Source organism: Flavobacterium sp. T12S277 (assembly GCF_048514875.1).
In the GTDB taxonomy this organism is placed as follows: Bacteria; Bacteroidota; Bacteroidia; order Flavobacteriales; family Flavobacteriaceae; genus Flavobacterium.
This window is the reverse complement of the sequence record NZ_JBLYEG010000001.1, coordinates 1-57671: the sequence shown is the minus strand read 5'-3', so window position 1 is coordinate 57671 and position 57671 is coordinate 1. Positions and strand designations below refer to the sequence as shown.

Sequence of the window (57671 nt, the reverse complement as noted above, 5' to 3'; positions counted from 1 at the left end):
CGAATTCACAAAATAACAAACGCTCAGTTTAGAAGGCAATGTTGCTGTCAATTTCTCAGCATAAGCTGTTATAGCGTCATTTAAGTATCGGGTATTGGTATTTAAAGTAGCGATTTGTTTTTGCATTTTTCGAACGACTACCGGATGACAATGCCCTACATGCGAAGGATTATTAACACAATCTACAAAGGTTCTCCCTTTATCATCGTATAGATATTGCAAAGCTCCTTTTACTATTTTTAATTTATCCTGATACCCAATGCTTAGATTACGTCCAATTCTTTTTTTACGAACCTCCAATAAATCGCTATAATCATCGGCAGTAATCAATCCCTCAAAACCACAGGCTTTTCTAAAAGCATCCTGAGCCTTAATAGGGTTAATCTGAATGAGTTTGAACAACAAATCCCAGGCTGGTTTTTCGGTAATAAAATGGTGCTCGTTGTTGCTGTCTAATGAGGCATTGTACGCCGATTGTGTTACACTGATGCAAAGTCTTCCGGCAATCAGATAATACAACAAATCAACTTCCTGCTCAGTTAAGGCATACGATTTATGATATCCCGCTACTAACAATGCCGCAACTGCCAAAGGATCTTCCTCGTCCAGCATGGCATAAGTACAGGCGATAGCCAGGTTGTTGATTAAAGCGGTATAGACCATATCGCCAAAATCGATTAACCCACTCACGCGATTGCCCTGTACCAATACATTGTAATCGTTGGCATCGTTATGAATGTAGGCATGACGCAGGCGATGCAGCTGTGGTACAACTTCGGTATCAAATTGCAGCAGAAAATAGCCTGCTATACGTCTTTTCTCGTGATTTAATATGTGTTTCAAATTATCCCCTGCTTCACTTGCGTGGCTGATGTCCCAGGTATAATTGCGGTGCATGGCAGGATGTGAGAAGTCCTGTAACGCATGATCCATCTTACCTAAAAAGCTTCCCAAATCATACTGCAATTCACTTGTTTTGGCTTTCTCATCAACCCAAAAAACACCCTCTAAAAAATTTAAAATTCTGATATAATAGGTTTGGGAACCGCTAACAATTTTGGTTAGCTCTTCCCCGTGTTTGTTGATGCTGAAATGCTGAAAACAACTTGAAATACTGCTCTTTTTAAGATGCTGAATAATGTTAATCTGCGCTTCTAAAAAAGGAAACGGATGACTTTCGTTTGATACTTTTAGAATGTACTTTTCATTCTTCTCATTCGATAAAAGAAAGTTCAGTTCGTCATATCCATTTAATGCTTTTACGGTAACGATTAATCCGTAATGTTCTTTTACTAAATCCTGAATAGCTGCTTCTGAAAAAATCATTGGTACTATATTAAATTGTTTTTGTTTATTTTTTTTTCGCCACGAATTCCACGAACGAGCACGAATTTTTTTAAATAGCATGCGCATAAAAATTCGTGAATTCGTGGCGAACTTTTTATTTCCAAATAATGGCCTGAGCCGGTTGCAATGGGTTTTGCCCCACTAGTACTTTGCTTCCCTGAGGAATAGGCATTTGGATTGGCTCATTGGTATAATTTACGCCTACATAAAAACCATCTCTCCATTCTACAAATACACCTTTTGGCAAATCATCAATCGCTACTTTGGCACGTTCGTAAACCGATCTTACCACTTGTCTTTCCAAATCTCCGTCTTTACTTTCCGCCCCAATATAAGTTACGGTTCCTTTTCCTAATTTTCTGGTAATTGCTGCGGCTTTTCCTTTGTAAAACTGATCCGCATAAGTGGCCAGAACTTCTGTTCCCGGTTTCGGTTCTAATACATCAGCCCAGGTATTCCACTTATAGGTATTGTTTCCGGCATTTATCGTTCCGTTTACATCCGCAACAAGCATGTCAAAGAAATCTACATCAGCACCTATTAATGGCACAATCGGTGCACTCCATTTGGCTTCAAAGAAATGTCCGTTTTTATCTTTCTGACCAGTTCGGCAAGACAAGATCAAATTACCACCATTTTCTACATACTTAGTCCATTTATCTACCAGTTTCTGATCGATAAGCTGGTAAGCCGGGGCCACAATAAAAGGATAAGCAGAAAAATCGTCTTCTTCGGTGATAAAATCCATTGGCGCAGCAGTCGATTTTACGGCAGATGTATAAGTATTTCTGTGTCTCCACGTGCTCCAGAATTCCGTTTGTTTTTGGTTTTCCAAATCCCAAAGATTTTCATGACTCCATAAAAAACCTGTTTTTCTTTTGGCAAGATCCGCCGGAAGTACTGCTTTTGGATTGTATTCTTTTCGAAGCAGTTTCATGTCTTCGATGGATTGTACAAATTCTTTTCCACCTGTTGTCAGGGTTACACCATCCGTACCTACAATTCCGTCGTGGTACATTTCGCTGCTTCCTAACGGATGTCTGTATCGGTACGTACAAGTAAACGAACAGCCACCACCGAAAGCCTGCGAGATCCACATATGAACCGTTCCCGGAAGTAATTGCGGATTTATACTTGCCCAGTTTACTTGTCCCGGCTGCATTTCCATAACACCGGTAACCCCGTTTATGGATCTGTAATAATCATTGGCTTCTGATATTTTGTTTGGATGTCCCATTCTAAAATTCTGACCACCCAATTGGTTTCTTCCGCTTACCGGATACATGGTATAGGTAGCAAAATCCATTTTATCAGTTCTTCTCGGATCAGCACCATACACTACATTGGTGTAATTGGTCGTAATCCATTGTTTCGGATCAACGTATTTTCGAAGTGTTTCGGCCTGTAAATTCAAATATTCCGCCTGAGAATCTGCTGTAAATCTTTTGAAATCTAATATAGCATGCGGACTTAGTTTGTCTTCAAAATAGATTTCTGCATTTGGAATCGCAATTTGCTCGAAGTTGTTGTAGCGAATGCTCCAAAAACTTCCAAGCCACTCGGCATTTAATTTCTCGATCGTACCGTACTTCGCTTTTAGCCATCTCTGAAATCCTTTTTGTGCAGAGGGACTAAAGTCATCCGGAGCTCCCGGCTCGTTATCTACTTGCCAGCCCATAATGTTTTTATTCTTCCCGTATCTTTTTCCTAGTTCAGTAACTATTTTCTCTACAAATGCTCTGTACTTTTCATTCGATACCGATTGATTGGCTCTGTTGCCATGTTCCCTGCGGCGTCCGCTTGCATCAACCAGATAGATTTCAGGATATTTTTCACCCATCCATGCCGGTGGTGTTGGTGTTGGCGTACAAAGAATAACTTTTAAACCTTCTTTCTCTGCGATCGCAAGAGCATCGTCGAGCCATTTGAAATCGTACTTTCCTTCTTCAGGTTCCATGTACGTCCAGGCAAATTCGGCAAAATGAGTAAACTCGAATCCCAGTTTTTTAATGTTCTTTAAATCACGCTCCCATTGTTCTCTTGGCCATTGTTCCGGATAATAATAAACCCCAATCTGCATTAAATCGGGCTTCGAGAAAAAACGCTGCGGATCTTTTTTTTCTGTCGTCGTAGTTTTTTTCGTTTGAGCAAAAACAGGCGTCGAATTGCAATTCGCAATAAGCAAGCCTGTTGCTACTATTTTTGTGAATGATATTTTGTGGTTGAACATACTTTGTACTATTGTTGTGTTAATCAAATTTAGATAGTTATTCTTAACTCGCTGTCGGTAATTTATAAAAGTTTAATTAACATAGATTTTATTCTTAAAAAAGAGAATACGATAAGAAACACGTTTCTTCACACATAGTCCCGATGCATCGGGATGCATTAATGCGAAGTGAAACGTCTTTTTTGAGCGTACATAATCTATGTCTCTATGTGTTAAAATTTTATAAACAACAGCTTGTTTCACTATTTATCTTCTAAAAGCAGCATTAAATAATGAGAAGCCGACCAGCTAAAGTTGTAGGCTTCCAATCCTTTTCCTGTAACTGGCTGATAATTTTCTCTGATAGAAGTTCCTTTGTCCAAAACTCCTTCTGCATTATAAATCAGTTTGTGGGCCAGTTCATTGGCTTCCTTCGTGTATCCGTATTTTTCCAGTCCGTTTATACCGAAATAACTTTGATCGAGCCAAACCGGTCCTCTCCAGTACCCATTATTCGGTTTAAACTTTGGATGATTAGCAGCTAGCGTTGGTAACGGAACAAAAGTGTTGAAGCTGGCGGTATCCATCATGTTCTTTTTTGCCAATTGAACCTGATCTACAGTCGCTACTTCTGCCCAAATAGGCAAATATCCTTCACAACCCATTGCTTTTATTAATGTTTTACCATCAATTGTGGTGTCGTAAAACCAACCTGTAGCAGCATCCCAAAACTGATTTTGAATTCTAACTTTCAAAGAAGTGCTTTCTTCCTTCCATTTCTTTGCTTCTTCTGTTAGTTTTAAAACCTCTGCCATCTTTTGCAAATAGTTTTTTTCAGCATACAAAAAGGAATTTAAATCAACACTTTCCTGATCTAAGGAATAGGCTTTCTCTCCATTTTTAAGTATTTTACTATCATCAAAACGAACGGCATTGTCCATTCCGCTTTCCCATTTTGCGGCAATCACAGTTCCATCAGTCGAACCAAATTCACATAAACCATCCTGATCATGGTCGCGTTCTTTGTACCACCAGTTGTGATATGATTTTAACTTCGGATAGAATTCTTTTATAAAATTGGCATCTTTTGTTTTTTCATAAATTTTCCAGATTGCCCAGGCCGCAAGCGGTGCTTTGGTGTTTCGGTAGTTGTTTTCTTCAAGAAGATTGTTTCTGTAAATACAATCCGGAATAAAACCGTTTGGCTCCTGATAATCAAACAAAGCACGCATTTGATCTTTTGCTAGTTCCGAATTGTAATTGGCTACTGCAACGGCATGTTTCCAGCTGTCCCATGCCCAGAAACCATGGAACCACTCGTAGTTGTAACTCGGAAAAAGACCTCCGTGTTTTAAACCTTCTGCTGCAATTCGGGTATTGTTTTGTAAAGTCAATGCCAGTTTGGCTATCAAATCAGAGTAAACGACGTCTTTGTAAATGTTTTTCTTTCTGGCAATTAATTGCGCCAGTTGATTTTCTTTTTCTTTTTGTGTGTTGTTCAACAGTGTAGTAAATACTGTTTTGGCAATGTTTTCGTTCTCACTTTTCCAGGAGTACTGCGGAAAAATAAAGGTTTGTGAAACGACTATTTCTTTAGTTTCATTTGGTTTTAAAACCAATTTCTCTATTTGGGCGTTGTATCCCTGCTTGGTAATTTCAATTTGGGGAGTACTGTTCAAAAACTGAATATACCCTGTTGCTGTACTTTTGGTCGAAACAATTTTTAACATCTTACCTTCTTTTGACAATTGCAAATCAGTTAAAAAAAGTGTGGAGCTGTACGAAGGATAAAGTGTTATCGCTTTTCCTGATGTATTGGTAATACTTGTTTTTTGTAAAGCCGAATGTCCCGATAAATACACCAACTGCTGTTTTACCGTTAGTTTATCATTTTTAAACTCTTGTTCTAGATGGCTGTTGTAGCTGTTTTGACTCACCAGAGTGTTTTTCCATTGGATTGCTTCTTTTTTGTTTTCATCCAGAAGCTGCAACGAAACAAACGAAGGACTTAACCAAACGCCATTTTGCTCCGTCATTAAAAATGGTCCCGAGAATCCCGCCTGAACTGCTGAGGGCTCTAAAAAGCCAAATGCAAACCACGCTCCTTTGTCGGAAAAGGCCAATGATTTTCGGTCCGTGGCATTGGTTGGATTTCCTTTATAGTTCAGACTGTTTTTACCCGATTCTAAGTTTGGATAGCTCTTTTGTGTCCAACCGGATTGTACTATAAAAAGGGAGGCAAGAATAAAAAGTATTTCCTTTTTGCTCATGTTGTTTTGTTTTTATGGTGTGTTTTTTAGTTAGATAATGTAGTAAATCTTTCTTTAACTTAAGGGTTTTGCCTTGGATTTAGGGGATTTTTTTTAATCTTTTAATCTGTGGCTTTATTACAGTACCTATTTAATCTTTGTGTTGAATATACTCTCGCAGATTGGGCAGCTTTTTTCTAATCATTCTGATCCTTTAATCTGTGGCTGTATTTCAGTAACTACTTAAGCTTTGTGTTCAATATACTCTCGCAGATTGGGCAGATTGGGCAGATTTTTTTTAATCTTTCTAATCCTAATAATCTGTGGCTTTATTACGCCCTGTAGTTAATTTCTTCTAAATATGTGAGGCTTCTGGATATAAAAATTAAACCTACAAGGTCCGAAAAAGACCTCGTAGGATTAAAATCTCTATTGAAAATCAATTTTTAAGGAATTGACTTTTTTCCTTTAAAGGATTAATTCGCTTGTAATTCCGTTAAAGGAATTGGGTAAAAGCTGTTTTTTGCTGTATCAAAACCGGTACGCCCCACTGCATCAAGTGCTGTCTTAGTTTTTTCCCAACGACGTAAATCATAAAAACGATAGTTTTCTAATGGGAATTCTATAATTCTTTCGTGTTCAATCTGCGCTTTAACTGCTACTGCGGTTGTTCCGGTCATGGCTGGCATATCGGCTCTTTCACGAACTTTGTTGATGTACGGAATAGCTTCTCCTGTGCGTCCCAACTCATTCAATGCCTCGGCTTGCATCAACAATACGTTTGCGTATCTCATCAAAGGAATGTTGATAGCTGTAAATTCCTGATTCATCTTTTCCTGAGTATTTGGAATATATCTGCGATACACCGGCTTGTCAGTGCCTTCAAATTTTTCATCATAAGTAGCGCCTAATACCATTGGATTATTCGCATCATTAAAATAAGGATCTTTAAAGAAAATTGTGCTGTACAAACGGGTATCATAATTTCCGGTAGTCGCAATTTTTCCTTCTTTTTTGAATTCGTTTATCAGCATTGCGCTCGGAAGAATCTCATCCCATCCACCCAATTCTGCAGCCGCCATCCAATAGTGAAGGGCATTACGATAGAAGGCTCCATTGGCAGAGGTCTCTGAAGTTTGTAATTCAAAAATAGACTCCTTGCTATTTTTTGTTGTTCCGTCAAACATAGAAACATAATCTTTAACCAACTCATACCCCTGTACTTTGTTCAATGCAGTAAGTGCTTCGGTTAAGAAGCTTTGTTTTTGAGCTGTTTCTTCGTACGCTCTGGTTAAATAAGCAAAACCAAGGTAACTATTTGCTGCACCACTTGTTGCACGGCCTGTTTTATCAGTAGATTGTTTTGCAGGCAATACATCTGCAACCGCTTTAAATTCTTTTGTGATAAAATCCCACGCTTCAGCACGTGTAGAAAGCGGAATGTTCAAATCACTTTCTTTGGTTACATATTTATCTCTAACATAAATTTTTTCCCAGTTCAAAAGCAATTTCATATGATAATAAGCGCGCAAAAAACGAGCCTCAGCTTCAATTTGTTTGCGATCCCCATCTGTTAATTTAGAACCCGGAACCTGTGGCAATTTATCAATAACCTGATTGGCATTACTGATTCCTCTGTAATTAATTTCCCAATAACTGGTAAACTGACTGTTTCCGTTAGTATAAGTAAAAGTCGAAAGTTCTACCCAGTTTTGGTAATTCAAAGCATCGCTTCCCAATTCGTTTATATCTTCACGGTACGCTTCCACCGGCCATTTTATCTCGGCGAAAGACCATCGGTTAGTGGCGCATTCAAGCTGTCCATAAGTTGCCGCCAAAGCAGATTCGGCATCAGCCTTATTTCTCCAGAAATTCTCTGAGGTAAGTTCGTCCGGAGATTGTTGCTCCAGATAATCACTACAACTTGTAATGGTCATCAGACCTATAGTGGATAATAATAAAAATATCTTTTTCATGATGGTGTCTTTTATAAAATAGAATTAAAATATATACTGAATACCCGATACAAACGATCTTGTAAATGGATACACAAAACGGTCAATACCCGTATTAAGCACAGAAGAACGTGAAAACTCAGGATCAATACCAGAATAATCGGTGATCGTAAATAAATTCTCTACACTCACATAAAATCTAAGTTTGTCCATTTTTGCTTTGCCTAACATGCTGCTTGGGATAGTATATCCTAATTGCAATTGACGCATTCTTATAAAATTTCCACTTTCCAGAAAACGATCTGACTCACGGCTGTTTCCGTTAGGATCCTGCAATACGGCTCTTGGAATATCACTGCGGTTATCCGGTGTCCATGAATTTAAAGTTGAAGCCAGCATATTGGTTCCTGAATTCATAGACTCATAAAAATAACGGTTTCCGTTGTACAATTTATTCCCCCAACCGCTTCCAATTAAAGCAGAGAAATCAAAGCCTTTATAGCTTGCTCCTAAAGTAAGGTTCACTTCTACTTTTGGCAATCCGGTTCCGGAGTACGCCTTATCTTTATCATCAATAACACCATCATCGTTTAAATCTTTAAAACGAATATCTCCCGGCTGAGCATTTGGCTGTAATAAAACACCATTTTTATTATGAGCCGCTACCTCTTGAGTAGTTTGGAAAATACCATCGGTTTTGTAAAGATAGAATCCACTAATAGGACTTCCTACGCGTGCCTGAGTTGGAAAATGCTCGTCTCCGAATTTTAATCCTTCTCCATAAATAGTCTGTCCTTCATTAGCTAGTGCTATTACTTTGTTTTTAAGTGTCGTAAAGTTTAAACCTGCATTGTATTTGAATTCATTAACCTGATCGCGGTAATTTACTTCAAACTCAAATCCGCTGTTACTAATCTTACCTACGTTCAAAATCGGGTCATCAACTCCCGCAGATGGAGCCAGTCTTTTTGTAATTAATAATTTGTCAGTCACATTATGGTAGTAGTTCATCGAACCGCTAATTTTTCCTTTTAAAAGGGTATAATCGATACCAATATTTTTAGAATCTGTAGTTTCCCATTGCAGGTTTCTGTTTTCTAACGCTTTTCCAATACTTCCAGGCCAAGGGTTGCTTCCAATTCCTTGTACATAACCTGAACCTAAGCTATTACCGGTATTAATTAGTGTATTAGCAGAGTAATATCCTAAAGCTGCCTCATTACCCAATTGTCCCCAGCTGGCACGTAGTTTTAATGTAGAGATAAAAATATCTTTCGGGAAAAAATCTTCCTGCTCTATTTTCCAACCTAATGCAATAGACGGGAAAGTTCCCCAACGGCTATCAGCTCCAAACTTAGAAGAACCGTCTCTTCTAACCGTCATTTGCAACAAATAACGATCATTGTAAGAATAATTTAACCTGCTAAAGAAAGAAACACGATTGTACTGAAATTTTGATCCGTCAGCAGTGTATGTTCCACCTCTTCCGGCACCAATAGTTTCAAATCCCGGATCAAGAAATCCTGATGGACGGTCTATGGAAACCAATTGTCCATTCTCTACTGTATAATCGGTTGTTTTTCCTTCTACAATTACCTCGTTCCAGTTAGAGGCCTGACTGTTAAAAGTGTTACCAATCATTAAACCAAAAACATGTTTCCCAAAAGTTTTATCAATTGTAATAATGTTGTCTAAGATTTGCTCGTTCCAGGTTGTTCTCAACTCCCTTTGCAACGGATATAAATGTACCTCTTTTGGATTAGCAATGTATGGAGGAAAATGCTCCATTTGCTGATTGTTCTTCACACGGTAAGAATACGCTAATTTATATTTTAACCAAGGCGCAAGATTCGCTGTTGCCGCAATATTGGCTGTAATATCCTGTCCTACATCATTGCTTTTCTTAAAATGTTCTTCAGCAACCGGATTTGTTCCGGCTGGCAGACCATTTTTGCTGGTTAATCCATAACCGTATTCTTCATTATCGTCATAAACCGGAACTAAAGGCGACATGGTGTATACCTCTCTCAATTGAAAGTTAGGCAATGCATTTTGTGTTCCTATATAAGCCATTTTTCCGTCTATATCAAAAATAGATTTTTTAAAACTTACTCTTGCACTGGCCGTTTGCGAACCAAATTGATTGTCAATTACAATTCCTTTTTGTTTTACGAAGTTACCATACAAAGCAAATTTAAAATCACCTTGTCTTCCCTGAATTCCCAAACCGTAGTTTTGTGTAAATCCGGAACGGAAAACCTCATCCTGCCAATCTGTGTTGATATCAGACGGAGCATTTATATATGCCGGAAGTGCCTTTGGCGAAGTCGCATATTTATTGTACTCATCGTACATTCTTTTGTGAACGGTACGGTATCCGTCAGCATCTAATAAATCTAATGTTTTAGATGGATTTGTGATACTTAAAAAAGAGCTAAAATCTACTTTTACACCTTCTTTTTGTCCGTTTTTAGTCGTTACGATAATTACACCATTCGCAGCAACAGATCCGTAAATTGCAGCTGCAGCACCATCTTTCAACACCTCCATTGATTCAATATTGGTTGGATTTATCGTATTAATAGATCCTTGAAAACCGTCAATAATATACAGTGGTTCTGTAGCTCCAAAGGTATTTACCCCACGGATTTTTACGCTTACAGCAGCTCCTGCCACACCACCGCTTTTTTGTACGTTTACCCCTGCAACTAAGCCCTGAAGTGCTTCGGCCGGGCTCGTGGTAGCTCTGGTTTCGAGGCTCTCTTTTTTAACCGTAGAAATAGCTCCTGTTACGTTACTTTTTTTCTGAGAACCATAACCAATGACCACTACTTCATTCAGTTTATTGGTTTCTTCCTGCATGCTAACTGAAAGTTCAGCGCGGTTGTTTACCGGTTCACTTTTCTCAATAAATCCCATGTATGAAAAGACAATTACCGGATTAGCAAGACTTGATGAATATACTAAAGTATAATTTCCGTCAATATCAGTTGCTGCATTGTATTTAGAGTCTTTAATAGAAATACTCACACCCGGCAATGTATTGTTTTTGTCATCAGTGACTTTTCCAGAAATGGTCTTTTGTGCCTGATTTGCTTGCGCAAAGTTGATGTTTGGCAACCACAAGCATAACAGTAAAGGAATAAAATTTAATTTCCTAATGAGTAGTTTTTTCATTTTGGTAATGGTTTTGGTTAATTAAAATTTCGTTTTTTGTTTTTTTTTATTTGTAAGCGGGCACCTTATAAGACAGCTTTTTGCAAAACTGTCTTATTCAATGCAGTATTCTCTTGATTGTGATTTTTGTATAAGCTTTAGTTCTAACTCGGCTTATAAATCAAATTTAATTCCTTGTGCCAATGGCAGACTAGTCGTGTAATTAATGGTATTAGTTTGTCTGCGCATGTACACTTTCCAGGCATCGGAGCCGGATTCTCTCCCTCCGCCTGTTTCTTTTTCTCCGCCAAATGCACCGCCAATTTCGGCACCGGATGTACCAATATTGACATTTGCAATACCACAATCAGATCCCGTAACAGATAAGAACAATTCGGCCTCTCTTAAATTATTAGTCATGATTGCAGAAGATAAACCTTGTCCGACACCGTTTTGAATTGCAATTGCGTTTTCGACAGTTCCAGAGTATTTTAGTAAGTACAAGACTGGGGCAAAAGTTTCGTGCTGTACAATTTCAAATGAGTTCTCGGCCTCAGCAATAGCAGGTTTTACATAACATCCGCTTTCGTATCCGGAGCCTGAAAGTACGCCTCCTTCTACCAGAATTTTTCCACCTTCAGCTACTACTTTATCTAAAGCCTGTTGGTACATTTCAACCGCCTGAGTATCGATTAAAGGACCAACATGGTTATTCTCATCCAACGGATTTCCGATGCGCAATTGCTTGTAGGCAGCCACTATCGCATCTTTTACTTTATCGTAAATACTTTCGTGAATGATTAAACGACGCGTAGATGTGCATCTTTGTCCCGCTGTTCCAACGGCACCAAAAACGGCACCAATCACAGTCATTTTAATATCGGCATCAGGTGTTACAATGATCGCATTGTTTCCGCCTAATTCCAGTAATGATCTTCCCAAACGTCCTGCAACTACCTGCGCTACAATTTTCCCCATACGGGTAGAACCGGTAGCCGAAATTAAAGGAATACGGTTATCATTGGTCAGCAACTCTCCTATCTTATAATCACCATTAATTAAACCTGAAATACCTTCCGGCAAATTATTCTCTTTGATGACTTCACTTATAATATTCTGGCAGGCAATCGCACAGATTGGTGTTTTTTCTGAAGGTTTCCAAACGCAAACATCTCCACAAATCCAAGCCAGTGCAGTATTCCATGCCCAGACAGCCACAGGAAAATTGAAAGCTGAAATAATTCCTACCACTCCCAAAGAATGATATTGCTCGTACATACGATGGCCCGGACGTTCTGAATGCATTGTTAATCCGTGCAACTGACGTGAAAGACCTACTGCAAAATCGCAGATATCAATCATTTCCTGCACTTCGCCATAACCTTCCTGCAACGATTTCCCCATTTCGTAAGAAACCAGTTTTCCTAATGCCTCTTTATGCTCGCGTAACTTTTCACCAAACTGACGAACGATTTCTCCACGTTGCGGTGCCGGCATTAGCCTGAACTGTTTAAAAGCAGTTGTTGCTGCCTCCATAACCTTCTCATAATCTGCAGCGGTTGATGTTTTAACTTTTGCGATCAATTGTCCATCTACAGGAGAATAGCTCTCTAGAATTTCTCCGCCTGAAAAATGATTCAATCCGGTTGAAGTTCCCTCATTTATATCTTTTATGCCCAGTTGGCTTAAAGCTTCTTTTATTCCGAATTGTAATTCTGTTACTGCCATTACGACTTTTTTAATATTGATTATTCAACTTTTTAGTACTAAAAACATAGAAGAGCAATAAGTTCGAGAACTCTCCTCTTTTACACTATTAATACATCATTAAAAAGTTGATTGTAATAAAGATGATTGTGCTTACTTCAGGTAATTATTTAGCTTCCTGCAATTTTACATCTGTGCTTTCAAATATCTTATCGGCAGATGATGCTACAAACCCCTGGTACAATTCTCCGTTGGCCATTGGGTAACGAAGCGCAAACTCGTAATAACAAGAAGGAATTTCTACAGCACCTTCTTCAAAATCGACTACATACAAATCAGCCAGTGTACTGGATTGTTCCAATAATTGCTCAGGAGTACCTTTGATTTTTCCACCTGATGCATTCAGTTTCCATCCGCTCTCTTCCAGAAAAGTATTAAGTTCTTCTAAGGTTGTAAATCCTTTTAATGCATTGGTACTGATGGTAAAGTGATTGGCTCTGAATCCGTATACATACATCCAAGCAGCATACTCTGATTCCTCCAATAACGATTTGTACACGGCCTGCGAATTTCCTTTCCACACAGAACCACTTAAAACCAACTCAGGATTATTAAATAAATTCGAATCACAGCTGTTCAGAATATCCTGTACAGTTGCCTGCAATTCAGGAGAGCATTTTTCTAATTCTAACTCCGAAATAAAAATTCGCGGAGCATCTTTATCTGTAGTATGTTCGTAATGCTTAGCAAACAATTTTTTACTTTCAAAATTATACTCTCCTCTTGCTTCATATCCAACATTCAAAAAAGGCTTTTCCAAAACCTCAATATTTACACGTTTATCATTGAAGGTACGTATAGCAATATGATCATTTTTTATCTCTTCTCCTCTTTCTTCGAGTAATTCATGTATTTTTTTTGCAGATGGGGTAATATTAGCATATTGCTCCCACAATTTCATAAGTAATTGATTTTTATCCATTTCAGTTTTGTTAAAATAGTGTGATTATGACACAAATTTATATATAATAGTGTTATTATAACACCATAGACTTACGTTTATTTAAAATTCGACACTTCGTGCGGTTTTTTTTGTAATTTTGACATTTATAAAACCTGTTTTAACTAAAGAATTGTCAAAATAATAGAAATCACTAAACTTCCCCCTGCCATGCCAAGTATCAAGAAGAATGAAAATACTGACTATTTAGATCGTGAAATCATACAAATGTTAAGCAAAAATGGAAGAATCTCTTTTTCAGATTTGGCCAAAGAATTAAACATATCCAATTCATTGGTTCATTTAAGAGTCAGAAAGTTACAGGAATCGGGAGTGATTACTGGTTTTTCGGTAAAGCTAAACCCGAAAGAAATTGGTTTTGAGACGACTACGTATACCGGAATTGTGACTAAAGAAGCACGTTTTTCCTATTCAATTGCCGAAAAATTAAAAGAAATTCCGGAGGTTGTAGAGTGCCATTGGGTTTCCGGAAAGTATGCTTTATTCATAAAGATTGTTGCCATCAATAACGAAGAGCTTCGTAAAATTTTATACGAACAAATTCATCAAATTGAAGGTGTTGGAAGTACAGATTCGTTTTTCTCTTTTGGCTCGGCATTTGAGAAGAATCTTCCGGTTTAATTCGATTTTGGTTCAATCGGAAGGTGTAATAATTTCCTCTTTTTTTATTTGCAAAGAGGGATAATGCGGTTTTTCTTGATATTCTAAATTGATATGTGCCGTTCCTATGGAACTTCTTTGGCATGTTATGTTAATCTATCACCAACGGATTAAAATCCGTTGCTACAGAATGGATCGTTTCTACGAAACTTAATATCATATACTAAATTTATACGGGACGTTCCTATGGAACTTCTTTGGCATGTTGCTCTATTACCAACGGATTAAAATCCGTCGCTACGGAATTGGTCGTTTCTATGAAACTATAGTAACTTACTTATGCAATTAGATATACTACTATATGAACAACTGCTTAGAATCCAGTGTTACGAGATTTATTATTTCTCAGAAATTATTCTGGCTTGTTTTTTACAACCAGATCCTCAGCAGGGCTTCTTCCTAAAAATTTAAAATACTCTTTCGAGAAATGATCTATTCTGGTAAAATTCAGGTCGTAGCCTAACTGAACAACTGAATTGTAAGATCCGCTGCAAAGTAATTTATGCGCAAGTACTATTTTTTCTCTTTTAAAAAAATCATTTGGCGTAACTCCTTCTATCTCTTTAAAAAGTCTTTTATATTTACTTGCCGACATACTGGCGATTTCCGACAGCTTCAAAATTCCCGGAAACTTGTTTTTTAGATTTTTGACCAGGAATTTTTTAGAAATATCTAACGCTTCCAGATCAATCTTTTTGATTCCCTGAGACAGAGGGACAACATCCGAATAGCGATGAATAAAGTTTCCTAATAATTTTAAAGCGAGCCCTTTTAAATAAAAATTAAAATGCTCGTCTAAAACTGTTTTACGCATTACCGAATCAATCAGTATTCTGCTGTTACTATCTATTAGGTCTTGAAAATACAGATCTTTTCTATCGAATCTGTCGTTGTTTTTTGAGGACGGATTCTGGTCTGTTGTTTTTATGAATAAAGGATGTAGTAGTTTTTGATCTACTATCAAACGTATCGTAAATATTCTTTTTCCGGCTGGATGTTCGCATGTATTTCCGATCGTATTTTTCCAGACAAAGAGCCCCAGATTAACCTTAGACCCTACCTGATAACTAATATCACGAATCTGGATCATATTGACTTCTTCACTAAGATCAAAGTTTATAATGTATAAATCGTCCTTATTCGCCAAATGCTGTACTCGTACAGGCGCTGATAATACAAAATCCAGTAATAAAGCTGACATACCCGGAATGACCTCAACAAAAAAGGAGTATCCTTTTCCGATAGTATCCGGTAAAACCAAAATTTTATCGTTTTCTAAAGTTACTTCTAATTTTGCCGCCAGCTCTTTATACCATAAGGATGATAATCCGTTACAATATTTAAGTTCTTTCATGATAATTGTTGTGTAAATACCCTCGGTGACATATTATACCTTTTTTTAAAAGCTGATCCAAAATACGCAGCATTGCAAAAACCAAACTTCTCTGAAATTTCAGTTACTGTTAACTGCTGTTCTTCCAGAAGTTCTTTTGCTCTGTAAAGCTTAGTATTCATATAATAAGATTGCGGACTTGTTTTTAGTACTTTTTTAAAAACATACTTAAATTTAGAAGGAGACATATTCACCTGATCACAAAGTACATCAATTCCCGGAAAAGCTCCTTTTAAATTTTGACTCAGCATTTTTTCGGTGTCTTTTATTTTCATTAAATCATATTCACTAATTTCCGAATTAGTAGTTTTAGTTGTGGGCATAGGATCCAAAAGTTCTGAGATAAGCAAATAAGCTGTAGCGATCAAATCCAGATCAAAACAACTGCTTCCAACTTCTTTGCGTCGTAAATCTGTAAGATAGGTAAGGCTTTCAGAACTCATTCTGCCAAATTTTGCCAAAACAGTATGGTCAGATTGAAAAAGATTGTGCAGTATTTTATCTTTTTTATTAAAGGAGTAAAACAAATCTTTTCTAACAAACAGGTACAAAGCAAATCTTCGGCTTCCACTTTTACTAATACGTTCTATTTCTAATGTACCATCGATAACGGCAAGATTATATCCGCCTTTTTTAAGAACTTTAGAATTATTCTCAGAAGAGAACTTAATTTCACCCTCCTCTGTCAAATCATAATAAATGCCTACAAAGTCCTTCTTTTTACTTTTCTGAACCATCAGCAGGTCGGTTTTGTATTCAATATCAAGATATAGTGCCGATATTCCTTCTCCACAATCTAAAAAATAGCGGCTGCCTGTATGTACTTCTGGCGAAGCTGCAATAAAATTGCCTTCTACTTTTCCTCCGAGTTCTTTGGCCACAGGCTCAGCCCAATCCAAACCAGATTCATAATGACAGATAATTTTTTCCATAAAAGAATAAATATTATAGATAGCTACGTATTCAAATCTAAATTGTTAAGACATTCCGTAAAGCTTTACGGATCGCAAACGTCAACTTACAGCGCCAAATCGATACAAAGTCCTAACTCTAATCTCATTTCTGCTTTGACTTTGGTACAATCAAAAAGATAAATACCTTTCATCCTCTTCAGCTTTGATTTCATTGTCTGGTCTAAATAAGATGCTATAATCGGTACACCTCTTTTATGTAACCGCATTAGATCGGTTATCTCATTATCACTATACAACATGAAAATAACTACATCATATCCTTCTAACGAGTTGTCGAAATGAGTAATATCTTTATAAGAGTCAAATACAAAATCATCTCTGAATTCATATTTTAAAAACCTGGCAAAATACCTTTGACTGTCAAACACCAAACCTTTTTTCTTTTCCATAATCAATAACTTTACATTTCTAATCCTTCTGATAATGCGCCTTTTTCTACTTATCTTATGCTACAATTTCAAGATTTGAACTTTCCGAATAAAACAATAATTCTCACTATCGACTTATAAAACTAACCTTCAACACCTTAGCTTTAAACACAAATTTAATAACAAGTTAAACCACCCACTTTCCATTTGTAATAACGAGTAGTAATGAAGAAATAACTGGTAAATTGAATGTAAAAACCGAATTGTTTTGAAGGAAAAAACACCAGTATTGTTCTTAAAAAACAACTTAGAAAGCTGGCAAATACTTTACTTTTTATCTGTTTTTCAGTATACTCTATCTCTTAGTAAGGTTATAGAAACAGGGTTCGTTCTATAACTATATACTACTGCTCTTGCAACAGACTATGCTCCAGGACTGCTCATTTGTCTGCGAAACGGACGGGTAAAGAAGTTTACTGTTTTTGTAAACAGACATGATCATGAGAACAATGACCAGGAAGAAAAAAACTTAACAATGGCCACACATAAAAACAGCACTTTTTGAGCTGAAAAACAGCTGCAGTATGCTACCTCTGCCCCACAGATGCTATAAACCCTATGTGTTAACTAAATATACTTTTAAACTACTCCTAAACAGAGTTTACAGTAATTTACGCAACAAAATTTTATTGATTTTTAAGTTTCTTAATAATAGAATCAATTAGTGCGATATTTTCTTTATAAACAGTATCGCATTGGAGTCCTGCTTGTCTTGCTAAATCAAACATCACTTTTGACCGGCGGGTTAAAAACATTTCTTTTTTATCCCGCGCAGTTGTTGCATAATCATTTAGTATTCTGATTTGATTATTGTACCTGTTTTCAACTTCAATAGTCAACGGTACTCTTTGTTCATAAAATCGAAGGATTAACTTTTTTATCTCTCTGTTTTTTATAAAACCAATTTTGCCACTCGATTTAAATCCTTCATAGTTCCCACTATCAAACTGATGTGTTAAAAAATTAAGTACAAAAACAACATCATCTCCACTTTTATCTATGCCGTCAATGAATTTTTTATCAATTTTTAGTAATTCAACGAACATTTCTGTTGCTGTACTTACATTATCAATATGTTTTACCTGACTGTTTCTTTCTTCCTTTAAATCTTCTTTAAGATCCGTTAAAAACTCCTCTACTTCATTTTGATGGTGTCTATTTTCACTCCAGCTATGCAAAGAAATTGAGAGCATTACCGCAAAAACAATTATGATAACTTCCGAAACAAAGTGTTTTATTTTCTCTACAAAGTTCTTTCCCTGATACATTTCGGTGGCTGCCACTTTATTCAAATGTTTTCTTAATTCCTCTTCCATGCTTATTACTATTAATTATTGCAAAAAATAAAAAATCTCCTTTGGTGAAATAATCAAAACGATTGTAAATTTTATTCAGTAGTGCTCACAATTAAAAATTCGCTTCTTCGATTAATAGCATGTTCTTGTTCGGTGCAAGGAACCCCGTCTACACATTTATTTAAAATCATCATTTCTCCGTAGCCCTTTCCTGTTAATCTTGCAACATCAACTCCTCCTGTCTTTACCAACCAGTCAATTGTTGCTTTGGCTCTCAAATTTGAAAGCTTCAAATTATAAGCATTACTATTACGGCTGTCGGTATGTGCCCTGACATCTATTTTAAGATTAGGTCTTAATTTCATTAGCTCCGCTATTTTGGCAAGCTCTACCAACGCATCTTCCCTAATTACCGATTTGTCCAGATCAAAATAAATATCACGAAAATTAAACAGTTTAGCCAAATCAACACCTACTTCTAATTTTCGCACTTTCTCCTGCATCGAAAATTCCTGTGGTTTCTTGTCACTATCAAAATTGGTAAAAAAGCTTTTCTCAATTGTCTCATAATTTTCTCTTTCTGCTTTGATGTAATATTTTTTCCCTGCAGCAAGGTTTTCAAATTTGTATGCCCCTAGAGAACTGGAAGGGACCTTAACCAAAAGGTTCATTTTTTCATCATACAATGAAACCTCGGCATCTGAAATAGGAAGATTGGTTTCTGTATCAATCAGATTTACAAGAATTTCTTTACTATAATCGGTATCTAAAGGCCGATCTTCAGTGAATTTATAAATATCATCAAAACCCAGTCCCATGTTCCGGTTAGAAGAGAAAAATCCGGTTTTGGTTTTAGAATTGATATAGTAACAAAAATCATCAAAAGGGCTGTTTATGGGTTCTCCGAGGTTGGTTACTTTGGATATGGAGCCGTCCGGATTAATTTTGGCAACAAAAACATCCAAACCTCCCAACCCTAATTGCCCGCTTGAAGCAAAATACAGTTCATTGTTTTCTGATACAAACGGAAAAGTCTCACGACCTTCTGTATTCACATTTACTCCTAAATTTTCTGGTTTCCCATAGTTCCCATCATCGAAAATTTTTACTTTAAACAAGTCAGACTGGCCAACGGTACCCGGCATATTTGAAACAAAATATAAAGTTTTTTCATCAGGGCTTAAGGCGGGATGTGCAACACTATATTCATTACTATTAAAAGGAAGTTCTGTAATATTATACCAGTCTCCATTTTTATAGGTTGCCTTATAAATTTTAAGCAACGCTACACCTTCGCTATTTGTACTTAATTTTCCGTTTAAATAATTATTACGGGTAAAATAAACCGTTTTACCATCCTTCGTAAATACTGGAGTTGATTCACTGAATTTAGAATTTAATTTTTCAGAGAATAAATGCGGTTCCCCCAGAGTGCCGTTTTTGTCCATTTTACTAATCAATAAACTACTATAAGGCTGATTGTCCCACTTATTTACTTTATTAGCTCCTTTAAAATTAAGTCTCGACGACGCAAAAACTAAGTTCGTTTTATAAATAGCAGCTCCATATTCTGAATAAGAAGTATTAATTCCGGTATGCTGTAAAGTACATCTGCCGGAATTCATCTTTATTTCTTCCAAATAGTCTTTATTACTAACATATAATTTTGCTCTAATCTCATTTTCTGAATGCTGAGCAAAAAAGTTAAGATATTCTTTTGCTTTCTCATAATTTTCTTCAGACTTTAAAGTTTGAGAATAACGATAATAATATTCCGGATTAACGAAGTTATCGTCATTTTCTTTCTTCATTTTAAACAATTCGGCATACCATTTATTTGCCTCCAATAATTGTCCATTGAAATAGTAAGAGTTTCCTAATTTTTGAAACAATTCTTTTGATTTATATCCTTTTTCTGCAACTCTTTTATAAATCTCTATTGCATCAATATAGGCCAGGTCATCGTATTTTTTATTTCCCTTTTTTATCTTGTTTTCCTGAGAAAAAGCAAAGAATGTAGTTACTAAAAATAGCACTACCAGAGCGTATATTTTTCTTTTCATAAATTATTTTTTTAAGTGTAAAAACTATATTGACTTTTTTAGACAGAGCAAATGGAAGAAAAATTTGATGTGATAAACAAATTTGAAAATCTTAGAGTCGGCTATGATAAAACCAATTAGGTTCCTGCCTGAAACCTGTCGGCTTTGTAAATTGAATTAACAACTTAAAAAAAACGCGCCGATGAACAAGAGCACTCTCTCATAATTCTTATAGGTAAATCAAATCGAAAAAAAAGTTCATGGGATCCCGAGTTGTACTTTCCTAACTTCGTTGTGTCGGCATCATAGGTATATCCAACAAACAATCCCTTTGTTAGCTGAACTCCAATCAAAGCACTAACAGCAGCATTCCACCTGTATGCTGTTCCAAGTGTAAGCTTATTGTAAACTAAAAAATTAGCCGAGAGATTAATTTGCAACGCATTTCCATTGACATAGTCTAACAGAACAGTCGGTTTGAATTTTACATTATCTGACATATCAAAAACATGTCCGGCCATTCCGTAATAATGAATTTTTCTACGGGCTACTATATCTTTTCTCTCGTCAAAATCACTCGTATCGATTAATATAGGAGTCGAAATTCCCACATAGGTATTCTCAGACATTAAAAAAATCCCTGCACCGATATTGGGCGAAAAATCATGTACGTTATTTTGAAAAACTAAATCATTTGTATTGTAGGGATTTAGTTTCGTATAATCAATATTCAATAGCGCAGCAGATGCTTTAAGACCAAAGAACAGCCAGTAATCATAATTCAATCTTGCATTATAAGATATATCGGCAGCAATTAAAGTTTCATTTGAAGGACCAATTTGATCATAAACAACAGATGCACCTAAACCTATTTTTTCTGAAATGGGGCCACTTACTGATAAATTCATTGTTCTTGGAGCTCCGTCAATTCCTGACCACTGCGTTCGGTTTAATCCAGTAATACTAATCGCTTCACGAGTTCCCACATAGGCAGGGTTTATTGCTAAAGTATTATACATATACTGCGTATACTGGGCACCCTGCTGTGCATTTGCACTGAATTTGCTCAACAGTAACCCTAATATTAAAACATGTAGTTTTCTCTCCATTTCTGTAAAATAATTATGATTTTATTAAATATCCTGCGAACGTAAATACGTCATTTGCTTGTTCTGTTTTTCTTTTTTTTGAGAGCTAAACGATCACCCCTACACTTTTAAGTTGCATTCTTAATCTCCAGTTTTACCGAATCAGAATAACTGTGTATTCTAATTTTGCACTTCTATTGATAATGATTCGTACTCCAAACAAAAGAGCTTATTTTTTCTAAAAAAAACATTTTATAAGACATCCTGTAATTTTATGTAAAGACAGTATGTATCGCGCTTTTCCCATAGACTTATGACAAAAATAACTGCGTTCCCAATATCAATATAGCCACTTGTAACAAACGGTTTAAACCAAGAAATAACTGGCAAATTAAAGTCTATAACTGCTTTTATTAGTGGAGTTTGGAGTTTGGAGTTTGGTAAACCCGACAGGTTTTTGAAACCTGTCGGGTTTAGAACCTGTACGTTTATCCTTTTAAAACAAAATTTGAAAGGTGTAAAAAACAACAAACCCGGCAAGTTTAAAAAACTGCCGGGTTCAAGTTATCTGATTAAAACATTATTCAGAGGAGCCGTCAAATTCGAAATAATAAAGTGGTACTGTTATAATAACTCTTGTGCCACAAGGTACGCCCTCTTTCTCTAAGTCTTTAATTTCTAAAGTGTGACTTCTTTTTCTGAGTTTGGTTAAAATCCGGAATCGCTCCTGTATAATTAAAGATGCCAATGGCTTATGATCAAGGCTCTGAATGCTGCTGGACTTTCTCCTTCCAACTCCATTGTCTTCAATGATGATTTTTAAACTGTTATTCAATGAATAAATTTCGATCAGCAGCTCTTTCCTGTTTTTGCTGGCATTTAATCCGTGCATGATCGCATTTTCAACAATGGTCTGTACTACCATCACTGGAATTTCAATGCTTTTTAGATCTAATGTTTCCTCTATCTTATAAGTAACAAACAATTCGTTATTGCTTCTAAGCTGTTCAAAGTCCAAATAGGTTTTGATGTATGCCATTTCTTCCTCTAAAGAAGTGATTTTGTCTCGTGTTACTTCTAAAGTAGACCGCAACAATTGAGCAAATTTGTTTAAAAATAAATTGGCCTCCTCTATTCCTTTTGTAAATAATATCCCTTGCAAATTGTTTAGGGCATTAAACAAAAAGTGCGGCTTCATTTGATTTTTTAACGATTTAAGCTCAAGGGTAATCAATTCTAGTTTTAACTTGTTTCTTTGATTTATTTTTTTTCTAAAATAGCGCAAAAAGTAAAAAACCATGGTAAGGTACATCGCCATGACCGCAATAAAAAAGGAATTGGTTTCCCAAAAATAAGGTTCGACTTTAAAACTGACTTCTTTAAAAGATTTCTGACTGGTGTCTCTTAAATTACGCGCACAAACTTCAAAAATATAATTTCCGTGAGGCAAATCATTAAAAAGCACATTACGGTTCTGTAGCCGGCTCCAGGAAGTATCATCATAATTTCCATTTTTAACCAATCGATAGAAAATTTCGAAGCAGTCTTTATTATCAAATGTACGAAGCGAAGTCCTGATCATAATATTGCCATACTTACCTTGCTTTATACTTCTGTCTTTTGCATTTAAAATTGATTTTTCGCCCACAAGAAAATCAAGGATCTGAACTTCTGCTGAAGCTGTTTTTTCTAAATAGCTGTTTTTAATCACCGAAATACCATTGTCGGTAATGACGATAAACTTATCTTTTTGAAAGGCCATATCTAAAATACGCCCACGCAGTATGCCTTCGTCAAAATTTATTCTATTAAAAAAATGCCATTTTCCATTCGTTCTATTATAGACTGTAATATCGTTATAGGTAGCCAAGTATACTTTATCGTCATAGTATTTTATAAAATAACAATTGTCTTTAAGTCTTATTTTCTGCTGTATTTTTAAATTATTATCTAAAAAGAACACCATTCTGCTACCGGTTCCCACTATAACACCATCTTTCATTTTTCGGATAAAGCTGGTTTGTTTAATGGCTGTATTCTTGTTCTTTTCTTTGGTGGCAAAATTATAAGAAGCCACCATCTCTTCGTTGCCAACCACTCCTAAGTTGTTATTCAGGCAGAAATATTTAAAACGTATATCCGTAAAATCAAATGTGATTCTTTCGTTGTGTTCATTTTCAATAAAGTTTTTTTCAATGGCATATAGATTGTTGTCATTGTCTATGAAACTTTTTTCCAGATTAAGCTTGGCGTTAATCTCCTTAAAACTAAAATCGTTTGTTTTTTTATTATAGAAGTACTTTCCTTTGTTACTAATAAGACATATATCATCTCCTGAGAAAAATAAATTAAAAAGTTTTCCTTCAAACTTTCTAATGATTTTTACTTCGAAATTTGTGACATCCACCACTCCAAATAAATTGGTACTGGCAATAAAATAAAGTTTGTCACCCTCTAAACGACTCTTTTCGATAAAAATATCGTTGGAACCAAACAGCTTATAATTGACATTGTTTTGAATTTCCAGACCGCTGTATTTCACAAAATACAATCGATTCTTTTCATCAATAAGCCAGAAGTTTTTACCCGAATCCACAAAAACCGATTTGAACTCCTTACCGTTAAGCCTGATCAAATCACCAATGTTTTTAAACTCCGTACCCTTAGTTTTCTGGCCAGCAGCTGTAAGAGAATGTAGTTTTAGCGTATCTTTTGCGGTATATAAAGGAGTAATTTGCTTTAAATCATCAATAAGATGGTCTACTTTATTGTAATAAAAATTGTAAAGCAATTTTTGATTACTGGAGTCTATTTTTGCAGATTGGGTGTACAAACCAAAACGATGCAAATCAATATTACTCTGCCGGGCTTTGTAAAAAGGTTTTAGGCTGAACTTATTACCGGGTTCTATAACAAAATGTCTTTTAAAAAAGCGATCGTAACCGTAATAGGTCTTTGTCTTTTGATCGTATCTATGGATTTCAGTATCTTTCTTTTTAGGTTTGTAGGGAATAAAAGAATTCCCGGGAGTTAATAAATAACATTCACCATTAGTTACCGAACTGAAATAAATACTTCCTTTATTCTCAAAACAAAAAAAAAGCCCTGGAATTTTTCTGGCTGCTTTTATGTAAAAAACCTGATGTTCTTTTATGTATTTAAGCCCATAGTAGTAATCGCACACCCAGATTCTGTTTTTAGAATCAATTTGAGAATATACAATATCATTGGAATCTAAACCATTTTCGATCGAGAAATTTTTAAAAGTACTTCCATTAAAGCGCGTCATACCATTGTTTGTCGCAATCCAGATGTTGTGCTGCAAACCTTCGCTTACACTATATACGAAATCTGACTTCAATCCGTTTCGCGAATCCACAATCACAAACTGATTGCGAAATTGCGACTGAACACTTTGAAAAACTAATAAAATTAAAACGATCAAAAATTGTTTCATGTTATTATTTTTTTTGTAATATTATATGATCAAAAAAAACTTACCAAAAATAATTTATTATAAAGATATGATATCTAAAATCAATGCCATACTAGTTGACGATGATTTTCAAAATCTGGAATTATTAAAATATTTCCTGACGAAATTCTGTCCTTTAATTAATATTATTGGAGAAGCAAGTAATGTTGAAGATTCTATTGAACTAATTAACAAACTATCACCTCAGGTGGTATATCTGGATATACAGCTTCATGAAAAAAATGCTTTTGAAATTTTAGACTGTATTGATTTTTCAGAAATTGAAATCATTTTTGTAACCGCCTATAATGATTATGCCCTAAAAGCATTTAAATACAATGCGATTGATTACATCGTAAAACCAATCATTATTGATGACATTGTAGTGGCTACCAATAAGGTGATTATGAAATTGAATGAAAAAGAACAATTTAATCATTTTTTAAAACAGGAAACCGAACCTGTTCGTAAAGTAGTAACGTTGCCATCACAATCTAAATCTATAGCAGATCCACCATCAGCTGCGGTCAACACTGATCATATTACGATCAATTCGTTAGACAAAATAGTCATCATGAAAAAAGAGGATATTCTATTTTGTAAGTCTGATGGAAGGTACACCACTTTCTTTCTGGAAAATAATATGGAACATGTCTCAAGCAAAAATTTAGGGGAATACAGTTCACTACTTGATCCGGTCATTTTTTTTAGAGTCCATCATTCCTATATTGTCAACATAAATCATATCACAAAAATTAATAAAAAACAGGGCTATTATTGTGAAATGTCTAATGGAGCTAAACTTCCTATTGCCAGAAGAAGAATTGATAGCTTAAAAAAAGTGCTGCAGATATAAATTTAATTTCACTCTTCTGTTCCAACTAAAAATTAGAAGTTCAAGAAGCTCTGATAATCTTACTGTTAAAAAAAATTGTACAGGCTGAGATAATGCAAGGTAGCTATTGCTAACTACTATTGCATTACCTCACTTATGTCCCGCACATTTTTTATCTTTTTGATGTGTACAAAAGGAATATCAAACAGGCTAAAGGAACAACACAAAAAAATCTTCCAAAAACACTTCTACAATTCAAAATTTAACAAAAAAAAAGCAACTAACTTAGAGCCTCAAAAAAACTACTTTCCATTTTAGATTGTTTATCCACTTACTTAAATAAACAGCTTTTTCATCATTTCCTTTATAACCTGTTTAATAAAACCTTTCGTTTTCTGATTACAAATTTAAGATCAAGTTATGAGATGTGAAGGCCGTTTTCAATAACTGCGTCGTTTATGAAATAAACGGTTACTATTCTTTAAAATTCGCATTAAAAACAAAAAAAAGAGGAGATTTACCCCCCTCTCAAAAATGGTTAAAATATTAAAAAATGGTTGGTCTGCTAATTCTTATTCTACTTATTTAAATCTATAATTAAATCCTCCTGTCGCAATTCCTTTATATCCATAGCCTACTTCTATAAAGACACCAAATGCTTTTCCTACTCTTAAACCCACCGGATTAATCTGAAAAGCAAATCCAAGTGCATTATCTTTATAAGAACCTCCTACCTGATCCTTTGTAGATAAGCCAATAAACCCCACGCCGCCAGAACCGTAAAAATCTAATCGGGAGGTTTTAATATAACTGTACTGCCCCATTACCATTCCCATAAAATAATTGCTTCTTCTTTTTACTGTTTTAGGATTTGTGCTGCTCTTTTCAAATTTATCCTCCGTTCTCATGAAGCTTATATCTCCACCAATCTTAAGTCTCTCCCCTATGTTGTAACGATAACCCATTTCGTACATTCCGAACACGGTAGACTTGGCATCCTTGTATTTGACTCCAGTTATACCCGAAACAATGGTATTACTCAAAGAGTTAGCAAACGACTCACTAAGAAGAATATACGATGCATCACTATATGCCAATCTTACTTCGCTTTTACCTTTTTCTTGTGCAGTTACCACAATCGCGCACAATAACAGCGCTGTAATCATTACTTTTTTCATTCACTTTTCGTTTTAAAATTTAAATTAGACTATTCCTCTTATTTCTTAAAGCGGAATTATGTATAAAAATTACATATTTATCTTACAAATATAAAACAAGTACTATACGAAGCTTATGCTTTTAAATAACTTAACTATTCCTGCAATAAGTGGATATATTAAGGTTATATATGGCAGAATATGAAGTCCAAAAACAAAAAAACACATTATACGCTTACTGTATAATGTGTTTTTGTAGTGTTAAAGAGGTAAATCTGCTTAGAAGGCTTCTTATATTTTAACCGAACAAAGCCATTCCATCCCGCATTCGCTCCACCAGACCTATGCAAAGTATTACTGAAAATAGTGTTGTTAACCACGCAATAAAACCAAAGACCAATAACAGCTTTTGAACAGAAGTCCGGGCAAAATGCTGCTGCTCTTCTTTTGCAACATGCTGCCAAATATTTTTAAAGTTTTTATAGATCATGATTCCCACAAGTCCCATAGCTGCAAAAATAAAAGCCGTTATCAGAGTCAGCATGTAGAAAAAGGGCTGATTGTCATGAAGAAAAACATCACTTCCTACAACTAAGCTAAGTGCAAATAACGCTGCTATGGCAATACTGACGGAGAACCTGAAAAATTTGAACATTTTATTTTTTGAATTAAATTTAATAGAATTCTTTTAATGCTTAAAACGATAAATATAATAAGGCGGTTTTCCCTGATCATCGGCGCCGGTAAAAGCGGGAGTACTATTAAGCTGATTTACCGAAATATACATCCAACCATCCGGACCTTTATAAACATTATCCGGCCACTGCAATTTTTGAGCATCTTGTACAATAGTAGTCAATTTACCCGAAGCATCCAATTTTGTTATGGCATGTTCCTGGAGATTGGTAAAGTAATGATTTCCTGCTTCGTCTGTCAAAGCACCGTCACTAAAAGGTTTGTTGCCTATTTTTTTGATGACATTGCTAATTTCGGCATCACTTTTTCCTTCTCTGAACAATCGGGCTGGTACACTATACCATGAAGTGCCATTCATTGCACCAAAAAATATGGTTTCTCTGTCATTCGAAAGTGTAATGGGATCAATAGCAACACGAGCCGGTTTCCCTCCAAAATAGGTCACTTTTCCATCAATAATCATGTCTTTATCTTCTGCTTGTAAAGAAAGGTGCCCGCTAAAGCGACGTACTTTTTTTGTTTTCAAATTCAATACAATGATTCCCGGATTGGCAATATCCGCCAGATAAGCAAAACCATTCTTCTCGTCAATGGCAACGTCTTGTGTAAAAGTGCCTTTTGGAGCCACTGTTTCAGGCAGTTCAATTTTTTCTACTACCTTATTTTTACTGATGTCAAACGCCCAAAGTCTGGATTTTCCAAGTTCAAGTCCCATATCAGTTACCCAAAGCCGATTGTTTTTATCAAAGATTAATCCCAGCATTGCATCAAATTTAGCATCGCTTGGTTTTGCACCATTCTTCTGATAAGCGGCAGAGGGATACGGAATGGCCTTTCCGTTGACTATCTCAACCAATTGCATTTTTTGACTTCCCAGTGGATGTATGGTAGCAAAAACCCGACCCTCAGCCGATACGGCCACATCACCCGGGCGTATGTCCATGGCTGCAACCACTTCAAGCGCAGTTGTCGTCTTTTCAGTATTTCCAAAATAACTGGCTGTACCTTCAATCCAGTCTTTGCGTGGCGGTGCAAAAAAATCAATATCTAATGTTCCGTCTTCCAAACATTCAAACTGATGCGGTATATTTCCTGGAATAATCAAAACCTCACCGGCACTCACAATATAATCTTTGCCTTGCATGCTTACTTTCACACTTCCTTTTGTAATGTAAGTGGTTTGTTCATTTGGATGCTGATGCAGCGGTACTTTGGCGCCCTTGTCCATCTTAAACAGCGCGAGCATGCCCTGTTCTCCATATACATACTTGCGTTGTAATTTATCCCCCAGTTGTTCCCATCCCAGGTTATCAAATTTTAGATGTTGGATTTCTTTTGTCTGCTGTGCTGTCATAGCAGTAGCGAGCAAAATCATTGTAGAGATTGCCAATTTTAATTTTGTCATGTTTTGTAGAATTTTAAATGATAAAAGCGGTTTATACCGGCACTCTTTTAATAAGAGCTTTTAACGCCGTCTTGCTTTGTCCAGGGTTTGTTAAAGACTTTGCTCTGCTGCGGCAAAATAATCTCACAACCCGGTTTTTCGTCTATGCTGACTTTTATTGTTGCTGTAGTTAATTTTCCAGACATTAGATGTCCGCCATACTTCCGGTCTCTGGAGATAAAATGAAAATGAAACGGAGATAAATCGATAGCGGAGAAATAAGGCGGATTGTAAAAACCAACCATAGTGCCCGAAATATGTTCTTTTGGGTACAAAGGCCTTGTCTTCATGAGTTCGGCCAACCCGGTAGTCTCATTTTCATCGAGACGCCTGGCGCCACCCACTGTAATGTTTTCAAATTCACATTCGATACGAACGGCATAAGGTTTGTTGACAGAAGGAAGTCTTTTTATCACTTCATTCTGGAGTTCTTCGATGTCTTTTATGTTGGCGAGTTCAAATGTTGTATCGGCTTTAAAGAAAGCGACAGAGCCAAATGGTATTTCACGGCTGTTTGCTGCAACCCCGATCAGTCCGGAAGCATCTACCCGATAAAAAATACCATCGAGTACGATCATTTCACCGTCTAAATAATTGTAAGTGCCAAGTCCGAAATTTCCTTTTTTGGCGAGCTCTCCAATCGTAAGTTCACCTGTATAAACACCATTGCGCAGCGCATCCATTACCGAATAATGAAAAAGCGGTTTTTCTTGATGAACCTGTGCTTTTACAGATAACAAACCTAATGTAGCAATAAAAAAAGCGGTCAATCCGGTGGTATTATTTCTCATGGTTTTACGTATTAGAGGACTGTGTTCCATTCTTATACCAGCAAAGATATCCCTAAAGAAAGTAAGACAAATTGTACATGTAAACAATTTTCCTGTACAAATTTATCAAGAGCTTAAAAAATAATTCTTGATCAGCAGCAAGTTGTAGTAAACTCCATGTTGTACCCCTGTCTTGAAACCAAACATCATTAAGAGCAAAAGACATGTTAGAATTAGTTGTCTCAACGGGTTAACATAGTACCGATTTACGATAATAAACCGGCATGTAAACTTTTGGAAAGCAATGATATTTGTTGTACTTTACTTCTAAAAATATGATCAAATTAATTCCTTTCAGATTTCAAAAATATTACTGTTCAGCAAGTTGTTTTTTAGTATTCGCCGCATGCAAAACCACTAATCAGGATGTTATCCGGCACAATTATATCGCCGGAGAAAAAAACAAAGGCGATTTGTATTACAACAATTTACTGGATGTTTCTATTGACATTCCTCAAAATGCAACCTATGAAGATATTTCCAAGGTTAGTAAAAATGAACTAAGAAAACGAATTGGGAAATATAAAGATCTTTCTTCTGCTCAGGCAATACTTAGCTATAAAACAGACCAAAATTTAGAAAGTTTCTATTTCTTTGAAAAGATTGAAAAGCCAATTGACACTCTTACTCGTGAAAAACTGCTGCAAAATGACAGTACAAATGGGATTGTAATTTTTGAAAAACAAAAGGGGGCAAAAAAAATCATTTCACTTACACGAATGTCAGGAAATAGGAATGATTTAGAAAAAGCCAAAGAAAATATTCGAAGAGTTCATTTAGACAGTACCTCTTTGAATAAACTGTCTTATATGCATCTCTTTAATTATTATACCGCCGAACCTCATAAAAATTACCTGCAGGGAAGGGAAAAAATAAAGCTGGCTCCTATAAAAGATCCAAAAAAAATAATGTTCAAAGATCCTTTGTATTTAACCATCAATTCTTTTATTGGTACTAATAAAGAGTACAATTTACTGATCAAACATTACGAAAGTGATAAACGTGATTTTAATCGTACTGTTCTCAATTCACTATCCAATAATGAAGTCAAAAAAGAGGAAGCTGTACTTGCAGCAATTGCAGATCTGGCAGAGAACAATCAGATTATTATGCTCAACGAGGATCATTTTTACCCCAAACATCGTTTGTTTGCTCTGAATCTTCTTGACGTTTTGAAACAAAAAGGATTCACTGTGATTTCCATGGAAACCTTTATGCCAAATCTAAGTACTACTACTGCACCCGTTCCAAATGCCAAAAATGGTTTTTATATCAAAGACCCTTATTTTGGTCACTTTGTAAGAAAAGCAAATGCTATGGGATTTACGTTGGTAGGACATGAGAATTCTGATCAGAAAACAAACCGGGAAATAGGTCAGGCAAAGAATATTATGAAAATATTAGAGAAAGATCCAAAGGCTAAAATTTTTGTTTATGTGGGACATGGTCATCTGGAAGAAGATGGAAAACAACGTTTTATGGGCAGTTATTTAAAAGAGTACTCCAACATAAATCCTATTACGATCAATCAGGAGACTGTTATGATGAAGACTAAAGAAAAATTGATTTTGCTTCCTAAATCGGCATTTGCAAAAGATACTTTAATGAAATCAAGTGCCGACTATTTTTTAATCAATAACCTCGAAGCCAATCTACAATCTGTTTATCCGAATCAGGTATTTAAAAAGGTTAGTCTTAAAGATCAAAAATTCACGCAATTTAAAAACCAAGAACTTTTGGTTGACGTTTTCTTGTCAGAGGAGTACAATGCCACTAAAAATGCAGATGTATTAATTCCGATTCAATCTACCCTAATTACTCCAAAGAATGGCACAATTGAAACGGATTTGCCGGTTGGCAGCTATTATATTACGGTAAAATCGTCCGATAATGATCTGTTTCAATTTAACCGTATCGAAGTCAATTAATGATATAACTTATGCCAAAAAAAATCCCGTTTTCTTAAATTGAAAACGGGATTCCAGACGGTGTCTTATGTTTTTAATGACTCAAATTTTCTATTTCTTTTGGGTCATGTTTGTGTTTGAATAAAATAGCAAAAGCAATCGCAATTACTAAGGCATATGCTGCAAATGACAGCCATATATTATGCCAGTCTTTCATTAAAATTGGATTTGTAAAAATTCCTTCAGTCGAAATCGAATTGCCTTGTCCTTTCACAAATTCCAGCATTCTTGAATTTGTGCTTTCGGTTTGTAAAAATCCGGCTAACTCAGTAGTATTTGTGAATGATTTGGTAAAGAAACGATCAATAGCCCAACCGGAAGTCAAACTTCCCAGAACGGCTCCTACACCGTTGGTCATCATCATGAATAATCCCTGCGCAGATGAACGTATTTTTGAATCGGTATTACTTTCAACGAATAAGGAACCTGAGATGTTAAAGAAATCAAATGCCATTCCGTAAACGATACACGATAAAATAATCATCCATAAACCGCCTACAGGATCTCCAAATCCAAACAATCCAAAACGCAGTACCCAAGCCAGCATACTGATCAACATTACTTGTTTGATTCCGAAACGTCTCAAGAAAAACGGTATTGCCAAAATAAATAAGGTTTCAGAAACCTGAGAGATCGACATGATGATCGTCGAATATTGGATTACAAAAGAATCTGCATATTTAGGAAAATGTTTGAATTCGTCTAAAAATACGTCTCCGTAAGCATTGGTCAATTGCAAAGCACCTCCTAAAAACATAGAGAATACAAAGAACAAAGCCATTTTATAGTTTCCAAATAATTTAAAGGCTTCCAATCCTAAAGTTTCTACCATTGAAGCATCTTCTTTAGTCAGACGCTGAGGCTCACATTTAGGCAATGTAAAAGCATATATTCCAAGAATTAATGCACCAACTCCGGCGATATAAAACTGGTATTCTGTTGCTTTGCTTCCACTTAAATTAGTGATCCACATTGCAGCAATAAAACCAATAGTTCCCCAAACACGGATTGGTGGAAAATCTTTTACTATGTTCTTATTGTTTAGTTTAAGCGAAGTATACGAAATAGAGTTACTTAAAGCAATTGTAGGCATGTAGCAACACATTGCGATAAACATTACGTATATAAAATTATCCGGTGTCGTAACATGTGCAATACCAAATAAAACAACTGCATAGACAATGTGAAGGGCTCCATACAGTTTTTCTGCATTAATCCATCTGTCTGCAATAATTCCGGTTAAAGTGGGCATGAATAAAGAAGCAATTCCCATGGTTCCGAAAACAAGACCAAATTGGGTTCCTTCCCAATTTTTAGTTCCAAACCAATAATTTCCAATTGTTATAAGCCAGGCTCCCCAAACAAAAAATTGAAGAAAGCTCATTATAATCAACCTATTTTTAATTCCCATATGATGAAATTGTCTTTAAATAAATAAAGCGGTAAAACTACCATTAAAAATGATATCTACAAAAAATTAAACTGTTTTAACAACATCCTTTACTAATTCGAGAACTGCGTCAAACTGTTCTTCCCTGTTTAAGTAAGAATTATCTATTTCTATCGCATCATCGGCAATGATTAAAGGGGAATCTTCACGGTGTGTATCGATATAATCTCTTTCGACTACATTTTTCAGGACGTCTTCATAAGAAACGTTATCGCCTTTCTGCTGTAATTCATCGAAACGTCTTTGTGCACGGGTTTCGGCACTGGCAGTCATGAAAATTTTAAGTTCGGCATTAGGGAAAACTACGGTACCAATGTCTCTTCCATCCATCACTATCGCTTTGTTTTTTCCCATTTCCTGTTGCTGCTCGACTAGTTTAGAACGCACTTCAGAAACCTCGGCTACTTTACTGACAAAGCTGGAAACTTCGATGGTTCTGATTTGTTTCTCTACATTTTCACCATTAAGATACATTTCGGCAAAACCCAGATCGGGGTTAAATTTAAACTCTAACTGAATGTTGGGCAAAGCTGTTATAAGAGCTGCTTTATCAAAAAAATCTGCCGCAATAAGCTGATGTTGCATGGCAAAGTAAGCCACCGCCCGGTACATTGCTCCGGTATCTACATAAACATATTCTAACTCTTTCGCTAATTGTTTGGCCAAAGTGCTCTTTCCTGTTGAGGAGAATCCATCAATTGCAATGGTAATTTTTTTCAATTTTTTTATATTTAAGTTTAAACTTGTTTACTGTGCTGGTCCGGATTTAATAGTAAATACTCATCACAATATCGGATCCGGAATTGTCTATTATTTTTGCCACTCTTTCAAAATACTTTTTGTTCACCATCGGACATCCATAACTGTTGCAAATATATCCTTTTTGCTCTTCATACGGAACATCAAAATAATAATGAAAAACAATATCACGATCAAATGCATTCGAATTTGTAGCATCCAATCCGTATAATTTATAGGCTTTGCCAAACTTTCCGTTATAATGCTCACCAACAGTATATTTCCCCAATGAAGTACTGAGTGAATTCGGAATGTTGCTAAATTTTAGTTTGCCTTTTATTTTGGTCTCAGACCCCAAACCATGAGCTACTAAACCTTTGTCAATAATTTTGTTGGTTTTTAGATCGTATACAAAAAAACGATTTTTACCGGAAGGGATTTTCATATCGATAAAAAAGGCAAATCTGTCGTTGTATTTTGGGTTGCTTTTTATGATACCGCGGACTTCATTGATTTTTTGGATATCAATTGTTTTTGCTACTACTAGAGGAGCTTTACTGTCTTTTCTGACTATCTTATACCCCACAAAAATCAGGAGTACCACAAGAAAAATAAAAAGAGTTTTCTTCATCTGAAAATAGTAATGTAATGGAATAAGGTTGAAAAGGGAACAAAAAAAAATGCTGTTGAAGAAAAACAACAGCAATATACGGTTTAAGTCTATTGAAATTATATTCTAAGTTTTCTAATAATAAACATCGAGAATGATATTTGACTTAGAACAATCGATATATTTTTCAAGTCGTTTGAAGAATTGCTCGTTTACCATTGGGCAGCCGTGACTGTTGCTGATGTAATAATCCTGTTCTTCATAAGGAACTGCTGAGTAATAATGCAATACAATCGCTCTTTTTAAAGCATTGTTATTGGTTTCATCCAGACCGTTTAATTTATAGGCCTTGCCAAAAATTCCTTTGTAACATTTTTGAATCACATAACGTCCCAATGCAGTACAATTGGAATTAGGGGTATTACTGAATCTCAGGCTTCCTTTTATACCGGTTTCAGATCCCGAGCCATGTGCTACAAGGCCCTGATCTATGATTTTATTGTTTGCCAGATCGTAAACAAAAAAACGATTTTTACCTGATGGTATTCTCATATCAACAAAAAAAGCAATTTTAGTATTGTACTTAGAGTCAATACTAATCATGTTTTTAATTTCGCTTACTCTGGTATTCATGCGCTCTACTTCCATGCTGGAAATAGTAGTTTCATTTTTATAGTAGTGTTTCGCACCCGTTAAAACGCCTACGGTTAAAAACAAAAACAAACTAAGTATTTTCATATCATTACTGAAAATTTAAAATTAGACCAAAAAGACTTGTATTTGCTGCCAATGTATATCTGGAATACGAATAATTAAATTTTAATCTATTCATTTTTAAACCAAATCCCACCGAAACTCCTGAAAAATTACGCTGTTCATTCACCCGTAATTCTTCTCCCCTTCTAAAGTTATATCCTAAACGCAAATTAAATGCTTTTTTTGGAAAAAGTTCTACTCCTAAAACCACATGTCTCAATGCGTTATTGACAAACGACACTTTCTCTTTACTTACTGATCCATCGATACCGGTTTCTCCACGAACGGGATTCGAAAAAGAGATATTCCACTGTTGCAAATTTTCTAATGAAAGATGCCAGCGAAGGGGCACGTGCTCTAATTCCTGCGAAACTCCTGCCACGATTTCAAATGGTAAATTTTCCTTAATTCCTGAATACGTGGTAAATTGTGTACCAATATTGCGTATTACTAAAGCCAAATTTACGTCATTTTTTTCAATTACATACAAAAATCCTAAATCAATTGCACCTCCAATTGAATTATAACTCTCTAACGTTGAAGTCACTAACTTCATGTTTGCACCAATATGCAAATCGGTAAACGGAACATTATAAGCATAGCCTAATGAAAGTGCGCCCTCACTCCCCGTAAAATCTGAGGTAGCCTGTCCGTTTTCATCATAACCTTCAAATGAACCATAATTAACATAACTTACTCCTGCATAAAACGTCTGCACGTGCCTGTCATAAGTATAAGCATACGAAGCGGTTCCATAAGAAGCTTCTCCGTAATAACTACCATAATTCATCGCAAGATGATTGTCCATGTCTTCATTCAAAGCTGCCGGGTTAGACATCACCTGATTGACATCTTCATCGTAAATGGTTATCGTTTTTCCTCCTAATGCTGCCTGTCTTGGCGAGGTTGTTAAATTCAAGAACTGATAGGTGTAGCGCCCTCCTATTTGCCCATAACTTATGGAGCAAATCGATACTAATAAAAATAAAACAAATTGTTTTAACATTCTTTTGGGGCGATCCTATAGTGGGATAACGCAAGTGCGAAGATAAAATTATATCATTGATAAAAATAAATTAGAATAAAAAAATTCCAAATCCCAAATTCTAAATTCCAAACTCCTAAATTCCAAACTCCTAAATTCCAAACTCCAAAACTGATACAATTAGATTAAATTTCAATAAAAAAATCCCAAATTCCAAAGCTGATCACTCAGGTTAAATTCCAATAAAAAAATTCCAAATTCCAAAGCGGATCGCTCCTATTAAATTCCAAATTTTCAAATCCCAAATTCCAATAAAAAAAACCAAAATTCCAAATCTGGTAGCTTAGATTAAATTGCAATAAAAAAAATCCAAACTCCAAAACTGATCGCTCAGATTGGAATTTGGATTTTGGATTTTGGAATTTAAAACTTTATTTCAATGTTTTCGCATTCTTAACGTTCTGATCGGTCAGGGCCAAAGCCAGCACTTCGCTCATTTCTTTTACGTAGTGAAAAGTAAGTCCTTCTAAATATTCTTCTTTAATTTCATCAATATCACTTTTGTTTTCATGACATAAGATGATTTCTTTAATGTTGGCTCTTTTGGCTGCCAGGATTTTTTCTTTAATTCCACCTACCGGTAAAACTTTACCACGCAGTGTAATTTCTCCTGTCATCGCCATACTTTTCTTTACTTTCTTTTGTGTCAGTAACGAAACTAAAGACGTCAACATGGCAATACCGGCACTTGGTCCGTCTTTTGGCGTTGCTCCTTCCGGTACGTGCAAGTGGATGTTGTATTTTTGGAACAATTCAACATTCAGTCCTAGTTTTTTAGCGTTGGCTTTGATGTATTCTAAAGCAATTGTAGCCGATTCTTTCATGACATTACCAAGGTTTCCGGTAATGGTCAAAGCGCCTTTTCCTTCAGAAATTAACGATTCGATAAACAAAATATCTCCACCCACACTTGTCCAGGCCAAACCTGTAACAACTCCGGCAATATCATTGTTTTCATATTTATCACGCTCCAGTCTTGGTACACCCAAAACTTTTACGATATCTTCATCTGTTACTTTTTTATTGTACTCTTCTTCCATTGCAACTGATTTTGCTGCATTACGAATTACCTGAGCAATTTTAGTTTCAAGGTTACGAACTCCGGATTCACGTGTATATCCTTCTACGATTTTTTCCAGTTGTTTTTTACCAATGCTCAAATCTTTAGTAGTCAATCCGTGCGCTTCCAATTGTTTTGGAAAAAGGTGTCTTTTGGCAATTTCTACTTTTTCTTCAATGGTGTACCCAGACATTTTAATGACTTCCATTCTGTCGCGCAAGGCAGGCTGAATGGCCGACATGTTGTTTGAGGTTGCAATAAACATTACTTTAGACAAGTCATACCCCATTTCAAGGAAGTTGTCATAAAAAGCATTGTTTTGCTCCGGATCTAATACTTCCAATAAAGCAGAAGAAGGATCGCCGCTGTTACCGCTTGACAATTTATCAATCTCATCCAGAATAAAAACAGGATTTGAAGTTCCGGCTTTTTTCAAACTTTGAATGATTCGTCCCGGCATAGCACCAATATAGGTTTTTCTGTGTCCGCGAATTTCAGCTTCATCACGTAAACCTCCTAAAGAGATACGTACATATTCACGCCCTAAAGCTTCAGCAACAGAACGTCCGATAGAAGTTTTACCAACTCCCGGAGGCCCCGTTAAACATATAATTGGCGATCTCATATCGTTACGAAGTTTCAATACAGCCAAATGTTCGATCATTCTTTTCTTAACTTCTTCAAGTCCAAAATGATCTTTATCTAATACTTTCTGTGCATGTTTTAAATCGAATTTATCTTTAGAATATTCGCCCCAAGGCAATTCTAAAAATAACTCCAAATAGTTGCGTTGAATACCAAAATCAGGTGATTGTGGGTTCATTCTTCGCATTTTAGACAATTCTTTCTCGAAATGTTTCTGCGTTTTCTCGTCCCACTTTTTAGCTTTTGCCTTCTGCCCCATTTCGTCCATTTCTTCCTCCTGCGAAACGCCACCCAATTCTTCCTGAATGGTTTTCATTTGCTGGTGCAAGAAATATTCACGCTGCTGCTGATCTAAATCAAAACGTACTTTGGACTGGATGTCATTTTTCAGTTCTAATTTTTGAAGCTCAACGTTCATATAACGCAAGGTTTCAAGCGCACGATCTTTTAATCCGTTTATAGACAACAAACCTTGTTTCTCTTTTACAGATAAGTTCATGTTAGAAGAAACGAAGTTGATTAAAAACGACTGGCTTTCAATGTTTTTAATCGCAAAAGTAGCTTCTGACGGAATGTTCGGACTCTCTTTAATAATTTGAATCGCCAATTCTTTTACAGAATCTAAAATTGCTTTAAATTCCGTATCGTCTTCTTCCGGACGCTCTTCCGAAACTTCTTTGATTGTGGCAGTGATATAAGGTTCTTCTGAAACTACTTCCTCAATTTCAAAGCGTTTTTTTCCTTGCAGGATAACAGTTACGTTCCCGTCAGGCATTTTTAAAACGCGAAGAATTCTGGCTACGGTTCCAATTTTATGAATATCATCTTTAGACGGATCTTCGTCTTCTTCATTAATCTGAGAAACCACCCCAATAATTTTTCCGCCGGCATTGGCATCATTAATTAGTTTGATTGATTTATCTCTTCCTGCTGAAATTGGAATCACAACTCCCGGAAATAACACGGTATTGCGCAATGGCAAAATAGGTAACGAAAGCGGAAGCTCCTCGTTGTTCATTTCCTCTTCGTCTTCCGGAGTTAATAATGGAATCAAATCTGCCTCCGAGTCAAATTCCTGAAGTGACAGATTGTCAATTGTGAGTATTTTATGGTTTGACATAATAGTATATAAGTCGTTTTGTCATTAAATATTTTATACTAGCCGTAAATATAACTGTATATACGATAGTTTCTGCTATAAGTATGTAAAGTGTTTCATTTACATGATAAGCCGTAAAAATAGACAATCATTATGCCAAAACCAAAAAAGACAGTTTTGAAATTAAACTTCGAGGGCCAAATAATACCAGAAAGAGAACTATTTTGAAAAAAAATAAAATTAATTTTATCAAAAGTGTAACAAACCAAAAAAAGCAAAGTCATTATTAAAAACTAGCAACAATTACTTGAGTATAAATAACCAGAATATCGAAGAATTAATCGCGCTTTGTAAGGAGAACAACCAAAAAGCTCAGTTCGAAATTTACAATCGTTATTGTAAAGCTATGTACAATGTGGCCTTCCGCATTGTGAAAGATGAACATTTTGCACAAGACGTCATGCAGGAAGGTTTTCTGAAAGCTTTTACAAAAATTAACGACTATAAACAAGAAGTAGCATTTGGTGCGTGGTTAAAAAGAATAATTATCAATTACAGTATTGATTTTTATAAAAAGAATAATGCTTTCCAGGCAGAAGATTTAAGCAAGACCCTTTATAAGATAGAGGAAAATGACAGTGTATTAAGTGACAGCATTGACATGAATTCGCTTAAAGTGAAACAGGTCTTAGATACGATTTCGAACCTGAAAGACAATTACCGGATGGTGTTAACCCTGTTTTATATTGAGGGTTACGATCAGGAGGAAATTAGCGAAATTTTAAACATCAGTTACGCTAATTGCCGGACAACGCTAAGCAGAGCAAAAGAAAGTTTACGAAAAAAATTAGAGGAGATATGAAAAAGGAAAATGACAATTTAGATCAGTTATTTAAAAAATTTGAAAATCAATGGGATGTAGAGGAACTAAGTTCGGATCATCAGCTGAATTTCTTAAATAAATTAAACCAAAAACAACCTAAAAAGAAAAATCATACGGTTTGGGCAATTGCTGCTTCAATTGTGGTACTGTTGAGTGTGTCTCTATTTTACAACAGCTACCATGAACCTAAACAGTATAAGTTTGCTTCGAAGGAAGCCCAAAGAACCGATTCGATATTCAGCATTTTAATCGATAATGAGCTAGTTAAATTAAAAGAAAAAAGTTCTCCTGAAAATGAGCAGATTATTAGCGATGCCTTAAAACAAATGAAGGTGTTCGATGCCGATTATGCAAAAATTATAAACGAATTGCAGAAGAATGGCGAAAACAAACAAATTATTTATGCCATGATCAGTAATCTGGAAACCCGAATTTCCTTTTTACAAACTGTTTTAAAACGAATTGAAGAAAATGAAAATTTTAAAAATAATACCACACATGAAAAAACATTATAAAATACTCATCCTGTTTCTTTTGCTTCCTTTTTTAGGATTCTCAAATGACGATAATTACAGTACCAAGCAAAAGAACATTAAAAAAACCTACATCGTAAATTCGAACGCAGGTATTGATATTGATAACAAATACGGTGACATCACAGTCAGTACCTGGAACGAGGATAAAATTGACATTGACATTACCATTAAGGTTACCAGCAACAATGAAGATTGGGTTAACGCAAAGCTCAACAGTATTGACGTAGACATTACCGCTCTTAAATCAATGGTTACTGCCGTTACCAACATTGGTAATTCGTCTTTAAAAAGTAAAGGAAGTGCTAATTTTTTCGAAATTAACTATGTGATTAAAATTCCGAAAAACGGGACTGTAAAACTTAATAATAAGTACGGAAATATTACCGCTTTGACCCTGGAATCTACCACTGATATTACCTGCAAATACGGTAAAATAGTGTTGGGAAAACTAAATGGTTCAAACAATCGAATTGAGCTTGGGTATTGTCAGAACTCTACAATTGATTACATCAAAAACGGAGAGATCGAAGCGCGTTATTCGAACTTAAAGATAAACGAGTCCGGAAATTTAACTGTAGATGCCAATTATACTGATTTGTATATCCTTCAGGAAGGTCAAAACTTCAAATACGATAGTAATTATTGTACTTTTAAGCTGCAGAAAATCAACTCACTGACAGGTTCCGGAAATTATTTAAGTGTTTCGGTTGGAGATTTATCAGGCAATCTGAATATCGACACTGCTTATTCAAAAATAAATGTGGAAACGCTTACTGAAAAACAAAAAAATGTAAACATCAGCAGCAGTTATACCAATGTATCACTGGGATACAGTGCTAACCTTGCTTTTGATTTTGATATCAATACCAAATACGGAAGTATTAAATATGACAATTCATTAGACACTTCGGTAGCAGAAACTAAGAGCAATTCTAAAAGGATAAGCGGTTTCAACAAGAAAAAAGGGCAAAGCAAGATAGCAGTAACCACCAGCTATGGCAATGCAGCATTAATTAAAAAATAACAATCTTAAAACAACCAAAAAATGAAAAAATCAGTTCAATTATTAGTTTTCAGTGCGCTTTTATTCAGTTCTATTGCCAATGCACAATGGTCCAACAAAAAAATAAAAGGTAATGGCAATGTCGTTACTGAAACCAGAACGACTTCTGATTATAACGCTATAAAAGTTTCCGGCTTTTTTGATGTTGATTTAGTGGCAGGAAAAGAGGGCAAAATTATAGTAAAAGGAGAGCAAAACTTGCTGGCTTCCATAAAAGTGGAAGTCGAAGATAATGTTTTAAAAGTTTATACTGAAAAGGGGGTTAACCTCTCACCAAGCCTTGGCAAAAAGATTGAAGTAACAGTTCCTTTTGAAACCATATCCGCATTAACGCTATCCGGTTCGGGAGATGTTCAATCCAAAGATCCTATCAAAAGCGACAAGTTCCTGGCTAAATTGTCAGGTTCAGGAAACTTTAATCTGGCGGTAAACTCTACTGATCTTGAATTAAATTTAAGCGGATCAGGAGATGTAAGCTTAAAAGGAAATACTACTAACTTTATTACTAAATTATCAGGTTCGGGAGATATCGATGCAGCTAATTTTAAATCAAAAAATACAGATGTAACCATTTCGGGTTCAGGGGACATTCGCGTGAACTGTACTGAAAGTTTAACCGGGAGAGTTTCGGGTTCAGGAGATATTAAATACACAGGAAATCCTGAAAAACGTGACGTAAAAGTTTCGGGATCAGGAAGTATCTCAAAAGCATAATTTCAAAAAAGCTCAATAATAAAAGAACTTTATCATCATCAAATCAAAGAACAAACAGCACTATTCTTCTTTTATTATTGAGCTTTATCTTTTAAAACCAGTATTCATCCAAAAATAAAACTAATGAAACAAACTCTTTTAGTTTCGCTTCTGGTTTTCTCCTGTACCTTCTCTTTTGCTCAAATAACAACAACTTCAAAAATCAAATCTCTGGACAGCTTAAAAAATAGCACCTCAGAAATGATGTCAAAATACAATCTTAAAGGATTAAGTGTTGCTGTTTTCGAGAACTATCAAATAATCTGGACCGGTCAATGGGGTGTGAAAGCTGCAAATTCTGAAGAAAAAATCGATCAGCATACTGCTTTCTCTACGGCCTCAATCTCAAAACCTATAGTGGCCATCGTTTGTGCGATGCTGGAAGAAAAAGGATTAATCAACCTTGACGCTCCCATCTCAAAGTACCTCAAAACATGGCAATTGCCTAACAGTGCTTTCACCAAAGACACCCCAGTTACCTGGAAACAGCTGTTATCGCATACTGCCGGAACAAGTCAGAGTGGTTTTGAGGATTATTATGAGGGAGATTCGATCCCTACTATTGAACAGAGTCTGCAAGGCAAATTACTGCCTCGTTCTAAAAAACCTATCGAATTTCTTTTTAAACCCGGAACCGACTGGCAATACAGCGGTGGCGGTTATGTAATTGTTCAATGTGCTCTCGAAAATCATTTCAAAAAGCCATTGGCGCAACTTGTAAAAGAAATTCTGCTTGATCCGTTGCAGCTGCAAAATTCAACGATGCTTCAGCCCAATGAAAATGGCTTTCTAACCAATGTTGCCAAAGTACATAACTATAACGGAAAAATAATCCGAACAGGAATCCCTATAACGCCTCAGGTCGCGCCTTCGGGATTGTGGTCTACCCCTGCCGATTTAGCCTTAATTGCGATCGAAATGCAAAAAGCATTAGCAGGAAAAGGCAATAAAGTTATTTCGAAAGCTGTGGCCACTAAGGTTACAAACATTGTTACGATGAAAGGTCCGCGTGGTTGGAGTTACGGCTGGCAGAGAAGTTTGGGATACGGAAATCTCGATTGGTTCTCGCATGATGGTTCTAATACCGGGACCGGAGGCGATTTGCTCGCCACAATGAAAAATGGCAACGGAATTGCCGTTTTAGCCAATGGTGATAAACCCAACAGGCTTCCTGTAATGGCCTATATCGAAAAAGAAGTGATCACAAAACTAGGCTGGTCAAAACCAATCAAAACGCATCCTATCGCAATTCCATCCCACTTAAAAGAAGCTATAAAAGGTTATTATACTGAAATTCTCTACGGTTATGACGGATTGGGGACGTCTAAAATAATTGAAGAAGATAATTTACTTTATCTCTGCTCTCCGTTTTTAAAAGAAAATTTTGATACCGAGAAAACCAGAATGTATTACCTCGGAAATAATACTTTTAAAATTGATAATTACCCCAACCAAATACATTTTAACTTACTCAATACTAAATCACAAGCCATAACCATTACCCGTTCAACGGATACAACCCGATTTTTACAGCTTACGCTGGAACAAATCAGAACGCCGCAAACGCAGTTGATCGAACTATTCAGTGAGCATACGTTTGAAACAGCCTTAACGGAATTTAAAAAGTTAAGATTAAAGTACCCTGATTATAATTTCGAAGATGATCTCAATACTTTAGGATACACTTTATTCAGTAAAAAACTAACGGATCTTTCGGTTCAGATCTTTACCCTTAACTGCACTGAACATCCAAATTCTTCAAATGCTTTTGACAGTCTGGGTGAAATTTATGAAGCAATTGGTCAATTAGGTCCTGCTAAAGAAAATTATTTAAAATCGCTGGAGCTAAATCCTAAAAATGAAAATGCTGCGCAAATGCTTTCAAAAATCAATGCGCAGCTTAAATCTAAATAATATTGAAGTAAAACACAAATTCCACGAATTGACACTAACTTGTGCAATTCGTGGAATTTTATTTATGTTTCTGTCCACATGATAGCTTTTTAAAGTGCCTTTTTGGGTACTCTTCTTAAAAGGAAAATTGCAGTAACAAAAAAGACGGCTAAAATTACAATTGCAGCACGCGGACTTCCTGTTATTTGGTCAATGATTCCGTAAACACACATTCCGATTACAATTCCGATCTTCTCGGCTACATCATAAAAACTAAAGAAGGAAGCAGTATCCTCTGTCTCGGGTAATAGTTTTGAATAAGTAGAACGGGATAATGCCTGAATACCACCCATCACAAACCCGGCAACGGTAGCCATAACATAAAAATGCATCGGCAAAATGATAAAATAAGCCAAAGCACAAAATACAGCCCAAATACTATTGATAAAAATTAGGGTTGGAATATTTCCAAATTTAGCAGAAGCTCTGGAAGTCAGAACAGCTCCTACAACAGCTACTAACTGAATAATTAAAATACATTTAATTAATCCGATCGTACTGTCTTCTTTAGTTGCCCATTGAATTTCCTGCGCTCCAAAATAAGTAGCCACAAGCATTACGGTTTGTACTGCCATACTCGAAACAAAAAATCCGCTTAAATATCTTCTTAAAGGAATGTTTTCTTTTAACAGTGCCCAAACCTTCTTTAACTCTTTAAAACCATTGAAAACAACTGCACTCGTTAATTTTTGCCCGCTGGCTTTACTTCCCTTTGGTAAATAAAAATAGGTATACTGACTGAATAAAATCCACCAAACTCCTACCATTATAAACGAATAACGCATGGCTTTCATCGCAGCTTCTCCATCAGTTCCGGTAATACCAAAAAGCTTAGGTTTCATAATCATCAACAAATTGATAATCAACAAAATAACACTACCAATATATCCCATTGAATATCCTTTGGCACTAATTTTATCCTGCTGTTCTTCAAAAGCGATATCCGGTAAATAAGAATTGTAAAAAACCAAACTCCCCCAATACCCCAGCAATCCAAAAAAGTAAAAAGCCAGTCCGACATAAATATTGTCAAGATCAAACCAATATAACCCCATACAGGACAAGGCTCCCATATAACAAAAGAATTTCATGAATGCTTTTTTGTTCCCTACATAATCCGCAATTCCGGATAACAAAGGAGATATAAACGACACTACTAAAAAGGCAGCTGCAGTAATAAAACTAATTAAGGCAGAGTTTTTAAGGTGCATACCAAATACATCAATATAATGGTCACGGTCTGAGAATAAAGCTTCATAAAATATCGGAAATACTGCCGATGCGATGGTTAGTGTATAAACGGAGTTTGCCCAATCGTAAAATGCCCAGGCATTCAATAGTTTCTTATCTCCTTTTTGTAGGTTTTTCATAGTAATGGTTTTGTTAACAAGCTACGAATTTATCTTTTTTTTATTATAATCAAATCAATTTTCACTAATTCGTGTATTAATAAATTATCACCAAAAAAAAAGCTACTCTAAAAAAGAATAGCTTTGTGATATTTACGGTAAAAAATTTATTTAATAATCCCAACTTTAAGTGCTGTCGCTCTTGCTTCGGGAATTAAAGCTCTAATATTGGCAATCCTTGTAGCATCAGACGGGTGCGTACTCATAAACTCCGGTGTGCTTCCTCCCCCTGATTTGGCCGACATTCGGCTCCAGAACGAAATCGCATCATCGGGGTTGTAACCTGCAATTGCCATCAGTGTAAGTCCAATTTTATCTGCTTCGGTTTCATTGCCTCGACTGAAAGGCAGCATTACACCAACCTGAGTACCAAGTCCGTAGGCCTGTGCGAATATCTCCTGCGTTTGTTGCGTTTTACCGCTTGTAGCAGCTCCCAAAGCCACGCTTCCTATTTGTTGTAATTGTGCAGCACTCATTCTTTGTGCACCGTGATTGGCTAAGGCATGCGAAACCTCATGTCCCATAACAGTGGCTAAACCGGAATCATTTTGTGTTACGGGTAAAATTCCCGAATACACCACAATTTTCCCTCCCGGCATACACCAGGCATTAACCTCTTTATTGTCTACCAGTTTATATTCCCAGCGGTAATCTTTCAAATATTGTGATTGCCCCAGATAAATCAGGTATTTTTCGGCTGCCGCTTTAATTCTTGTTCCTACAGCTTCTACTTTTTTGGCATCTGCTGTTCCTGTAATCACTTTGTTTTCGGCTATAAAAGTATTGTATTGCTGAAACGAGGAAGGAAACAATTCGCTATTGGAAACAAAATTCAAATTTTGTTTTCCTGTAATTGGATTTGTCGCACAACTGCCTGCCAGAATTACAACAAAAAGGCCTAATACTAAATGTTTTTTCATGATGGTGGTATTATAACAACATACAAAAATACAATTATTATTTTTTTCAGGATTTATATAATTATCAAAAAAAGTATCAGGATTTCTTTATTCGCCAATAATGTGAAGTTCATTGAACTCTTTATCCACGATTAGAAAATGATTTTGTTCAAAACCAATTTTATCAAAAGTTACTTTTTCATTGTCTATTTCAATCTCCTTCACCGTAAAAGGCAGTCCGATTAAATTGATTTTATACTTGCTGTAGGGTGTATCGTATTTACCTTCTTTGTGCAATTGAACAATCAGTTCTTTTTCTTTTCCGATAGTCCTGAAAGACAAGAAGCTGTAACGTCCTTTTTTGTAATCGTAACCGTCCTGTGCATCTTCGTACACTACCGATTTTTCTTTCCCTAGTTTGAAATACAAATCCAGTGTCAGTTCATCAAATTCAAGTTCGCCAACATATTGCTGCACCGGATATTTCGGTATAATAGCTCCCGCTTTTACAAAAACCGGAATTTCATCAAATTTGGTATCAATCCACACTTCTCGTCCTCCTACGCTAAATTCGTTGGTCCAATAGTTGTACCACTCGCCTCTCGGGATATACATACGTCTGCCCACCGCATTCGGTTCAAGGATCGGACATACTAAGATCTGATTTCCAAAAATGAATTCATCATTGCGGTAATGGGTTTGTGTGTCTTCCTGATCGTAATACACCAATGGTTTTAACATCGGGACACCTTCTTCAATATACTGCCAGAACATGGTGTACAAGTACGGAAGCAGCTGATAACGCAGGCTCACAAACTTGCGGGTAATGTTGATGACTTCTTCATCAAAAGCCCAGGGCTCCTGATTGTCATGATCGCCGGAAGAATGCGTTCGGCAAAACGGATGAAATACGCCTAACTGTATCCAGCGGGCATACAATTCACCTGTAGGCTGTTCGGCAAAACCTCCAATATCAGAACCGGTAAAACCCATCCCCGAAATGCTCATTCGTTGCACCTGAATGTTAGCAATCCATAAATGCTCCCAGGTCGCTACATTGTCGCCTGTCCACGAAGAGGTATAACGCTGTGCTCCCGAATAGGCCGATCTCGTAATGACAAACGGACGTTTCGGGTAGGCAAAACGTTTGACACCATGATAGGTGGCTCTGGCCATTTGTGTACCGTAAATATTGTGTGCTTTTCTATGACTACATGGGTTTCCGTCGTATACATGACGTACATCCATAGGGAATGTTTTATTTGGTACTTCCATAACAGCCGGCTCATTCATATCGTTCCAAACTCCTTTGACTCCAATCTCTGAAACTAATTCTTTAAATAAACCTGCCCACCACTCTCTTACTGCAGGATTTGTATAATCAGGAAAATTACATTCACCCGGCCATACTTTACCTTTCATATACGGGCCATCGGCTCTTTTACAGAAATAATCTTTCTCTAAAGCTTCCTGATACACCCAATAATCCTTATCTATTTTGATTCCCGGATCAATGATGACGACTGTTTTAAAGCCGTCCTCAGCCAATTCGGCAACCATTTTTTTGGGATCTGGAAAATAGTCTTTGTTCCAGGTAAAACATCGAAATCCTTCCATATAATCAATATCAAGATAAATGGCATCACAAGGGATTTTTAGTTCTCTAAATTTTGAGGTGATTTCTTTTACTTTGCTTTCGGGATAATAACTCCATTTGCATTGGTGATACCCCAATACCCAAAGTGGTGGTAGTTCCGGTTTCCCGGTTAAATCTGTATAATTGGTCACTACGTCCTGCATTTGCGGGCCGTAGATAAAATAATAATTCATTTCTCCGCCTTCTGCCCAAAAGCTGGTAACGTTTCTTCTTTCCTGACAAAAATCAAAAAAGGTTCTGAAAGTATTGTCAAAAAAGATTCCGTAGGACTGTTTGTTGTGTAAACCAATGTAAAAAGGGACTACTTTATATAATGGATCCTGTTCTTTTTGATACGCATATTGATCTGTGGCAAAGTTTTCAAGTCGCTTGCCTTTTAGATTCATTTGTGTTGCTTTATCTCCTAAACCATAAAAACACTCTCCATCCTTAGAAGATTTGCTCATTTTTACAATATTACCTCCGTATTCGTAACTTTCTTCCCAATGAAAACCAAGTTCGTCTTCCAGAATCAGGAAATCATTCAAATCATAAATCGCCAGACGTAAATCTGCCTTCTGGATTTTGCATTTTACTTTGCTGGTCCTGATCTGAAAATACGTTTCTTCTTCGGTAAGTTCCAGAAAATTGTAGCCGTGAAGCTGTGTTCTGTCAATAGCATACGAAAAATCGTTGCTGAAATATCCTTTTGTTGTAAAACGGAACCGGATTAAACTGTCTCTAAGAATAGTGACTTTTAAGATTACTTTGTTGTTGGTATGAAAAAAAATAGAGTCCCCTTCATGTTGATGCGAAATAATTTTTGATGGGTATAAATCGCCTTTATATTCTAATGCTGTATTTGTAATCATATCGATTTTGTATTAATTGTATAACGCTAATCTCTCTTTCAAACATACAAAAAAACTCGATAACCCTCTATGAATAAAAGGATTATTCACGAAAACGTTTTTTCTGAATGGCTGTTAAATATCCTCTTAAAAAATAAACAAATCGATAATTTAAGAACGTGAAACTGATAAAACGGTATTCCGGAAATAACCAATCGTTTATACAAATGAATAAACGGTTACACTTAAAGGCGGCAAATTTAATGCTACCGAAAAATCCCTGCCATCATAAGGCGATGCTTCTATTTTTAGGGCTTCCGAATTTCCAACACCGCTACCTCCATAAACAACGGCATCACTGTTAAAAATTTCCTGCAGTTGTCCCTTTTGTGAAATACCTATTCTGTAATTTTCGCGTACGACCTGCGTAAAATTGCAAACGACAACCAGATTTTCTTTAGGGTTATTCCCTTTTCGGATGTAGGACAAAATAGCGTTTTGATGGTCTGAATAGTTAATCCATTCAAAACCTTCTCCTGTAAATTGCTTTTCATACAATGCCGGATGGGTTTTATACAATTGATTTAATGCTGTAATTACTTTTTTTACTCCGAAATGGTAATCGTATTGCAACAAATGCCAATCGAGGCTTTTCTCAAAATTCCATTCATCGCTTTGCCCAAACTCCGATCCCATAAACAATAACTTGGTTCCGGGATGTGTGAACATATAACCGTACAGCAATCTTAAATTGGCAAATTTCTGCCATTCATCGCCCGGCATTTTATTGGCAATTGATTTTTTTCCATACACCACTTCGTCATGCGAAAAAGGCAGCATAAAATTCTCGGTAAAAGCGTAGGTCATCGAAAAGGTCAAATCGTTCTGATGGTATTTTCGATAGACGGTTTCTTTCTGAAAATATTTTAAAGTATCATGCATCCATCCCATCATCCATTTCATTCCAAAGCCTAAACCTCCTGTAAACGTTGGTCTGGACACCATTGGAAACGATGTACTCTCTTCTGCAATGGTTTGAACTCCATCAAAATTAGCATAAATAACCTCATTAAATTCTTTAAGAAAACTGATTGTATCCAGATTTTCTCTTCCTCCATAAATATTCGGTTCCCACTCGCCTTCGTTTCTGGAATAATCAAGGTACAACATCGAGGCAACGGCATCTACCCGCAAACCATCGGCATGATAGTGCTGTAGCCAGAAAACAGCATTACTGATTAAAAAAGCACGAACTTCATTGCGTCCGTAATTAAACACCAGACTTTTCCAGTCGGGATGATAGCCTTTTCGGCGATCCGGATGTTCGTACAAATGCGATCCGTCAAAGAAACCTAAGCCATGTGCGTCGTCAGGAAAATGTGAAGGTACCCAGTCTAAAATAACCCCAATCCCGGCCTGATGCAGCTTGTCTACCAACACCATAAAATCCTGTGGTTTTCCGAAACGCGAAGTCGGTGCAAAATAGCCTGTTAGCTGATAGCCCCATGAAGGATCATAAGGATACTCCATCACCGGCATAAATTCGACATGGGTAAAACCGGTTTCTTTTACATAGGCCACCAGATCATCGGCCAGTTCCAAATAGGTTAAAAAACGGTTGTTCTCGCCACGTTTCCAGGACCCCAGATGCACTTCGTACACCGAATGAGGTTTGTCTAGTGCATTGTTCTCCCGGCGCGATTGCATCCATGTTTCATCCTTCCAGTTGTAATCCAAATCCCAGACCACCGAAGCAGTATGAGGCGGTTTTTCACAATATAAAGCAAAGGGATCTGCCTTTTCGGTTACAATTCCGTCAATATTCGATTGTATTTTATATTTGTACAAGGCTCCTTTTGAAACTTCGGGAATAAATCCTTCCCAAATGCCCGAAGAATCCCAGCGTACCTGCAAAAGATGTTCGCCCTGTGTCCAGTAATTAAAATCCCCCACAACAGAAACCGATTGAGCTGTAGGAGCCCAAACGGCAAAGTACACTCCTTTTACGCCATCAACTTCAATTAAATGTGCTCCTAATTTTTCGTACAATTGGAAGTGTTTTCCCGCTTTGAATAAATCAATATCAAAATCCGTAAAGAGAGAATGCGTGATTACTTTAGACATATTTGGTTTTTAAGGCAATAATTAATTTTAAGTCTTTTATTCAATTCTAAAATTATCAGAGAGAACCGCTCCTTTTTTAATCACAACAATACCGTCTTTGATACTGTACAGCTCATTCGTAAAATTATCTAAATGTTTACCGCCGCTGATATGAACATTATTTCCAATTCTGACATTCTTATCGATCAGCGCATTTTGTATAAAACAATTTTCGCCAATACCCACATGTATTTTATTAATGGTTGCTTCATGATTCAGCTCGTCTAAGTCCTGATAGAAATCGTTACCCATCACATAACAGTTCTCCAGTATGGTTCCTGCTCCTATTCTGGAACGAATTCCAATGACCGAACTTTTAATTTCTTTAGCGTTTATAATACATCCCTCAGAAATCAAAGATTGATTGATGGTTGAATTTCTAAATTTAGACGGTGGTAACAATCGGGGTCTTGTAAAAATCTTATTGTCGTTATCAAACAAATTAAATTCCGGAATATCGGTTGTTAAGCCAATATTTGCTTCAAAAAAGGATTCAATATTTCCAATGTCCGTCCAATATCCTTCGTATTGATAGCTTAAAATTTTATGTTTTCCAACGGCCTGCGGAATGATTTCTTTTCCAAAATCCTTTGTTTCCGGATCTGCCATCAACTCTTCGAGTAATTGGCGGTTAAAAATATAAATTCCCATCGAAGCCAGGTATTTTTTACCCTTTTCCTTCATATGCTCACTCACATCAGATTCCCATTCCGGTAATAGCGAAGCATCAGGTTTCTCTATAAAAGCTTCTATACAACTCTCATGATTCGTTTTAAGAATTCCAAATTCAGGTGCATCTTTAGCATTTACGGGCAAGGTAGCGATCGAAATGGCAGCATCAGCCGCAATATGAGCTTCGAGCATTTCGTTAAAATCCATTTGGTACAATTGATCGCCCGACAAAATCAAAGCATGATCAAATTCGTGTTTCAAAAAGTGAGACATACATTGTCTAACGGCATCAGCAGTTCCTTGAAACCAGGTTGGATTATCGGGTGTTTGCTCAGCCGCTAGTATATCTACAAAGGACTGGCTGAAAATACTAAAATTAAAAGTGTTTTTGATATGGGCGTTTAAAGATGCCGAGTTGAACTGTGTCAGAACAAATATTTTAAAAATATCAGAATTAATACAATTGGAAATAGGGATATCTACTAATCGGTATTTTCCTCCAATCGGAACTGCGGGTTTTGATCGGGTTTCTGTTAACGGGAACAAACGTGATCCTTGTCCTCCTCCTAAAATAATGGCAACTACATTTTTCTTCTTAAATTTCATTTTTCTCAATTATTAGGTTGTATATCTCGATGTATTCTTGGCAAACACGCTCCCAGGAATGATCTGTAGCCATTCCTTTCGCTCTTATCTTCTTAAAATTAATTTGATCTTCGTACAATTTCACGGCACGATTTATCGAATAGCAAATATCTCCCACCGAGGCCTGATCATGACATACACCGTTCCCATCGTCTCCAAAGTCAATAACGGTATCCTTCAGCCCACCCGTTCTTCTCACAATTGGAACTGTCCCGTAACGCAATGCATACATCTGATTTAAACCACAAGGCTCTACTCTCGAAGGCATTAAAATATAATCGGATCCGGCATAAATTAAATGTGCCAGTTCTTCATTATAACCAATAAAAACGTTGTAATTTCCTGTGTAATCATTTCGCAATTGAACCAACTGTTCTTCAATTACCGAATTTCCTGATCCGAGAATCAGTATATTGATACTTTCAAAATTCTCTGATAACGCCAGTGCGGAAGCCTGTGGGAGTAGATCTCCCCCTTTTTCCTCAAACAAACGGCCAATAAAACTGAATAAGGGTTTTGTTGCATCGAGTTCAAACTGCTCACACAATTTTTCTTTGTTCTTTTGCTTCCCGGTCACAAAAGTTTCAATCGAGTAATTACTCACGATCATTTGATCTTTTGCAGGATCCCAAACTTCAAAATCAATCCCGTTCAAAATTCCTTTTGATTTATAGAGAACGGATTTAAACAATGCCTCTAAACCATTGGCAGCATTATTAATCTCGTCCAGATAACTTGGAGAGACCGTAGTTACGGCATGAGCACATTTGATGCCCACCGCCAGTGAATTAATCGAATGATCCCATTCTAAGAAACCAACATGTTTTAAGTCAAATTCAGGCAGATAATGCAGTTTATCAAAACCAAACCAGCCCTGATACAAACCATTATGTATCGTAATTACAGTTCGTACCTTACTCAGACTTTCATATTTGTAGGCATATTTTATTAAAAACGGAATCAATCCCGTGTGGTGATCGTGACAATTTAAAACATCGGGAACTTTGCTTCGGGCTGCAATCCAGTCTAAGGTTGCAATTTGAAACGATACAAATCTTTCTATATCATCTTCATATCCATAGACATTAGGCCGATCGAACAACTCCTTAATTTCAATCAGGTACAATTCATAACCCAACTTGTCTGTGGTCTCTTTTAGGACACTGAACGGAAAATTAAAATTCCCCAGCTTCACATTACCCCAATGAACACATTCAAAATCATTTTCTTTCTTAAACTTTGTGTCATAACAAGGGACTACAACACGAACGTCATGACCTGCATTGGTCTGATATTTAGGCAATGCGCCAACCACATCCGCCAACCCTCCAACCTTTGCCATTGGATAACACTCTGCACTGATGTGAAATATTTCCATTCTTAAGATTTATATGCGTATTAAATACTATTTTGTGAATTATTTTTTTCGGTAAACATCTATTAATGTGCTACTTTTATGTTTTTTAAATTTAGGAAAAAATAAACAAAGTCCAGCCCCCAAAAAAAATTTATTGATATGACAAAAAAGGAAAATAATCCTACTAAATCTCTAAAAATTCCCCAGTTTATTATTGTATCCGCTAAAATTTGTGCCTTTTTTTCAACAAAACTGGTTACCTCATATGCGGCAAAACTCTTCACAACCCCTATAAAACATAAGGTTCCAAAACGTGAACTCGAGATGGAGCAAAAAAGTATTCAAAAAACCATCCCTGTTCCTGCAATTCATAAAAGTGTTGTTACCTACGAATATGGAAAAAGCGATCGTAAAATTTTACTCGTACACGGCTGGTCAGGAAGAGGTACACAATTATTCAAAATAGCCGATGAGCTTTTAAAAAATGGCTATTCTACCGTAAGTTTCGACGCTCCGGCACATGGAAAATCCGAAGGAAAAAGTACCATCATGTCCGAGTTTATTGCTTCTATTTTAGAAATTGAAAAACAATTTGGTCCTTTTGAATTTGCTATAGGTCACTCCTTAGGCGGAATGTCGGTTCTAAATGCAATAAAAGATGGCTTACAGGTAAAAAAAGCGGTAATAATTGGCAGCGGCGATATCGTACAGGACATACTGGATGATTTTGTGGCAAAACTCGAATTAAAACAAGAAATTAGTGAGCGTATGCGTGCCCATTTTGAAGACAAATACCAGGTAAAAATGGATGATTACTCCGCTTACAGGGCTGCTCAAAAAGTTAAAATACCTGTACTGGTCATTCACGATCATGATGATCCTGAAGTTTCAGTAAAAGCCGGAATCCATATTCACAAACAGTTAGAAAATGGAACTTTGTATCTGACAGAAGGTTTAGGACACCGAAAAATACTAGGCAATCAAAATGTCATCAAAAAAACGCTGGATTTCATCAAAACATCTTAATTTTGTGATGGTTACATTTTATATTGTTTAATTCTAAAGAAAATAAAAATGGACTTATTTGGAGAGACAACCGACTGGGAAACAAAACTTGAACCTATTTTAAGTAAATATAAAGGAAAGAGACATCCTTTAGACTACCAAAATACCTATCAATTATTGGTAATGGTGGTTTTATCTGCTCAGGATTCTGACGCTAATATCAATAAAATTGCACCGGCGCTGTTTGAAAAGTATCCCACCTTAAAAAGTCTCTCCGAAACCGATTCAGAAACTTTCATTCCTTACATCAGCAAGGTTCGAAATTACCCTACCAAAGCGCAGTGGCTTTTGGAAATTGCAAAAACGGTTCAAGACGACGATAATATCCCGCTGAACATGAAAGAGCTAACTGCTTTAAAAGGAATCGGAAGAAAATCTGCCAATGTAATTCTGCGAGAAACCCAACAGCCGGCAGAAGGCATTATTGCTGATTTACATGTCATTCGCGTTGCTCCAAGAATTGGAATTATCAAAGAAAGTAAAGACGGAAATAAAACAGAAAAAGACCTGATGCAGGTTTTACCTAAAACCATCTGGTCTGAAATTGGCATGGCCATCTCCTTTCTGGGAAGAGAAACGTGCAGACCTAAACCTAAGTGCGATGAATGTTTAATTGTAGATTCTTGTCATTACTTTGCCACTGAAATAGCGTAAAAAACGATTATTTTCTTCGGGTATCGATCAGATAAATAATTTTCCAGGTCTCTTTTTCTTTAAACAAAGTAAAAGTATTTACCCCCGAATGACTCAGTTTATCATTCACATAAAACTGATAAGGCGCCCATACATGTGCCATTGTCCCGTCAATCTGAATCGTATAGCTCAGTATTTTCTCCGTAAATTTAATGTTAGAAGGAATTGTAGCAATTGATTTGTAAAATGCGCTGGCTTTTTCATCTGTAAGCTTGTTTCCTTTAGTTGCGCTCTCACTAATAGATTGCAGGATCAGCTTATCCGCGCAAACCGCTTTCATTTTTAGGGTATCCCTTTGGTGAAATCCTTCAAAAAAGTTTTCAATACTCTTCTGAACCTCTTGTTGCTGTGCATTTACAGACAATCCCAAAAACAACAAACTCACCATACAAAATAGCTTCATAGACCAAGTATAAAATTAAACGCCAAACTGACTCAAATGATGCTCCAGATGTTTTGCAAACATATTATTCCATTCTACAGCTTTTAATTTGCCAAAAGAATGAGATTCTTTACCATCAAACTCTTTTTCACCCAACTGCTGCGTTTTATTAATATAGCCAATCAATCTCTCTCTTTCAAGATCAAAATCCCTGCTGCCTTTAATAATAAACTGAGGTGCCGTCTGATTATTGTGAAGATAAGGCGTCTCGCTTATCACCTTATTCTTAACGAGTGTCTTCAGAATAAATTTTAAAAAGAAACCCGGTTTAGGATGAATATCGTCATAAACCATCTCATAGGAAACATTACAATGTGCCAGCATCTGCGCCACATCCATTTTTCCCCAAAGACCTTTTGATTCCGGTTCAAGCAAATTGATACGCTTTACAAACTCATCACAATCTCCCTTTAAAAAAACATTCTTCATTGTATTTCGATTCTAAAAAATTAAACACTGAAGTAAAAATAGGATTTTTATCTGAAATATTACAAAGATTCTCAAACGGTTTTAAGCTATTGAATGCAACCTTTATGGTATAATTTTTCTCTGGGCGTTCCCCTTCGGGTCGGGCTGTCCGCTAAATCTTTTGCGATAAAAGTTTTTGGAGATTATAAGAAGATTAAAGGTGTCACAAAAGGATACCGCTGCCATCCCTAACGCAGTTCACGGTAAACAGAATAAATCCGTTTCAATCTGCGTTTTCGCGCAGCGAATCAGCACAATCCGCGATCTATTTTAAAACAGAAGATCAGCCAAGTGTATAAAATAAAGAACAAACAAAAAAAAATCCGTTTCAATCCGCGTTTTCGCATAGCGAATCTGTACCATCCGCGGTCCATTTTTTAACCGCAAAGTGCGCAAAGTTTTACGCAAAGCACGCAAAGGTCTTTACCACTCAAAACCGCTATAAAACAAAAAACCCTGTTTCGATTAGAAACAGGGTTTTTAAAAAGAAAGGCGACGACATACTCTCCCACATAACTGCAGTACCATCTGCGCAGGCGGGCTTAACTACTCTGTTCGGGATGGGAAGAGGTGAGCCCCGCCGCAATAACCACCTTAAGGTTGTTAGTTATTTTGTTTGTTGTTTATAGTTTATCGTTTTTCAACTCCTAACTTATAACTCAAAACTCATAACTGCTCGCGTCGAGCTAATATTTTAACATACTGAGATAAAGAAACATAAATTGTTTAGAAAGTTTCTTCCTCCGGGTTGCCCCGGAGGAAAAGGGTGTACATAAGCTTACGGATTATTAGTACTACTCGACTATGACATTACTGCCTTTACATCTATAGCCTATCAACGTGGTCATCTTC

42 protein-coding genes and 1 rRNA gene (1 of these 43 running past the window's edge) are annotated in these 57671 nt (G+C 36.2%); 10 read left to right on the top strand and 33 right to left on the bottom strand.

Features of this window, described 5'->3' with window-relative positions; translation table 11 throughout:
* The 7 genes from ACN1CN_RS00215 to ACN1CN_RS00185 all read right to left on the bottom strand — a co-directional run.
* Positions 1-1326, bottom strand: partial view of an aminotransferase class III-fold pyridoxal phosphate-dependent enzyme gene (locus ACN1CN_RS00215; protein ID WP_419134202.1) — the 5' portion only. The gene continues 972 nt to the left of window position 1, outside the view; only the first 1326 of its 2298 coding nucleotides appear in the window; the start codon lies at positions 1324-1326; the stop codon falls past the left edge of the window.
* Positions 1327-1441: 115 nt separating this feature from the next.
* The gene (locus ACN1CN_RS00210; protein WP_419134201.1) at positions 1442-3577 is read right to left on the bottom strand and encodes a beta-galactosidase; all 2136 of its coding nucleotides are present in this window, start codon (positions 3575-3577) and stop codon (positions 1442-1444) included.
* A gap of 242 nt (positions 3578-3819) precedes the next feature.
* On the bottom strand, positions 3820-5826 hold the full coding sequence (locus ACN1CN_RS00205; protein WP_419134200.1) for an MGH1-like glycoside hydrolase domain-containing protein: 2007 nt from the start codon (positions 5824-5826) through the stop codon (positions 3820-3822).
* Positions 5827-6281: 455 nt separating this feature from the next.
* Complete coding sequence (locus tag ACN1CN_RS00200; protein WP_419134199.1) at positions 6282-7781, bottom strand: RagB/SusD family nutrient uptake outer membrane protein; 1500 nt, start codon at positions 7779-7781, stop codon at positions 6282-6284.
* A gap of 24 nt (positions 7782-7805) precedes the next feature.
* Positions 7806-10937: a SusC/RagA family TonB-linked outer membrane protein gene (locus ACN1CN_RS00195; RefSeq protein ID WP_419134198.1), complete on the bottom strand. Its 3132-nt coding sequence runs from the start codon at positions 10935-10937 to the stop codon at positions 7806-7808.
* A gap of 153 nt (positions 10938-11090) precedes the next feature.
* Entirely contained in the window at positions 11091-12644 is a 1554-nt protein-coding gene (locus ACN1CN_RS00190) for an aldehyde dehydrogenase family protein (RefSeq protein WP_419134197.1), read from the bottom strand.
* A 145-nt stretch (positions 12645-12789) separates the two neighbouring features.
* On the bottom strand, positions 12790-13605 hold the full coding sequence (locus tag ACN1CN_RS00185) for a DUF1338 domain-containing protein (RefSeq protein ID WP_419134196.1): 816 nt from the start codon (positions 13603-13605) through the stop codon (positions 12790-12792).
* A 189-nt stretch (positions 13606-13794) separates the two neighbouring features.
* Between ACN1CN_RS00185 and ACN1CN_RS00180 the strand changes: the two genes are divergently transcribed.
* Complete coding sequence (locus ACN1CN_RS00180) at positions 13795-14265, top strand: Lrp/AsnC family transcriptional regulator (RefSeq protein WP_264524105.1); 471 nt, start codon at positions 13795-13797, stop codon at positions 14263-14265.
* 391 nt (positions 14266-14656) lie between these two features.
* On the opposite strand, the gene ACN1CN_RS00175 is transcribed toward ACN1CN_RS00180, so the two are convergent.
* From ACN1CN_RS00175 to ACN1CN_RS00145, 7 genes are all read right to left on the bottom strand, one after another.
* Positions 14657-15658 (bottom strand): helix-turn-helix domain-containing protein, encoded by a 1002-nt coding sequence (locus tag ACN1CN_RS00175; protein ID WP_419134195.1) that lies wholly within the window; start codon positions 15656-15658, stop codon positions 14657-14659.
* Positions 15655-16629 carry a helix-turn-helix domain-containing protein gene (locus ACN1CN_RS00170; RefSeq protein ID WP_419134194.1) on the bottom strand — a complete coding sequence of 325 codons (975 nt, stop codon included), beginning with the start codon at positions 16627-16629 and terminating at the stop codon, positions 15655-15657. Before ACN1CN_RS00170 ends, ACN1CN_RS00175 begins: the two co-directional genes overlap by 4 nt.
* A gap of 86 nt (positions 16630-16715) precedes the next feature.
* Positions 16716-17060, bottom strand: coding sequence for a hypothetical protein (locus ACN1CN_RS00165; RefSeq protein WP_419134193.1), 345 nt, complete (start codon positions 17058-17060; stop codon positions 16716-16718).
* A gap of 665 nt (positions 17061-17725) precedes the next feature.
* Entirely contained in the window at positions 17726-18415 is a 690-nt protein-coding gene (locus tag ACN1CN_RS00160) for a DUF6090 family protein (protein WP_419134192.1), read from the bottom strand.
* Between the two features lie 71 nt (positions 18416-18486).
* Positions 18487-20457 (bottom strand): OmpA family protein, encoded by a 1971-nt coding sequence (locus tag ACN1CN_RS00155; protein ID WP_419134191.1) that lies wholly within the window; start codon positions 20455-20457, stop codon positions 18487-18489.
* Positions 20458-20621: 164 nt separating this feature from the next.
* Positions 20622-21545 (bottom strand): type IX secretion system membrane protein PorP/SprF, encoded by a 924-nt coding sequence (locus ACN1CN_RS00150; protein WP_419134190.1) that lies wholly within the window; start codon positions 21543-21545, stop codon positions 20622-20624.
* A gap of 559 nt (positions 21546-22104) precedes the next feature.
* Positions 22105-24981, bottom strand: coding sequence for a histidine kinase (locus ACN1CN_RS00145; RefSeq protein ID WP_419134189.1), 2877 nt, complete (start codon positions 24979-24981; stop codon positions 22105-22107).
* 67 nt (positions 24982-25048) lie between these two features.
* Between ACN1CN_RS00145 and ACN1CN_RS00140 the strand changes: the two genes are divergently transcribed.
* Complete coding sequence (locus ACN1CN_RS00140) at positions 25049-25855, top strand: LytR/AlgR family response regulator transcription factor (protein ID WP_264524114.1); 807 nt, start codon at positions 25049-25051, stop codon at positions 25853-25855.
* A 560-nt stretch (positions 25856-26415) separates the two neighbouring features.
* Here the strand turns inward: ACN1CN_RS00140 and ACN1CN_RS00135 are convergent.
* The 4 genes from ACN1CN_RS00135 to ACN1CN_RS00120 form a co-directional block, all read right to left on the bottom strand.
* A complete protein-coding gene (locus tag ACN1CN_RS00135; protein ID WP_419134188.1) occupies positions 26416-27012 on the bottom strand; it encodes an outer membrane beta-barrel protein in 597 nt (198 codons plus the stop codon).
* Positions 27013-27289: 277 nt separating this feature from the next.
* Positions 27290-27646 (bottom strand): hypothetical protein, encoded by a 357-nt coding sequence (locus tag ACN1CN_RS00130; RefSeq protein ID WP_419134187.1) that lies wholly within the window; start codon positions 27644-27646, stop codon positions 27290-27292.
* Positions 27647-27679: 33 nt separating this feature from the next.
* Entirely contained in the window at positions 27680-29092 is a 1413-nt protein-coding gene (locus ACN1CN_RS00125; RefSeq protein WP_419134186.1) for an L-dopachrome tautomerase-related protein, read from the bottom strand.
* A 47-nt stretch (positions 29093-29139) separates the two neighbouring features.
* Complete coding sequence (locus tag ACN1CN_RS00120; protein ID WP_419134185.1) at positions 29140-29922, bottom strand: acetolactate decarboxylase; 783 nt, start codon at positions 29920-29922, stop codon at positions 29140-29142.
* Between the two features lie 314 nt (positions 29923-30236).
* On the opposite strand from ACN1CN_RS00120, the gene ACN1CN_RS00115 reads away from it, so the two are divergent.
* Positions 30237-31889 (top strand): hypothetical protein, encoded by a 1653-nt coding sequence (locus ACN1CN_RS00115; protein ID WP_419134184.1) that lies wholly within the window; start codon positions 30237-30239, stop codon positions 31887-31889.
* Positions 31890-31962: 73 nt separating this feature from the next.
* On the opposite strand, the gene ACN1CN_RS00110 is transcribed toward ACN1CN_RS00115, so the two are convergent.
* The 6 genes from ACN1CN_RS00110 to lon form a co-directional block, all read right to left on the bottom strand.
* Positions 31963-33339, bottom strand: a complete 1377-nt coding sequence (locus ACN1CN_RS00110) for a nucleoside permease (protein WP_419134183.1) — start codon at positions 33337-33339, stop codon at positions 31963-31965.
* A 66-nt stretch (positions 33340-33405) separates the two neighbouring features.
* Positions 33406-34098, bottom strand: a complete 693-nt coding sequence (gene cmk, locus ACN1CN_RS00105; RefSeq protein ID WP_291286739.1) for a (d)CMP kinase — start codon at positions 34096-34098, stop codon at positions 33406-33408.
* 46 nt (positions 34099-34144) lie between these two features.
* Entirely contained in the window at positions 34145-34747 is a 603-nt protein-coding gene (locus tag ACN1CN_RS00100) for a murein L,D-transpeptidase catalytic domain-containing protein (protein ID WP_419134182.1), read from the bottom strand.
* Between the two features lie 114 nt (positions 34748-34861).
* The gene (locus tag ACN1CN_RS00095) at positions 34862-35464 is read right to left on the bottom strand and encodes a murein L,D-transpeptidase catalytic domain family protein (RefSeq protein WP_264524123.1); all 603 of its coding nucleotides are present in this window, start codon (positions 35462-35464) and stop codon (positions 34862-34864) included.
* Positions 35465-35468: 4 nt separating this feature from the next.
* Positions 35469-36488: a type IX secretion system protein PorQ gene (porQ, locus tag ACN1CN_RS00090; protein WP_264524124.1), complete on the bottom strand. Its 1020-nt coding sequence runs from the start codon at positions 36486-36488 to the stop codon at positions 35469-35471.
* Positions 36489-36898: 410 nt separating this feature from the next.
* Positions 36899-39352, bottom strand: a complete 2454-nt coding sequence (lon, locus tag ACN1CN_RS00085; RefSeq protein ID WP_419134181.1) for an endopeptidase La — start codon at positions 39350-39352, stop codon at positions 36899-36901.
* Positions 39353-39638: 286 nt separating this feature from the next.
* Between lon and ACN1CN_RS00080 the strand changes: the two genes are divergently transcribed.
* From ACN1CN_RS00080 to ACN1CN_RS00060, 5 genes are all read left to right on the top strand, one after another.
* Positions 39639-40193: an RNA polymerase sigma factor gene (locus ACN1CN_RS00080; RefSeq protein ID WP_264524126.1), complete on the top strand. Its 555-nt coding sequence runs from the start codon at positions 39639-39641 to the stop codon at positions 40191-40193.
* Complete coding sequence (locus tag ACN1CN_RS00075) at positions 40190-40729, top strand: anti-sigma factor (RefSeq protein WP_419134180.1); 540 nt, start codon at positions 40190-40192, stop codon at positions 40727-40729. The genes ACN1CN_RS00080 and ACN1CN_RS00075 overlap by 4 nt, the downstream gene beginning before the upstream one ends.
* A complete protein-coding gene (locus ACN1CN_RS00070; RefSeq protein ID WP_419134179.1) occupies positions 40713-41774 on the top strand; it encodes a hypothetical protein in 1062 nt (353 codons plus the stop codon). Before ACN1CN_RS00075 ends, ACN1CN_RS00070 begins: the two co-directional genes overlap by 17 nt.
* A 21-nt stretch (positions 41775-41795) precedes the next feature.
* A complete protein-coding gene (locus ACN1CN_RS00065) occupies positions 41796-42527 on the top strand; it encodes a head GIN domain-containing protein (RefSeq protein ID WP_419134178.1) in 732 nt (243 codons plus the stop codon).
* 123 nt (positions 42528-42650) lie between these two features.
* Positions 42651-44480, top strand: coding sequence for a serine hydrolase (locus ACN1CN_RS00060; RefSeq protein WP_419134177.1), 1830 nt, complete (start codon positions 42651-42653; stop codon positions 44478-44480).
* Between the two features lie 89 nt (positions 44481-44569).
* Here ACN1CN_RS00060 and ACN1CN_RS00055 read toward each other — a convergent pair whose 3' ends face one another.
* The 6 genes from ACN1CN_RS00055 to ACN1CN_RS00030 all read right to left on the bottom strand — a co-directional run bounded on the left by ACN1CN_RS00055 (position 44570) and on the right by ACN1CN_RS00030 (position 54172).
* Entirely contained in the window at positions 44570-45889 is a 1320-nt protein-coding gene (locus ACN1CN_RS00055; protein WP_419134176.1) for an MFS transporter, read from the bottom strand.
* Positions 45890-46035: 146 nt separating this feature from the next.
* Complete coding sequence (locus tag ACN1CN_RS00050) at positions 46036-46848, bottom strand: M48 family metallopeptidase (RefSeq protein WP_291286746.1); 813 nt, start codon at positions 46846-46848, stop codon at positions 46036-46038.
* Between the two features lie 87 nt (positions 46849-46935).
* Positions 46936-49335 (bottom strand): glycoside hydrolase family 31 protein, encoded by a 2400-nt coding sequence (locus tag ACN1CN_RS00045; RefSeq protein WP_419134175.1) that lies wholly within the window; start codon positions 49333-49335, stop codon positions 46936-46938.
* Between the two features lie 198 nt (positions 49336-49533).
* Positions 49534-51438 (bottom strand): 1,4-alpha-glucan branching protein GlgB, encoded by a 1905-nt coding sequence (glgB, locus tag ACN1CN_RS00040; RefSeq protein ID WP_419134174.1) that lies wholly within the window; start codon positions 51436-51438, stop codon positions 49534-49536.
* 36 nt (positions 51439-51474) lie between these two features.
* Positions 51475-52755 (bottom strand): glucose-1-phosphate adenylyltransferase, encoded by a 1281-nt coding sequence (locus tag ACN1CN_RS00035; RefSeq protein ID WP_264524134.1) that lies wholly within the window; start codon positions 52753-52755, stop codon positions 51475-51477.
* Entirely contained in the window at positions 52745-54172 is a 1428-nt protein-coding gene (locus ACN1CN_RS00030; protein WP_419134173.1) for a glycogen synthase, read from the bottom strand. Before ACN1CN_RS00030 ends, ACN1CN_RS00035 begins: the two co-directional genes overlap by 11 nt.
* Before the next feature lie 138 nt (positions 54173-54310).
* Between ACN1CN_RS00030 and ACN1CN_RS00025 the strand changes: the two genes are divergently transcribed.
* Positions 54311-55177 (top strand): alpha/beta hydrolase, encoded by an 867-nt coding sequence (locus ACN1CN_RS00025; RefSeq protein WP_419134172.1) that lies wholly within the window; start codon positions 54311-54313, stop codon positions 55175-55177.
* Between the two features lie 48 nt (positions 55178-55225).
* On the top strand, positions 55226-55870 hold the full coding sequence (locus ACN1CN_RS00020; protein WP_419134171.1) for an endonuclease III domain-containing protein: 645 nt from the start codon (positions 55226-55228) through the stop codon (positions 55868-55870).
* Positions 55871-55877: 7 nt separating this feature from the next.
* Here the strand turns inward: ACN1CN_RS00020 and ACN1CN_RS00015 are convergent, their stop codons facing one another.
* The 3 genes from ACN1CN_RS00015 to rrf all read right to left on the bottom strand — a co-directional run bounded on the left by ACN1CN_RS00015 (position 55878) and on the right by rrf (position 57416).
* A complete protein-coding gene (locus ACN1CN_RS00015; RefSeq protein ID WP_419134170.1) occupies positions 55878-56312 on the bottom strand; it encodes a nuclear transport factor 2 family protein in 435 nt (144 codons plus the stop codon).
* 15 nt (positions 56313-56327) lie between these two features.
* Positions 56328-56780 carry a DUF1569 domain-containing protein gene (locus tag ACN1CN_RS00010; protein ID WP_419134169.1) on the bottom strand — a complete coding sequence of 151 codons (453 nt, stop codon included), beginning with the start codon at positions 56778-56780 and terminating at the stop codon, positions 56328-56330.
* A gap of 526 nt (positions 56781-57306) precedes the next feature.
* Positions 57307-57416, bottom strand: a 5S ribosomal RNA gene (gene rrf / locus ACN1CN_RS00005).
* Positions 57417-57671: the final 255 nt, after the last annotated feature.

What these genes read in the sequence shown, in the direction of transcription:
- ACN1CN_RS00165 (WP_419134193.1), bottom strand. Translation starts at nt 17,060, where the DNA reads ATGGAAAAGAAAAAAGGTTTGGTGTTTGACAGTCAAAGGTATTTTGCC.
- ACN1CN_RS00055 (WP_419134176.1), bottom strand. Translation starts at nt 45,889, where the DNA reads ATGAAAAACCTACAAAAAGGAGATAAGAAACTATTGAATGCCTGGGCA.
- ACN1CN_RS00070 (WP_419134179.1), top strand. Translation starts at nt 40,713, where the DNA reads ATGAAAAAACATTATAAAATACTCATCCTGTTTCTTTTGCTTCCTTTT.
- lon (WP_419134181.1), bottom strand. Translation starts at nt 39,352, where the DNA reads ATGTCAAACCATAAAATACTCACAATTGACAATCTGTCACTTCAGGAA.
- ACN1CN_RS00065 (WP_419134178.1), top strand. Translation starts at nt 41,796, where the DNA reads ATGAAAAAATCAGTTCAATTATTAGTTTTCAGTGCGCTTTTATTCAGT.
- ACN1CN_RS00050 (WP_291286746.1), bottom strand. Translation starts at nt 46,848, where the DNA reads ATGAAAAAACATTTAGTATTAGGCCTTTTTGTTGTAATTCTGGCAGGC.
- ACN1CN_RS00025 (WP_419134172.1), top strand. Translation starts at nt 54,311, where the DNA reads ATGACAAAAAAGGAAAATAATCCTACTAAATCTCTAAAAATTCCCCAG.
- ACN1CN_RS00185 (WP_419134196.1), bottom strand. Translation starts at nt 13,605, where the DNA reads ATGGATAAAAATCAATTACTTATGAAATTGTGGGAGCAATATGCTAAT.
- ACN1CN_RS00200 (WP_419134199.1), bottom strand. Translation starts at nt 7,781, where the DNA reads ATGAAAAAGATATTTTTATTATTATCCACTATAGGTCTGATGACCATT.
- ACN1CN_RS00095 (WP_264524123.1), bottom strand. Translation starts at nt 35,464, where the DNA reads ATGAAAATACTTAGTTTGTTTTTGTTTTTAACCGTAGGCGTTTTAACG.
- glgB (WP_419134174.1), bottom strand. Translation starts at nt 51,438, where the DNA reads ATGTCTAAAGTAATCACGCATTCTCTCTTTACGGATTTTGATATTGAT.
- ACN1CN_RS00140 (WP_264524114.1), top strand. Translation starts at nt 25,049, where the DNA reads ATGATATCTAAAATCAATGCCATACTAGTTGACGATGATTTTCAAAAT.
- ACN1CN_RS00180 (WP_264524105.1), top strand. Translation starts at nt 13,795, where the DNA reads ATGCCAAGTATCAAGAAGAATGAAAATACTGACTATTTAGATCGTGAA.
- ACN1CN_RS00075 (WP_419134180.1), top strand. Translation starts at nt 40,190, where the DNA reads ATGAAAAAGGAAAATGACAATTTAGATCAGTTATTTAAAAAATTTGAA.
- ACN1CN_RS00155 (WP_419134191.1), bottom strand. Translation starts at nt 20,457, where the DNA reads ATGAAAAGAAAAATATACGCTCTGGTAGTGCTATTTTTAGTAACTACA.
- ACN1CN_RS00150 (WP_419134190.1), bottom strand. Translation starts at nt 21,545, where the DNA reads ATGGAGAGAAAACTACATGTTTTAATATTAGGGTTACTGTTGAGCAAA.
- ACN1CN_RS00135 (WP_419134188.1), bottom strand. Translation starts at nt 27,012, where the DNA reads ATGAAAAAAGTAATGATTACAGCGCTGTTATTGTGCGCGATTGTGGTA.
- ACN1CN_RS00190 (WP_419134197.1), bottom strand. Translation starts at nt 12,644, where the DNA reads ATGGCAGTAACAGAATTACAATTCGGAATAAAAGAAGCTTTAAGCCAA.
- ACN1CN_RS00210 (WP_419134201.1), bottom strand. Translation starts at nt 3,577, where the DNA reads ATGTTCAACCACAAAATATCATTCACAAAAATAGTAGCAACAGGCTTG.
- ACN1CN_RS00170 (WP_419134194.1), bottom strand. Translation starts at nt 16,629, where the DNA reads ATGGAAAAAATTATCTGTCATTATGAATCTGGTTTGGATTGGGCTGAG.
- ACN1CN_RS00110 (WP_419134183.1), bottom strand. Translation starts at nt 33,339, where the DNA reads ATGGGAATTAAAAATAGGTTGATTATAATGAGCTTTCTTCAATTTTTT.
- ACN1CN_RS00030 (WP_419134173.1), bottom strand. Translation starts at nt 54,172, where the DNA reads ATGGAAATATTTCACATCAGTGCAGAGTGTTATCCAATGGCAAAGGTT.
- ACN1CN_RS00160 (WP_419134192.1), bottom strand. Translation starts at nt 18,415, where the DNA reads ATGGAAGAGGAATTAAGAAAACATTTGAATAAAGTGGCAGCCACCGAA.
- porQ (WP_264524124.1), bottom strand. Translation starts at nt 36,488, where the DNA reads ATGTTAAAACAATTTGTTTTATTTTTATTAGTATCGATTTGCTCCATA.
- ACN1CN_RS00130 (WP_419134187.1), bottom strand. Translation starts at nt 27,646, where the DNA reads ATGTTCAAATTTTTCAGGTTCTCCGTCAGTATTGCCATAGCAGCGTTA.
- ACN1CN_RS00035 (WP_264524134.1), bottom strand. Translation starts at nt 52,755, where the DNA reads ATGAAATTTAAGAAGAAAAATGTAGTTGCCATTATTTTAGGAGGAGGA.
- ACN1CN_RS00175 (WP_419134195.1), bottom strand. Translation starts at nt 15,658, where the DNA reads ATGAAAGAACTTAAATATTGTAACGGATTATCATCCTTATGGTATAAA.
- ACN1CN_RS00115 (WP_419134184.1), top strand. Translation starts at nt 30,237, where the DNA reads ATGATCAAATTAATTCCTTTCAGATTTCAAAAATATTACTGTTCAGCA.
- ACN1CN_RS00125 (WP_419134186.1), bottom strand. Translation starts at nt 29,092, where the DNA reads ATGACAAAATTAAAATTGGCAATCTCTACAATGATTTTGCTCGCTACT.
- ACN1CN_RS00010 (WP_419134169.1), bottom strand. Translation starts at nt 56,780, where the DNA reads ATGAAGAATGTTTTTTTAAAGGGAGATTGTGATGAGTTTGTAAAGCGT.
- ACN1CN_RS00195 (WP_419134198.1), bottom strand. Translation starts at nt 10,937, where the DNA reads ATGAAAAAACTACTCATTAGGAAATTAAATTTTATTCCTTTACTGTTA.
- ACN1CN_RS00145 (WP_419134189.1), bottom strand. Translation starts at nt 24,981, where the DNA reads ATGAAACAATTTTTGATCGTTTTAATTTTATTAGTTTTTCAAAGTGTT.
- ACN1CN_RS00015 (WP_419134170.1), bottom strand. Translation starts at nt 56,312, where the DNA reads ATGAAGCTATTTTGTATGGTGAGTTTGTTGTTTTTGGGATTGTCTGTA.
- ACN1CN_RS00020 (WP_419134171.1), top strand. Translation starts at nt 55,226, where the DNA reads ATGGACTTATTTGGAGAGACAACCGACTGGGAAACAAAACTTGAACCT.
- ACN1CN_RS00045 (WP_419134175.1), bottom strand. Translation starts at nt 49,335, where the DNA reads ATGATTACAAATACAGCATTAGAATATAAAGGCGATTTATACCCATCA.
- ACN1CN_RS00060 (WP_419134177.1), top strand. Translation starts at nt 42,651, where the DNA reads ATGAAACAAACTCTTTTAGTTTCGCTTCTGGTTTTCTCCTGTACCTTC.
- ACN1CN_RS00205 (WP_419134200.1), bottom strand. Translation starts at nt 5,826, where the DNA reads ATGAGCAAAAAGGAAATACTTTTTATTCTTGCCTCCCTTTTTATAGTA.
- ACN1CN_RS00120 (WP_419134185.1), bottom strand. Translation starts at nt 29,922, where the DNA reads ATGAGAAATAATACCACCGGATTGACCGCTTTTTTTATTGCTACATTA.
- ACN1CN_RS00100 (WP_419134182.1), bottom strand. Translation starts at nt 34,747, where the DNA reads ATGAAGAAAACTCTTTTTATTTTTCTTGTGGTACTCCTGATTTTTGTG.